Origin of the sequence: Mycobacterium scrofulaceum (assembly GCF_002086735.1) — a bacterium.
GTDB lineage: Bacteria > Actinomycetota > Actinomycetes > Mycobacteriales > Mycobacteriaceae > Mycobacterium > Mycobacterium scrofulaceum.
In genome coordinates, this window is the sequence record NZ_MVIJ01000003.1 from 1 (window position 1) to 57,671 (window position 57,671).

Genomic DNA, 57,671 nt, shown 5'->3' on the forward strand with positions numbered 1-57,671 from the left:
ATCCCGCCCGCCCCGGAATGTTCACGCATTGGGGAGCCGGGTTCAAATTCGGCGCTTCGTTGCTCGGCCTCCCCGTCGGTGACCACCCTGCCCGGCCGCCGCAAACCGCGTTCCCCGACGACCTGAAGCAGCCGATCCGTGAGGCCTATGTCGCCTCTGGGTTCATCGAGTCCTGAGAACGGAGAGCTGTAGTGGAGGTGCGCGAATTTCGCGCCAGCGTGCGGGCCTGGATCGACGAGGTCGGAGAGCCGTTGGTCCCCGCGATCGAAGACCAAAGTGTTGACGCCCAGCTGCACCATCAACGTCAAGTGCAGCGACTGCTGTTCGACGCCGGCTGGATGCGCTGGGGCTGGCCGACCCGGATCGGTGGCCTGGGGGGCTCGCCGATGCTGCGCGCCGTCCTCGGCGAGGAGCTCACCAGCCGAGCGCTGGTGCACACCACGTCCTGGTCGATGCACGAAGTGCTCGGGCCGGCGGTGGCCGAGTTCGGCCGGCCCGAACTGGTCGAGGAGATCTTCCCGCGGCTATTGCGGGGCGAGGAATTCTGGTGTCAGGGGTTCTCCGAGCCCGATGCGGGCAGCGACCTGGGATCGATGCGGACGACCGCGCGCCCGTGCGGCGACGGCTGGGTGATCAACGGCGAGAAGTTGTGGACCAGCTGGGCGCACCACGCCACCCGGTGCATCGTGTTGGCCAGAACCGGCAGCGCCGGATCGCGGGGTATCAGCGCTTTTCTGGTGGATATGGACACCCGGGGCGTGACCGCGAGCCCGCTGGAGACGATGGCCGGTGTCGACGAATTCTGCTCGACGTCGTTCGTCGACGTCGAGGTCCCCGCGCAGCGTCTGCTCGGTGAGCTGAACGCCGGCTGGCGGGTCGCACAGTTCATTTTGTCCTGTGAACGCGGCCCGATTTTCTGGCAGCGCGGCGCCTGGCTTGCCCACCATCTCGGTCTGCTCCTTGACGCCGCACGCGACGGGGCGTCCGCGTCGACCCTCGGCGAGGCCTACCAGCTGTTGTGGGCTTTTCGCGCCACCTCGAAGAACACACAGGACCGCATCGCTGCGGGTGATATGCCAGGACCCGAAGCCTCGGTGGACAAGATCATGATCGCTGCCGCTGATCAGGCCGTGTTCGACGCGGCGCGCGAGCTGCTGCGCGGCGACATGGAAACCGATGACACCGCGCGCAGCCGGGCGTGGCGCCGCGAGTGGGCGTATTCGCGCGCTGCCACCATCTACGGGGGCACCAGTGAAATACAGAAAGATATCGTGGCTACGCGGCTGCTCGGATTGCCGAGAAGCGCGTGAAGCAGGCTCACACCATCGATGCCGCCGAGCGGGAACTGATGGCGACGACCATCCGTGGACTGGCGGAGGAACTCGACGGGACCGAGCTTGCGCAGGCACTCGATGCGTTCGGGTTCGCCGACTTGCTCGCCGAGGCGCCCCGGGATGCGGTGTCGGCGCTGTTCACCGCGCTCGGTGGCGCCGGATCGATGTCGACGTCGCTGCAGGATGTGCTGCTGCGACCGTTGGCCGAACATCTGCCGGCCGCGGCGACGGGATACAACGTTGTCCTACCCGGCATCGGCGCCGATCTGGTCGGCGCGGCTGACGGCGAGCTGCTGGCGGTGCGCGGCCTGGTCATCGGAGCGCGGCCGGTGTTGAGGTATCTGGCGCCGATCGCGATCCGCGGTGAGCTGGTCTGGGTTGACCTGCAGGAGTCGTCGGGGGTCTCGACGCGGCGGATCGATGGTCTTGATCCGGCATTGCAGATGATCGAAGTCAGCGGCGTCGACGTGCTGTCCGAGGTGGTCCTGGCTGGGAAACAGGCCGTTGCAGCCTGGGATGCAGTGGCAACGGCAGGCCGGGTGGCGCTGGGCTACCAGATCATCGGGGCGGTCGGGCGGATGATCGAGCTTGCCATCGACCACGCCTGCAGCAGAGTGCAATTCGGCCGGCCTATCGGCTCCTTTCAGGCGGTAAGCACCCGGCTGGCCGACGCACACGTCGCTCGTGCGGGCGCCGCCGCGGCCCTCACGTCGGCCTGGGATGCCGATGATGCCGTTTTAGCGGGTCTGCTGGCGAAGTCGTTGGCGGGGCGTGCGGCCCGCATCGCCGCCACCCAGTGCCAGCAAGTCCTGGCCGGCATCGGCTTCACTGCCGAGCATCCCTTCCACCGCTTCTTGGCCCGTGCGCTGGTGCTGGATTCGGTGCTGGGCTCGGCCAGCGAACTGCCCTCGGTGATCGGTGCCCGTTTGATTTCGGCCGGGACGATTCCCCGGTTGGTAGAGCTGTGAGCGGCGGCGATCCGTCCTGCGCGGAAACGCATCCGGCCGTCATCGTCGACCGTCTCGGGTCGGTGGCGCGCGTGACGTTGTCCCGGCCGGAAAAGGCCAACGCCCTGGACGCCGAGATCACCGATGCACTGCTCGGGGCCGTCCTTGCGCTGCGTGATGAGCCAGACGTGCGCGCGATGGTGCTGACCGGCGAGGGCAGCGCATTCAGCGCCGGCGGGGACTTCAAGACCATCCGTGCCATGCGCGATGACCGCTCTCTGCGCGACACCGTGCTCGCCGCCCACCAAGAGCTGTTCTGGGCAATGACGCGCCTGCCGTTTCCCACCGTCGCCGCCGTCAACGGCGCCGCGGTCGGTGCTGGCGTCACGGTGGCGCTGCTGTGCGACCTGGTCGTGGTGGCCGAAGACTCCTTCCTCAGTGATCCGCGGGTTTCGCTAGGGCTGCTCGACGGTGCCGGCGGGTTGCTGCTGTGGCCGTTGCGCACGAGCCTGTCCGCCGCCAAGGAACATCTGCTCCTGGGCGACCGGGTCAGTGGCGCCGAAGCGCATCGCCTGGGGCTGGCGAACCGGGCGGTACCCGCAGCCGACGTGTTGCAGGAGGCGCTGCAGCTGGCCGATCGCCTCGCCGCGCTCCCGCAGCAGGCCGTCCGGCAGACGCGCCAGCTGCTGAATTTCCACATCGACCGGGTTGCCGCGTTACTGCCACATTGTGCCCGCGCGGAAAGCGAGTGCTTTGACACCGAGGAGCATCGCGTGCTGCTCGAGCGGCTGAGCGCACGCGCGGCAGCCAAGAACGCGAGGATCCCGTAATGGCTCGCGTCGCATTGGTCACGGGCGGCACCCGGGGGATAGGTCGTGCCATCACCGACCGGCTGACGCATGCCGGTGTCGCGGTGGCCGCGGCATATGCCCGCGACGACGTCGCCGCACACGCCGTGCGCGAGGAGGCTTCGCGGTGCGGGGCCACGGTGAGCCTGCATCAGGCCGATGTCGGGGAGCCGACATCCTGCCAGCGGCTGGTTGCCGACGTTCTCGAGCAGCACGGCCGGCTGGACTACTTGGTCAACAACGCCGGGATGGTCAACGAGCAACGGCTCAGCGAGGTCAGCTCCGAGGACTGGCAACGCCAGCTCGCGGTCAACCTGTCTGCGGCGTTTTACCTTAGCCAGGCCACGCTGGCGCACATGACCCAGCAGCGTTTCGGGCGGGTGGTCAACATCGGCTCGGTCACGGCACTGCTGGGCAGCCCGGTGCAGATCGCCTACGGCGCTGCCAAGGGCGGCATCGTCGGCCTGACCAGATCGTGTGCTCGGGCGGTCGCGCGCAAGGGCATCACCGTGAATTGCGTGATACCCGGCAGCTTCGATACCGATATGTCGGCCGAGCTGGCATACACCGACCGGGATGCGGTGACGTCGATGATCCCGGTCGGGCGCTGGGGCCGTCCCGAGGAGCTGGCGCACGCCGTCGCGTTTCTGCTCGACGACCTCGCTTCCTATGTCACCGGCGCCGTCCTGACCGTCGACGGCGGAATGAGCATGGGTGGATGAGCATGAACCGAACTCGACTCACCGCGAGTGACATCGTGGCGCCGCCGGTGGCCCCGGAGCGCCTCGCCGAATACCGCCGCTTCGGCTACATCAGCGACCAGACGATTTCTGCGTCGGTCGTCCGCGCCGCCCGTCAGTGGGGCTCACAGCCGGCCCTCGCCGAAGGCGGCCATCAGCTGACGTACCAGGAGCTGCTCGAGGTGGTCGAACGTGCTGCCGCGTGGCTGACCGGGGCGGGTATCGGGTCCGGCGACGTCGTCTGCTGGCAGACGCCGAACTGGTGGGAAGCTCACGTGCTGGGTCTGGCGGTCTGGCATGCCGGGGCGGTGAGCTGCCCGGTCGCCCCGTTCTACCGGGAACACGAGCTGCGCCAGGTCATCGAAGAGGTGCGGCCGGCCGCTGTGGTGACCGCCGAGGCATTTCGTGGATTCGCCCACGCCGACGCGTTCGACGACCTGCTTGCGGCGACCGGTCTCGGCGACGTTGCCCGAATCGTGCTGCGGGGGACCCGGCCGGGCTGGGCGCCGTTCGACGCGGTCGTCTCGCACGGGCGCCGCCAGAAATCCGCCACGGTCGGACCCGATGATCCGTGCCTGATCCTCTTCACTTCGGGCACGACGTCGGGTGCTAAGGCCGCGGTGCACTCGTCGCGCACGTTGCTGGCCGAAACCCGCCAGCTCGTTGATGCGTGGGGCCTGTCCTGGGAGGACGTCGCCTACATGGCCGCCCCGCTGCAGCACATCACCGGCGTGCTCAACGCAATGACCATCCCGTTGCTGGTCGGCGCCTCCGCGGTGCTGGCCGACCGTTGGGAACCTGACGTCGCGGTGGCCGACATCATGCGCCACCGGGTGACGTATTCGGCGGGGGCAACGGTTTTCCTGCAGGAATTGACCGACGCCGCTCGCGCCGCCCGCGTGCACCTGCCGCTGCGGATGTTCGCCTGCGGCGGGGCGGCGGTGCCGCGCGCGGTCATGGAACGCAGTGAAGAGCAGGGGATTCCGGCCGCCCGGGTGTACGGCATGACCGAACTTCCGACCGTGACGGTGATGAACCGCGCGTATCCGTTCGACCTGCGCGCGGGGACCGACGGCGCGATCGCCCCGGGGGTGCAGGTCCGGGTCGTCGGGACGGACGGCGAGCCGCTGGCCGCAGGCTGCCCGGGCGAACTGCTGGTGCGCGGGCCCGAGCAGATGCTCGGCTACCTCGATCCTGACGCCAACCGGGCGGCCCTCGACGACGCGGGATGGTTCAGCACCGGGGATGTCGGTCTCGTCGACGGTGCCGGCTTCGTCACCATCACCGGGCGGGTCAAAGACGTGATCAACCGCGGCGGCGAGAAGTTCTCGGCCCGCGAGATCGAAGACCTGCTCGTCAAACACCCGGCGGTGCGCAGCGCCGCCGTGGTACCCGGACCCGACGCAAGGTTCGGCGAAGTGCCCGTGGCGTTCGTCGTATTCGACCAGCCAGGCCAGGTGACAGCCGAAGACCTGTGCCGCCATCTGCACGCCACCGGACTGGCCCGCCAAAAGACCCCCGTCGCTTGGCATTTCGTCGACGCGTTGCCGACGACCCCTTCGGGGAAGGTCAAGAAGTTCGAGCTGGTCGCAACCGCGAGCACCGAGTAAAGGCTGGGATGAATCTCGATCAATTTCGCGCCATGCTCACCCTCGGCGACGACATCAAGGGCCGCACCGTGTTGCCGGTGCCGGATCCGAGCGCAGAGCGGATCTTCGGCGGACAAATCATGGCCCAGCTCATCGTTGCCGCCGCACCACCGGGATCTGCCAAAGCGGTGAAGTCACTGCAGATCGCGTTCCCGCGCGCCGGACGCGCTGCCGACCCGTTGTACCTGGACCTCGAGCAAACCCACGACGGTCGGTCACTGGGCCATCGGCGCGCGGTGGCGTGGCAGGGCGAGGAGGCCGGCCGGCGGGTGGTCGCGACCGCGTCGATCCTCGTCGACCGCGCCGACCCAACTGAGCAAGGGTACAACTATCAGTACAGCGCCGCCGCGGCCGGTGATCCGATGGCCGCCAAACCCATTGACTTTGCCGTGATCCCGGGCGAAGCCCGCTTGATCGGCGACGGTCTGGATGTTGAGGACGCGGTGGCCGCGGACCTGGCGTTCTGGATGCGCTGCCCGGACTTCACCGATACCGCGCTTGCCCAACCCGTCATCGCCTACATCTCGGACTGGCCGCTGATCGGCACCCTGCTCCAGGCGGTGCCCGGGGTCAGCCAGCGCGACGCCCACGTCAGCGTCCAAACCGGTGTCGTGACGCATTCGGTGTGGTTTCACCAGCCGTTCGACGTCGCGCAGTGGCTGCGGGTGCAGATCCACGGCGTGCGATTGATCGGTGGCCGCGGCTTCGGCACCGGCGACGTGTACACCCAGTCCGGATCACACGTGGCGTCCTTCGCGCAGGAAAGCGTCATAAGGACCCCACCGAAAGGAATGCAGCCATGACAGCTCAACACTTCGTCCGCTACGACTTCGACGATCGGGTCGCGGTCATCACCCTGGACCGCCCCGACGCCGCCAACGCCCAAACCCCGGGCATCCTCAAGGACCTCGACGAGGCCTGGCGTCGCGCCGACGAGGACCCCGAGGTCCGGGTCATCGTCTTCCAAACCACCGGTAAGCATTTCTCGGCCGGGCACGACATGTCGGGCACCGATCCTTCGGCCGACGGACGCAGCCTGAGCCCGCAGCGCACCGACGGCAAGCTGCTCGCCGACACCTACTACGACTGGGAGACCCGCGGTTACCTCGAATACGCGAAGCGCTGGCGCGACATCCCCAAGCCGTCCATCGCCGCGGTGCAGGGCAAGTGCATCGCGGCCGGGCTGATGCTGTGCTGGCCGTGCGATCTCATCGTCGCCGCGGACAACGCGCAGTTCTCCGACCCGGTCGGTCTGCTGGGCATCATGGGCGTCGAATACCATGCTCACACTTGGGAACTCGGTCCCCGCAAGGCCAAGGAGATGCTGTTCACCGCGGGTTCGGTGTCGGCCGAAGAGGCGCTGCGCTGCGGGATGGTCAACCATGTCGTACCGCTGGACGACTTACGTTCCGCCACAATGGATCTCGCTCATCGCGTCGCTCAGACCGATCCGTGGGCCCTGCGAATGGCCAAGCGGGCGGTCAATCAGACCCTGGACACCATGGGCTTCTCGACGGCGATCGCCTCATGTTTCGACATGCATCATCTCGGCCACACCCGGGCGCTGGCCGCGACGAACGGCCAGACGGTCGTGATGGCCGACCTGGAACGGATGAAAGCCGCGGGCCGCGCCCGGTGAAAAGGCTGGGTCGGAGTCAGGAATTGGCCACGGTGAGTAGGCCACGCGGTCGCCGCGGGAGTCAGCGGGCGGTAACGTCGGCGGCAAGCCCTCGACGCGAACCGATGCTTTACTTGCTCGCGCGAACAGATACTACGTATGTTGAGACTCATGGCAGGGAAGCCGGGCAGCAAGAGAGCGCGAAGGACAAAGCTCGAAGGGGTGACCTCGCTTAGCGCGGGTGAATCCAAGGTGATTCGCGCCTTACACCCGGGTTTTGTGACCATGATGCGGCAACTCGATGCTGACTTGCAGCACGAACATCGCATGTCGCACGCGGAATTCGTCGCGTTGATGTTCTTGTCCGAGGCTCCCGACCGTACGCTCGGGCTCAGCGAACTGGCTCGGCGCTGCCAGCAGTCGCTGAGCGCGATTAGCCGCACCATCGGGCGGATGGCGGCCGATGGGTTGGTCCGCCGTGAGCAGTCATCTCAGGACGCCCGCGCTTACAACGCCGTGCTCACTGATGAAGGGCTCACCCGATTGGAGCAAGCCGTCCCCACCCACGTGGTCAGCCTGCGTCGCCACCTATTCGATCACCTCGACGGTGTCGACCTCAGTGCCATCGGCGATGCATTCGAAAGCATCGCGGCCGCCGCTAGTGGAGACCCCCATATAGTTCCCGATCAACCATCACCAGACACCCCGGTAGGGCGATACATCACGGGCTGAACGGGCTGGGGTCGGTGGCGGTAGTCCCGGCAATCGGGCAGAGAGACCCGCCCGGATTCCCGGCTCTATTCCTTCCGCCCGCCGAGATGGGCTGCCGCCGGGTGGGGCTGTCTTCTGGCAACTACAGCTGAGGCCGCCAAACGGGTTGGGGTCGGTGCCGCCGATCGCGTTCGGGTCGGCGTTGGCGGGGGACGCCCCAACAACGGAGCCGAGAGCGATTGCTGCGCTGACCACTATTTTCGTGATCGCTCGGCGGTGCTGACTTGTCATGTCATCTTCTTTCGTTTGAGACGAACGGACGCCGCATCGTTGCGCAGACTGACTGGCTTGCTTGCGCCAGCAAGCATATGATTGCTTGCGCGTACAAGCAAGCGGTAGGTCTGTCGACGTGACACACAGCAGGGCGGTGCCGCCGCTGACCGCTCAGGAACGCAGGGTGATCGGGGCTCTCCCCGCGGCCCCCTGGCCATGATGGGCGAATTCGACGCCGACCGTGTTGCAGGAGCCGGCACGCAGGCTTCCCACGCCAAGGCCAGGGTTCGGGTAGTCGCTGGGCCTGTCACTAGAAGCTGGACGTGCCGCGCCCTCGGCACTCCGCTCTAACGCATTGCTGCCGCGCAGCATTCAATTCTGTGTCCAGCTTGTGATTGCAGGCCGCGAGGACCGACCAGCAGGGTCGTTGCGGTCGATCTTCTCAGCGTCGCACATTGTCGCCTGTGGGCGACGCCACCAATTGACCTCTGCCATCGGCACTTGTTTGTTGGCGCCGGCAAGCATATGATTGCTCGCGCAAGCAAATTACTAGGAAGGGTGCCAGACCCATGACCGCCGCCCCCATAACCCATCGGCGTGACAACCGTCGTTTCGCTGACGACATCCGGAATTTCACGGCGTCCCCACAACTGGCCGTCAATCTGCAGCGCGTGCTGGTCGACCTCGTTGAGCTGCACCTGCAGGGCAAGCAAGCACACTGGAACGTCATCGGCTCCAACTTTCGCGACCTGCACCTGCAGCTCGATGAGCTCGTTGACGCCGCCCGCGAGGCCAGCGACACCGTTGCCGAACGGATGCGTGCCCTCGATGCCGTTCCCGACGGCCGGTCCGACACGGTCGCAGCCACGACGAGCCTGCCGCAGTTCCCGAGCAACGAGATAAACACCGGCGACGTCGTCGATCTGGTGACCACACAGACGTACGCAACGGTCGATACCATCCGTGACGTGCACGACGCCGTCGACGCCGACGACCCCAGCACGAGCGATCTGCTCCACGAGATCATCGACTCGCTGGAGAAGCTCGCTTGGATGATCAAGTCCGAGAACCGCAAGATTTAACCCGGCAAGCACGACCGCCCGCCGGCTCCGCGTGGTCTGCTGAACGAGTCAGCGCCTGCGGCGCAAGTACGCCGATCGGATCGCCGACGATTCTCAGCGCTTCCCGACCAAGCCGTCAAACCGAATGTCCCACTGCCCCTCGACGACGCCCTGATTGCGGCGGGCCGGGCAGATTGCTCCTTCGGAGCTGACTATCGGCGGAGCATTCGCTTGCTGTCAAAGCTGTTCCACGCCTGCGGACGAAGCTCGATAACGACGCGGTCCTGCCGGGCCAACACCGCGGCGTCTAGGCCGGCCATTTTGCAGAACTGCGGGTAGAACCATTCGGTTGTGGACACGTCATCGCGCACGACTTCCAACGTCCGGGCACTGACCATCCGGCCATGGCCAAGCGGTTTACTGCGCTGGAAACTGCGACCGTGCTTCGGGGGTCGCCTATTAGGCAGTCGATTCCGGGACGGTCGCGGAAGGACGTCACCCAGAACGCATCGCGCTCAAACACATAGGTTAGGAATGCCGACACTGGCCAACCGTCGCTGTTGAGCCAGGAGACGGTGCATTCGTTCTGCGCTGCAAGAAGCTGCATTCGCTCGTCATCCGTCGGACGGAAGGCTGCGAAATCCACGGTTTTGCCTTCTTAGGCACGACGAAGTTGGTCCGTCGTCAACAGCCTAATCAGCCCATGGCGATCGAGCTTGCCGGTAGGGAGCATCGGTACCTCGCTCTCGGCAAGGATCGCGATCACTGTCGGCACCTTGAACCTGGAGAGGTTGGCGCCGGCGTGGGTGGCAACGGCGTCGGTGGACAACTGGGCGCCGTGCGCGGGCACGACGGCGGCTCCGACGACCTCGCCGCGGACGGGGTGGGGCAGGGCGACGACGAAGCTGTGCAGCACGCCGGGCATGGCGTCCAGAACCGATTCGACCTCTGCCGGTGAGACATTGGACCCGGCCGTTTTGATCAGGGCGCTGGCGCGGCCGGTGAAGTGCAGATGCCCGGCGTCGTCGAACCAGCCGCGGTCCCCGGTGTCATACCAGCCGTCGGCGGTGAACACCTCGTGGCGTTCCTGTTTGTAGATCGCGTTCATCAGGATCTGGCCGCGCACCTGGATCTGGCCCTCCTGACTCTGCGGCACCGGAAGACCCGCGGTATCAACGATCCGGTGCTGCACAACCCCGGGCAACGGGATTCCGAAGGAACCGCGCCGTTCCGGGGGAAGCGGGGTGTCGGGCACCTCGACCATGGTGTGCGGGCCGCCGGTCTCGGTCATGCCGAGCAGGTTTGGGGCCAGCTCGGGTTCGCTGGGTCGACGGTCGGGCGGGAGCGCCTGCAGCATGGTGCCGCCCCGGACGGTGGACAGGTCGCGCTTGGCGAAATCGGGGTGGTCGGCCATGGCCTGGCTGGCTTGTGCCCAGCAGGAGATGAAGGTGGCTCGGTCCCGTTCCAGCAGGGCAAGCGTGGCGCCTGCGTCGAACACGTCTTGAGCCAGGATCGCGGCTCCGGTGGACAGTGCCTGCAACACCACCATGGTCAGTCCGCCCACCCAGAAGAACGGCATTGGGGAGTAGATGCGGTCGGCAGCGGTGATGCCGCGGTGGCGGGCCAGGATGGCCGCGTGGCGCACCAGGCTGCCATGGGTGTGTACGACGGATTTCGGCAGCGCCGTGGTACCCGACGTCGTCACCAGCACGAGCTCGTCGGCGGGTTCGACCTCCTGCTCGGCCGAGCCTGTCAGGGTCGCGACGGGCCCCTTGTTGCCGGGCCACGGCGTTGTCCACTCCCGGTCGCAGTCGGGCCAGACGTGCACTCGGCGCAGGTACGGGACCGCGGCTAGAGCGATCGCCGCGTTGCCGTCGGCCACGCCCGGTAGTGCATCGGCTACTCGGGCAACCAGATCGTGGCCGGCGATCGACCGGCCCATCAATAGCACCTGAGTGTCGGTGTGGCGCAACAGCCGAGCGAGTTCGGCGCCCGGTGCAAAGGTCGACAACGGGACGGTGAGCGCGCCGATGCGCGCCGCGGCCAACCATGCGATGAGCCACTGGGCGCAGTTGGGGAACAGGATGCCGACGCGGGTTCCCTTGCCCACGCCCGATGCCAACAGCGCATCGGCGAGTGCCCTGGACTGCGCGTCGGCCTCAGCGAAACTGAGCCGCTCGGAGTCGGTGACCAGGAACTCGCCAGCAGGCTCGGCGCGCCGCCGTGACAGCAACTCGGGGACACTGCCCGGCAGCCCAAGGAATGCATCCGAGGCGGTCTGCGCCGCGGCCATCAGGCGACGTGCACCGGGATATGGGAGTAGCCGGCTACGTTGGACATTGTCACCCGCCGCAACCCTTCGGTATCCACGGTGAACCGCGGCCAGCGCTCGCGGATCGCGTGCAAGGCCACCCGAGTCTCGAGCCGCGCCAACCAAGAGCCCAGACAGCTGTGCGCGCCATATCCGAAAGCCAGGGTGGTGGAGCCGCCCCGCCTGATGTCGAACGCGTCGGGCTGGTCATAGGCCCGCGGGTCGCGGGTCGCAGCCCCGGTAACAAGCAGCGTCGGAGATCCGGCGGGGATGGTGCCGCCGTCGAGTACCACATCACGGGTGGCGAACCGGCCCTGATACTGCGAGGGCGGGTTGAGTCGCAGCATCTCCTCGATCGCGCCGGGGACTAGGCCGGGATCGGCGAGCACCAACTCCCACTGATCGGGATTGTGGTGAAAAGCCATGGTGCCGTTGCCAATTAGCTTGGTGACTGTTTCGCTGCCCGCCGCCGCGATCAGCACCGCGAACGTGGCGATGTCCTCGTCGGTGAGCCGGTGCGTCACCCCGGTCTCGTCCTCGTAGGTCGCGTCCACCAGCCTGCTAATGATCAGGTCGTCGGGCTGGCGGCGCTTCTCCTTGGACAGGGCCAGGAAGTAAGCGTTCATCGCCATCGAGTCGGCGACGCCGCTTTCGGTAGCGAAGGGGTTGTTCGGCTCACGGTGCAGGAACCCGTCGGTCCAATGCCGGATCTGCTGGCGCTCTCCCGGGGGGACGCCGAGCATTGAGGAGATGATTTCAACCGGGAACAGCGCCGCGAAGTCGGCCACGATGTCGAAATCGTCTCTGCCACTGAGGGCGTCGGCGTAGGAGGTGACGACGTCGGTCACTAGCGGCTCCAGGTTGGCGATCGCCGCCTTGGTGAAGACCTGGCGGACCAGCTTGCGGAGCAGTTCGTGTTCGGGGGGATCCATGAGGATCAACATCTTGAGTTCGTCGAACCTGTGGCGCATCGACAGTGCGTCCAGGGTGACGCCGTAGGCGCTGCTGAATGTCTCCCAGTCGCGGTGGGCGGCAACGACATCCTCATTCCGGGTCAGGGCATAGAAATCCCACCGCTCGCTGTAGTACACCGGCGCCTCGTCGCGCATCCAGCGATAGGTGTCGTAGGGGTCGTCGAAGAAGCTGTCGGAGTACGGGTCGAACTCCATGGGGGAGCCATCCTCGCGTGGTTTGGTGGCCGATCCCGCACCGTGGTCAGTCGACATCTCAGGCGTCTATCCGCATCATGTTCGACAGGGTGCCGCCCATCACCATGGCGATCTCGGCGTCGTCCAGCTCCGGGTGACGTTCGGGGTAGCTCAGCGGGTCGGCCAAGCCCTCGGGATGCGGGTAGTCCGAGCCGAAGAACAGGTGATCGATCGGCACCAACTTCGCGAGCTCAGCGACGTTCTCCTCCCAGAAGGGATTGAAGTAAATGCAGCGTTGGATGGCCTCGACCGGATCCTCGCTGTAGAGCTGAGGCATCTTCTTGCGGGTGTCCCTGAGGTTCTCCAGCAGTCGCGGCAACCAGGTGGTCCCGTTCTCCACCATGCCAATCCGAAGTTCGGGAAACCGCGTCAGCAGCCCGTGGCAGGCCAGCGCCGCCACCGCGTCCTCGGCCGGGTTGCGGGCCAGGCTGTAGTAGGAGCGGAACGGTGACGGCTGGAACGGCCGGAACTCACCCGAGCCCTCCCAGTCGTTGGCGTAACGGGAATACCCGCTGTCCGACGCATGCATGATGACCAGCACGCCGGTCTCGACGACCCGCTTCCAGAACGGATCGAACTCGGGGAGGGCGAATGACCGCGGGCCGTGTAGCCCGGGTACCGGCGCCGGCCGGATGAGGATGGCGCGCGCACCGCGCTCGACCACCCAGTTCAGTTCTTCGATGGCCTTGTCCACGATGGGCAAGGTGATGATCGGCGTGGTGAAAATGCGGCCCTTGTAGTCGAACTGCCAGGTCTCGTGCAGCCACTGGTTCAGAGCGTGAATGATCGTGTGAGTCGCCTCGGGGTGCTCTCGGAAACGTTCCTCCACCAGGCTCGCCAGTGTCGGGTACATCATCGATTTGTCGATGCCCTGTTCGTCCAGCAATGCCAAGCGGGGCCCCGGCTCACGGAACGCCGGGGTCGACTCGATCGCTTTCCCCAGAATCTCGCGGTGCGACTTTCCTTCAGGGTTGCCGTTGTGGAAGTAGTCCTCCTGGGCTCCAGGGGCGGCGACCTTGTCGAAAGTCGGGTTGGGAATGTAGTCGCTGATCTGCCCCAGGGTGGCGATCTTGGTGCGCCCGTCTACTTCGACGTACCGGATCGCGCCGTGGTACTCGGGCGGCAGGAACTTGGTGAGCGCATCGCGTGTCTCGTACATGTGGTTATCACCATCGAAGACCGGATAGCCCAATCGCGACGTCATTGAAATCCTCCTCGTGCCTAGCCGTACCTGCGGTGTAGAACGGCCACTACTCAACATTGCGACAATCAGATGTGCGATTGACTCTATCATCGAGTGCGTAAAAAGAGGATATACGTTTACTTTTTCGTCGTGCACCCATCTGTTTTGCGGGTAACGTGCCTTCTGTGGCGGCGCTCGCGTGTTGCCGTTGTCGAGGACTTTGCGATCGGGAGGAGGTATCGGTGGATCTGTCGCTCACGCGGGAGCAGCGCGCGGTCCGCGACGCGTTCGCGGCCTTGTTCGTAAAACAGGCCACCCCAGAGAGGGTGCGGCGGGCGGAGGCCACTGGCTTCGACGGACTGCTCTGGCGGCACTACGCCGAGATCGGCGCATTGGGTATCGGGGTCCCCTCGGACTGTGGGGGCGGGGGCGGCGGACTCCTCGAATTGGCCCTGGTTGCCGAGGAAGCCGGTCGACGCCTCGCCCCGATCCCGGTCGCCGAGACCGCCGCCGCGGCCCGGGCGTTGGGTCGGCTGCGTGAGAAGGAATTGCTGGGGCCGGTCCTCAGCGGATCTGTCATCGTGTCACTGGCCACGCAGCCCGGCCAGGTGACGCAGCAGTGTTTGGTCGACGGCGCAATCGCGGACGCCGTGCTGGCGCTCGACGGAGACTCCCTGGTCTACATAAGTCGCCCGGAAGGCTTCTCCAAAACTGGACACCGCAACCTCGGCGGACTATCGCTGTCCCGCTGGGGCGACCCGGGTGCAACCACGATCCTCGCCCAGGGCAGCGAGGCGCGCGCGATCTTCGACACCGCGATCGACGAAGTACGCGTGCTACGCGCATCCGCGCTGGTCGGGTTGGCCTCCGAGGCCGTCGGGATCGGCTCCCGGTATGCGATCGTGCGCGAGGCATTCGGCCAGCCGATCGGAATGTACCAGGCGGTCGCGCATCCGTTCGCCGACGCGGTTGCCGGCCTGGATGGTGCCCAGTTGCTGGTCCGTAAGGCCTGTTGGGCAATGGATTCCGCGAAGGAGGACGTCGGCGCGCTGGCGGCGATGGCGTTCGTGTTCGCGGCCGAGACGGCTTATCACGCGACGACGCACAGCCTGCACGTGCACGGCGGATACGGGTTTATGGAGGAGTACGACATTCAGCTGTATTACCGCAGGGCCAAAGCGTGGGCGGCCGCGTTCGCCGATCCGCTGCGCGAGCTCCTCACTGTCGCCGACCGGCGGTTCGGCCCCGTGACGACCGGAGGTTGGTGACTCGATGGACTTCAGCGAACCTGAGAACTGGACCCGAATCCGCCGCGAGGCAGAGGCATTCGTCGCCGAGCATGTCACCCGCGAGGTGATCGAGCGCGAGCGCCGCACCGGCGACGGCGTTGATCGCGCGCTGACCCGCAAGCTGGGGGAGCGCGGCTGGATTGCCGCGGGGTGGCCGATCGCCGAAGGTGGTGCCGGGCTGGATCCGTTCGAGGTGGCCGCGCTGTGGAACGCATTGCGCAAGGGTGGCGTGCCGACCGCGGGCCCTGGTACGACGATGCTGCCGGCCAACGCCATCCGCGCCACCGGTTCGGAGGAGCTCAAAGCCAGGGTCCTGCCTGGTGTCGCCGCCGGTGAGGTTCTGATTTGTCTGGGGTACACCGAGCCCGCAGGGGGCTCGGATGTGTTCGCCTGCGCGACCCGATCGCAGCTCGATGGGGATGAGTGGATCGTCAACGGGCAGAAGATATTCACGACGTTCGCCCATCTTGCCGACTACTGCTTTCTACTTACCCGCTCGCAACGCGGATCGGTGGGACCGCGTGGCCTGACGATGCTGCTGGTACCGCTGGACACACCCGGTATCGAGATCCAGGCGGTGCACACGATGGGTCACGAGCGCACCAATATCGTGTTCTACAACGATGTGCGAGTCGCCGATGCGAACCGAGTAGGTGAGGCGCACGAAGGCTTCGCGGTGATGCGGGCCGCGCTCGAGGCCGAGCAGAATGTCGCCCCCGGTTCGCGCACGGCGTGGGTCGCCGATGATGCACTGGAATTCGCCCGCACGCACCGCGGTCCCGACGGCGCTCAACTGATCAACGATGTCCTGGTCCGCGAGCGCCTGGCCCGCATGGCGATGGAAGCTCAGGTGGCCGACCTGCTGGACCTGCGGGTGGCCTTCCTCGACGCCGAGGGCGAAAAGCCAGGTCCGGTATCGGCGTTGTTCGGGCCGGAAAGCTACGTGCGCGCATCGGCCGCGGCGGTCGACATAGCGGGGGCCGCGGGCATGATCGACTGGACCGACCCGGAATGCGCTGTGGACGGCGCCCTGGACGCGCACTATCGCAGCGCCGTCGCGTCGACGATCTACGGCGGGTCCAGCGAGGTGCTGCGCAGCCTCATCGTGGAGAACCGCCTCGGGTTTCCGCGTAGCCGTCCACGGCGCTGACGGGCCTCCCCCGCGGACGATACGCCGAGAAGGCAACGCGCTCAAAGGAAGTCGCTGCCACCGTCGACATTGAGGTGGGCGCCCGTCATAAACGTGTTGTCTGGTGAGGCACAGAACGCGATGACGGCGGCGACCTCGTGAGGCAGCCCGAGCCGACCCAAATCCACCGACATGCCGTGGCCGCGCCCCAGCAGTCCGAAGGCGCCCACGGGATCATTCGTCGCGATGCCGGCGGAGGCGAGCACCGGTCGCGCCCAATCGGTGAGGATCGGACCCGGGGCGACGGCGTTGACCAAGATGGCATCGCTGGCCAGACTGCGGGCGAGGTTCTTCGTCACGCTGAGGAGCGCGCTCTTGGCCGCGGTGTAGCTCACCAACCCCGCCGACTGGTGCTGCACCGACATCGCCGTCACGTTGACCACCCGGGCCCACTCTGCGGCTCGCAGCAGCGGTAAGGCCGCACGCACACACCGGACCGTGGACAAGACGCCCTGGTCGAACGCCGCCGTCCACGCCGCGTCGCCCAGGTCCTCGAAGCGACCGGCGCCGGTCGGAACGGCCGCATTGACCAGCACGTTGAGCGCACCCCAGCGCACGCCAACCATGTCGAAGATGGCCTCGACATCAGACGTCGAACTGAGATCCGCGGTCAACGGCAGCACCTCCGGACTGCCGGCGTCCGCCAATGTCGCGGCGGTTTCCTTCAGCCGGGCGTCGTCCCTGCCGATGACGCCGATCCGCGCGCCCTGTTCGGCCAGGCATACCGCCGTCGCCAGCCCGATGCCGCGGGTGCCCCCCGCGATCACCGCGGTGGCATCGCCGAATCCAAGATCCACGATCGTCGCCTACTACGACAGCGCCAGGGCGGCGTATTCGTCGGGCCGGCCCATCCGACGGGGGAAGGCCGCGTCGCGGGTCAGCTCACCAGCCATTTTCTCCGGAATTCGCGACGTGATCCCGGTGGCGAACAGGCTCGGCGCGACGGCGGTGACCCGGATGCCGAGGCTGCCGAGATCACGCGCCATGGTCAAAGTCATGCCCGCGATCGCGGCCTTCGCGGCGCTGTAGGCGACCTGGCCGATCTGCCCTTCGAACGCCGCAATCGAGGAAGTGTTGACGATGACGCCGCGTTCCTCGTCGTCGGGCTCGTTGCGACTCATGTGCCAGGCCTGTAACCGGTTCAGGTTGAAGGTGGCGATCAGGTTCAGCTCGATCACCGAACGGAAGGCGTCCAGGGGGTGCGGTCCGCTCTTGGACAGCGTGCGCGCCGACACCCCGCCACCTGCGGTGTTGATCGCGATGTGCAGGGCCCCCAGGCCTTCGATGACCGCCCCTAGCGCAGTCTCCACGCCGTCGGTGTCGGTGACGTCGCACGGGTGAAACGACGCGCCAGCGCCAAGTTCGCTGGCCACCGCGGCTCCGTCCGACGACGGCAGGTCCAGCACGGCGACTCGAGCACCCCGCTCGGCCAGCCGTTCGGCGGTCGCCCGGCCCATGCCCGAGGCGCCCCCGACGACCACCGCGCCGCTGTCCTTGACCTTCACGCCAACCTCAATCCGCTGTCACGACGTGCTGTCCTCCTACGAGGACATCACAGTACACATAAGTAGATCCATGCTCTATTAATTCGGCTAGGCATATATTCGTAATCTGTTACGGTGCGTGTTGGTTGTTCGTCGGTTGTGACCGGAGGTGTGATGACAGAGCCCGGCCCCGCCGAGCCGGTGGCGCGGCCGCTGCCGCAACCGACCATCAGCTCCGAGCCGTTCTGGACGAGTGGAGCCGACGGGCGCCTGCGGATCGCTCAATGCCAGGCGTGCGGCCGCTACCAGCACCCGCCCCAGCCGATCTGCCCGCACTGCCGCAGCTGCGAGGTGGCGATGACCGCGGTATCGGGACGTGCGACCGTCGCCGGTTTCACCGTGAATCATCAGCAGTGGCTGCGACGCTTCCCGCCGCCCTACGTCGTCGCGGTCGTCGCCATCGCCGAAGACCTTTCGGCCCGACTGACCACCAACATCGTTGGCTGCGAACCCGAGCGCGTCGCTGTCGGGCTGCAGGTCAAGGTGGTGTTCGAGCAGCACGACGATATCTGGATTCCGCTGTTCGAACCGGATTCCGAGGCCGCCGAGGTCGGGCCGGTTCCAGGCCCCCGGGATCTGACTCGCGATGTGCGGCCCATGTTGTCCACCCGCAAGTTCGAAGACAAGGTGGCGCTCACGGGGGTCGGGAGCTCGACGATCGGGCGTCGCCTCATGGTCGATCCGGTGTCATTGACCGTTACGGCGTGCCTGCACGCCGTGGCCGACGCCGGCTTAACGCTCGAAGACATCGACGGTCTGGCCACCTATCCGGGCGGGCTTGCCGGAGGGATGTCGGAGGGCGGGGTCACGGCGGTCGAGGAGGCTCTGCGCATCCGGCCCACCTGGATCGCTGGTGGGGCCGAAGTTCCCGGACCCAGCGGCAGCGTCGTGTCGGCCATGCTCGCCGTCGCCTCTGGGCTGTGTCGGCACGTGTTGTGCTTTCGAACGGTCTGGGAATCAACCCATACTGCCCTGGCCAGGCGCGCCCAGCCCGCGGCAAGGGAAGGGCGGGCATCGGGCATATTCGAGTGGCGCGCACCGTTCGGCGCGATGTCGGCAGCCAACTGGATCGGGGTCAACGCGTCGCACTACTTCTGGCGCTACGGCGGCGACCGCGCCTCGACGCTGGCCCCCATCGCCCTGACGGCGCGGGCGAACGCGTCGCGCAATCCGGCAGCGATCTACCGCGATCCCCTCACCCTGGACGACTATCTGTCAGCACGGATGATCAGCTCGCCGTTCGGCCTCTACGACTGCGACGTGCCGTGCGACGGGGCGATCGCGGTCGTCGTGTCGTCGATTGACACCGCGGCGGATCGGCCGAAACCACCGGTGCTGGTTGAAGCGGTCGGAACCCAGGTGCTCGACCGGATCTCTTGGGACCAGGACACTCTCACGCACGAACCGCAGGTGTTTGGTCCCGCGAAACACCTGTGGACCAGAACCAGCCTGCGGCCCGACGATATCGACGTCGCCGAGCTCTACGACGGGTTCACCTTCAACGCCGTCTCGTGGCTGGAGGCGCTCGGGTTCTGTGGTGTCGGCGAGGCCGCGGATTTTCTCGACGGCGGAACCACGATCGCGCTGGACGGGAAGTTGCCGCTGAATACCCACGGGGGTCAATTGTCTGCCGGACGGACCCACGGCTTCGGCTTCTTGGCCGAGGCCATCGCGCAACTGCGTGGCGAGGCCGCCGGGCGACAGGTCGCCAACGCACAGGTTGCGGTCGTCACTACCGGCGGCGGTACGCCCGGTGGAGCGCTGCTGCTGAGACGGGAGCACTGATGCGCAGGACGGACGGATGAAGCTGCAACAGGATCCAGAGATCGAGAGCTTCCGCGCCGAGGTCAGAGGTTTCCTCGAGCAGCACCGGCCGCCGGTGCGCACGCTGGGTAGAGCCGGGGTGCGCGCACCCGACGCCGAGGACATTCCCGCCCTGCGGACATGGACCGCCCAGCTGTTTGAGGCCGGGTACGTGGGCGCTGACTGGCCCGTCGAATGGGGCGGTGCCGGCACCAAGGACGCGCTGCGCGCGACAGTCGTCGGCGAGGAGATGGCGCGGGCTCGGGTACCCACGCCGATCGGTGCCGGCCTGCTGGCCGCCGCGGCCCTCATCCACTGCGGGCGCCCCGACCAGCAGAGGCGCTACCTGCCCCGGATCCGGACCGGCGAAGACATCTGGTGCCAACTATTCAGCGAACCCAGCGCGGGCAGCGACCTGGCGAGCCTGACCACGCGCGCGCGTCGCGACGGCGATGACTTCATCGTGGACGGTCAAAAGGTCTGGACCACCAACGGCCAGCACGCCCAACTCGGCTACCTGTTGGCCCGAACAAATCCCGATGTACCCAAGCATGCCGGCATAACCGCGTTCGTCCTGGACATGACCAGCCCGGGCGTCGACGTGCGGCCGCTGCGCGAGATCACCGGCACCAGCGACTTCAACGAAGTCTTCTTCGATGGTGTGCGGATACCTGCGAACAATGTGCTCGGCGAAGTCGACCAAGGCTGGAAGGTCGCGACCACGAGTCTCGTTGAGGAGCGCTCCAGTGTGGGCACCGCGGGCATCATCCAGTTGCGTGCGGTACGTGACGCCGTGGTGATGGCGCGGTCGCTGCGGCGCGGATCCGGCCCAGCGCTGGACAACGATACGGTCCGCCAAGACATCGGCCGGCTGTACGCGGCCGCGCGGGTCAGCGTTCGGCTGGGCCAGTACAACTTGTCGCGCGCGTTGAGTGGCGATTCCGATCCCGGCGATGCTCCTTTGGCCAAGGTGCTCTACAGCGAGACCAATCTCGCGCTCACCGAGTTCGGGCTCGGGCTGCAGGGCACCGATGCGCTGCTCACCGAAGACGACCCCGAGGCGATCGCGGGCGGTTGGTGGCAGGACGCATTCCTTTATTCGCGGGCTCTGACGATCGCCGGTGGCGCCAATGAGGTGTTGCGCAACATGATCGCCGAGCGTTCGCTTGGACTGCCCAGGGAACCGCGCGGTTCTTGACGTCTTCGGAGGTAAGTCGTGGATTTCACCGTGAGTGATGAACAACGGATGCTCGTGGAAAGCAGCCGCAAGTTCCTGGCGCGCGAATCGCCGATCAGTCGTGTGCGCGAACTCGCCGATTCCGATGAGCGCGGCTACGACGAGCGCGTTTGGCAGTTGGGCGCGGAACTGGGGTGGGCCGGCTTACTCATCGCCGAGCAATATGACGGTTTGGGGCGCGATCTGGTGGACGTCGCGCTGATCGCCGAGGAACACGGCAGGACGGTGCAGCCGGGCCCGCTCATCGGTAATACCCTTGCGGCAGTGGCGATCTCACAATCCGGACGCGACGACCTGTGTTCGGAGATATTGCCGCTACTGGCAAGTGCCCGGGGCGTCGCAGCGTGGGCCTTCGCGGAGTCGCGCCAGCCGTGGGACGCCGACGGAGTGTGCGCGGTGGCTGCCGAACATGCCGGGGGCTTCCGGCTGAGCGGCATCAAGGTCGCGGTGCAAGACGCCGACGCCGCGGGCTGGATTCTGGTCACCGCCCAGCTGGGAGGCCGCGTGGCGCAATTCCTTGTCGACCGACGGTCCGCAGGAATCGGTGTGCGGCGCCAGCACACCCTCGACATCACCCGGCGCCTCGACGAGGTCGTGTTCGACGATGTTGCGGTGCCGCCATCGGCGCTGCTGCACGCAGGCGACGCTGCGGAAACGGCGGCTGCACACCAAAATCGCTGTGGTGCAGTACTTGTCAGCGCTGACAATATCGGTGTCGGTGAGGCCGTGCTGGAGATGACTGTCCGGTACGCAAAGCTGCGGGTCCAGTTCGGTCGCCCCATCGGTAGCTTCCAGGCGGTCAAACACAAGTGCGCGACGATGCGGATGTGGCTGCAAGCTTCGAAGGCCGCGACCTATTACGCCGCGATGGCCGTGGCCGCCGAGGCGGATGATGCCGAGGAAGCCGCCAGCGTCGCAAAGGCGTACACCTCTTCGGCGATCGCCGCTCTGACCAGTGAGGCCCTTCAGGTGCACGGTGGCATCGGCTTCACCTGGGAACACGACCTGCATCTCTACCATCGTCGGGCCAAGGCGAACCAGGTCCTGTTCGGTGATCCTTATCTGCACCACGAGCGGCTCGCGGCGGTGCTGGAAACGGCTACCGCCTAGGCAACTGTTCGCCGGCCGAACTGGCGGGCCAACCAGTCCGCGCTGTCGCGTGCCGCGGTTCGCGCCACGGCGGTGTCGGCGAACATGTCGAAGCCATGCACAGCGCCTGAGTAGACATGCAGTTCGGTGGGCACCGCCGCCCGGGACAGTCGCGCGGCGAAATCGATCGACTCATCGCGCAAGCAGTCAGCCGTGCCGACGGCGATGAAAGTCGCTGGCAGACCTTTTAATTCGGTCGCCCGCGCAGGCGCCGCATCTTCTGGCACGTCTTCGGTGCGATACCGGTCGCCGAGATAGCTGCGCCAGCCGAACGCGTTGGATTCCCGGGTCCACACCGGCAATCCTTGGAGCTGGCTCGACGCGGTGCGGCCGCGGTCATCGAGCATCGGATATTCCAGGTATTGAAATGCCAAGGGGGCGTTTACATTATCGCGCCACCGTAGCGACAGGCCCGCCGCCAGTGCCCCGCCGGCACTGCGTCCGGCGATACCGACCTGCTGCGGGTCGACCTCTAGCTCATGGGCGTGTTCGAAGAGGAAGCGCAGCCCGGCCTCGCAGTCGTCCAGCGGGGCGGGGTAAGGCGATTCGGGTGCCAGCCGGTATTCGACGCTGACGCAGACGCAACCCAACCAGCGGCACCACTCGATCAGGCGGGCATCGTCCATGTGCCGGTTGCCGATCACCATCCCGCCCCCGTGCATCCAGAACAGGACGGGCGGCTCGGCCGCGGCTTCGACGGGTCGTAGCAGCGACAGAGCGACGCCATCGCGTTCGGTGGTCAGCTCGAGGCGCTCGATGTCGGGCGCGGACTGCGGCTCGAACATCGATCCGGCGCGCATGGCCGGAAGCGTGTCGATGGAGAAGTCGAAATCGGGGAATCCATCCAGACTTTCGTTTATCTCCGGGTCGATCCAGGTGGCTTTGATCGTCGCCATTAACCGACACCCATCAGGTGCTTGCCCGCGCCTACGAGACCACCGTCGACGCGGATGTCGCAGCCGGAGATGAACCCCGCGGCGTCGGACTCCAAGAAGGCCACCGCGGCGGCGATGTCCTCGGGACGCCCGGGCAGCGGTCGGTCTGGGCGCTTGACCGGGGTCACGTCGATCATGACCGGGATGATCTGCTGACGATCCAGTTCCAGCCTGCCCATCGGTGTGTCGATCAGGCCGGGTGAGATCGCGACGGTGCGGCCGCCCCTTTTGCCCCACGGCGTGGCCAGCCGTTCTGCTAGCCGGACCACGCCGCGTTTGGCCAGGACGTAGGCCGTGGCACTGTCGAGCTCTTGGCCCATGGCCTGTTCGATCGTGGCGAAGAACCCTTCGGCCAGCGGATCGTCCAGCAACGGCTCGACGCCCGCGGGGACGTCACTGTATCCGGCGATCGATCCGATCAGGATCGCGGAGCTCCCCGGGTTGACCAACGGGAGCAAGGCGTCGGTGATTCGGACCGATCCGGCCAGGTCCACGTCGAGCACCGTCGCCGCACCGGCCATTTCCGGTGAGACACCCGCGGTGTGCACGAGGCAGCGCAGACGCCCGAGCTCGCGTACCCGATCGGCGACCGCGGCGACATCGGCGGGGGAGGTCACGTCGCAGCGCAGCGTCTCGACGTCGGCCCCGTGCCCAGTCAGCGCCTTGCGCGCCTGGTCGAGTAGATCCTCGCGCATGTCCACGAGCAGCAGGCGGCCACGATCGGCCAGCGCGCGGGCGCAGGCCAGCCCCATGCCGCCCGCACCCCCGGTGATCACCAGGACGTTGTTCACAGTCATCCGGCTCCTCTCCATCGGTGGATCACCATCGGCCCCGCTGGCCGACGAATCCGCCGACAAGCCGTAGTGTGCCATAAAAGCAACTTAAAATATGCGATGGAGGAAACCCTAGTTGTCCTAGAAAGAATGTGATGGTCTACTCGACTTATGAAGGTGACTTTCGAGCCCGATCTCTGTGACGCCAATGGATTATGCGTGCTAGCGGCGCCCGAAGTATTCGAACTTATCGATGACGACGTCGTCGAGATCCTGTTTCCGGAACCGGCACCCGAGGTGGAGTCCGCCGTCACTGACGCGGTGATTGCCTGCCCTAAGCAGGCATTGCGACTACCTGCGGGCTGACCTCAGCGCTTGTTGCAACGCTACATCGCACACGAACATTGCAGAATATGAACTTATCGTTCTACTCTGAGGGAGGTCTGCCTTACAGCTGACTGCGAGCTTGTTTATCCGTCTGTGCCATGAGGAGTCCTTAATGCTGCCCGACGACGCCAAGATCATTTCCGTCGACGACCACGTCATCGAGCACCCCCGAGTGTGGCTGGACCGCGTCCCCGCCAAGTACGCCGACGTGGCTCCGCGCATCGTCAAGCTGCCCGACGGCAACGACACCTGGCTCTACGAGGGCAGCCAGTCCGGCAACTTTGCCCTCAACGCCGTTGCGGGCAAGCACCCACGCGACTTCGGCATGGACCCGCGCAGCTACGACGACATGTTGCCCGGATGTCATGAAATCGCCGACCGCATCAAGGACATGGACACCGAGGGTGTGTGGGCGCAGCTGTGTTTCCCCAACTTCGGCGGATTCGCCGGCAGCACATTTCACAAGGCCAAGGACAAGGACTTCGCCAAACTGTGCATCAGCGCCTACAACGACTTCATCCTCGACGAATGGTGCGGCTACGCCCCGGAACGTCAGATCCCACTGATGATGGTTCCGTTCTGGGATGTCGAGGCCTCGGTCGCCGAAGTCGAGCGCACCGCGGCTAAGGGCGCTAAATCCATCTCGTTCATCGAGGCGCCGCACAAGATCGGACTGCCGTCGTTTCACACCGACCACTGGGATCCGCTGCTGCGCATCTGCGAGGAAGCGGAACTGCCGCTGTCCATGCACTTCGGCTCCGGTGGGATGCCGCAGGGGCTCGCCCCCGACGGCGACCTGTTCATCGGCATCGCATTGTTCGGATTGAATTCGATGATGGCCACCGTCGACCTGCTGATGTCGGAGGTGTTCTACAAGTTCCCCAAACTCAAGGTCGCGCTGTCCGAGGGCGGTATCGGATGGATGCCCTATCTGTTGGAGCGCATCGACTACTCGTTCGGCCGGCACAAGTATTGGTGCAACATCAACGCTGACAAGTTGCCCTCGGAGTTGTTCCGCGAGCACATCTACGGGTGCTTCATCTCCGACCGGTCCGGGATCGAGCAGCGTCACCGCATCGGTGTGGACAACATTATGTTCGAAAGCGACTACCCGCATTCGGATTCCAACTGGCCACACACCCGCAAGCTGCTCGCCGAACACCTGGTCGACGTACCCGACGAGGAAGCGCGCAAGATCGTCGAACTCAACGCCCGGGCCCTATACAACTTCTGGGTCTAAACCCGGCCGGCTCGTGACGACCCAGCAACCGCGCCGTTTACCCGTGCCAGCTCGGATACCGCGGGCGTGCTCATCTGCGCATGATGAAAGGTGACCGAATGATTGACCTCACACGGGGAAAGCGACTGCGATGCCGGCTGCGTGGCTCGAAGACGCCGGTGGTCATTCGCGACGCGCTGCCGCAAACCTCGACCGGAAAGGTCCTGCGGCGCGATCTCATCGCCGACCTACTCGGCGCGAAGCGGGCAGCGACTTTATGACCGATCAACCGCCGCACCCAACCTTCGACGGAAGCGACAACAATGCCTGACGCGCTCATACTCTCGGCCGCTAGAACACCAATCGGCAGGGCCCGCAAGGGATCCCTGACGTCAGTCGACGCCTACGAACTCGCCGAGGTCGCCGTTACCGCGGCCGTCGAACGGTCACAGATCTCCGTGGCTGACCTCGACGACCTGTTGCTCGCGGAGTCCCTGCAGGGCGGAGGGGTGATCGGGCGCAACATCGCAGTGCGCCTCTGCATGACCAACGTGCCCGGGGTGGCTATCAATCGGCACTGCGCCTCGGGCGCCACTGCCGTGCAGTTGGCGGCGGCCACCATCATGGCCGGCATGGCAGACGTGATCGTCGCCGGTGGAACGGAAAGCGCGAGCACCATGCCGCGGCTGACCAAGGTGGCACCAGGTGCCCAAGAACCAACCCCATGGTCGCCGCAGAGCCATCCCGACGCCCCCGGCATTCCCGCTTTCGATATGTCGGTCACCATCGGTGAAAACACCGCCCGGCTCCACCATGTTACCCGCGAGCAAGCCGACGCCTGGTCCGCACGCTCACAGCAGCGGGCGCTCAACGCGATTGCCAAGGGATATTTCGACGACGAGATTGTCACCGTCCCCATCAACCACGGCGAAGCTGTGTTCGACACCGACGAGCACCCGCGAGACACCACGCCCGACGCGCTCGCCGGGCTGAAGGTCCTGCACCCGGAACTACCCGACGCGGTCGTTACTGCCGGAAATTCTGCGGGCATCAACGATGCCGCCGCCGCGCTGGTTATCGGAGGCTCTGACTTCGCGTCCAGTCGCGGCCTCACACCGCTGGCACGGATCCGGGGTTGGGCATCTGTGGGCGTGGAGGTCGAACACACCGGAATGGCCCCGGTGACCGCAATCCCGTTGGCGCTCAGGCGCAGCGGTCTCACAGTGGACGACGTGGACCTCTTCGAGATCAACGAGGCGTTCGCCACGATGGCCGTGGCGTGCACGCGTGACCTCGGATTGGACGAGTCAATCGTGAATGTGAACGGCAGCGGTATCAGTCTTGGCCACCCCATCGCGGCGACTGGCGCTCGGATGGTGGTGTCGATCGTTCATGAACTCGCACGCCGCGATTCGCGCATCGGGGTGGTGGCGATGTGCGCCGGGGGAGGGATGGGCTCAGCGATGGTCGTCGAACGGATCTAACTCGAGCCCGAACGCTCAGCGCTGGACGGTGAGCTTGGTGTAACGGCCGCCCAAAAGCCATTCAGACACATAGAGATTTCCGTCGGGGTCCGTTGCGACAGCGTGCGGGGAGTTGAAGCGATCGTGGCTGGGCAGGTGCGGTATCTCCGTACGCCCATCGCCGGCGAGCGTGTTGGGCCAGCCCGGCCGGGTCGGCCACCCCGGGGCGGCAGTGGGGTCGTCGCCGATGTATCCCAGCAGATTGTCCTCGGGATCGAGTACGGCCACTCGCCCATAGAGCTCGGCGACGACCAGCAGGTCGCCCCACTGCGCAAAATCGCTGGGGCTGTTGAGGAACTGTTCACCGAAGGACCGCAGATAGCGACCGCCGATATCGTAGACCAGCACGCGGGTGTTGACTCGGTCGGCAACGTAGAGCTCAGGGACCGTTTTGCGGCGATCGATCAAAATTGCGTGTGGACATGCGAGTCGTTGGCCGACTTCCTCACCGGTCAGCGTCGACCGATGGTTTCCCTGCTTGTCGAAGCGGTGCACGACACCTGACCCGTATCCGTCCGCCACCCAGATGTCGCCCGTTCCACCGAACCGCTCCTCGTCCACAGCGCAACCACACGGACAATACGGTCCCATCGGGCCGGCGGGGATGGCCGGATTCTGTTGGGGCACAGGCAACTCGGACCGGATCTGACCGTCCACGGTCATCTTCACCACTCGGGGTGCCCGGGTCTGGCAGCGGACTCCCTTGCCGAACATCGGAGTCCAGTCGGGGTCTCCGTCGTCGGCGCCGCAGCTGAACACGAACCCTGGATCGCTCACCCAGAGGAGTTCGTCATCGCCCTCGCGCACGAGAGTGATGCCATGGCCTTCGGTGAGGTCTGTGTCGACCACGCGGAGCAGACGGCCTCCGGTGTCGAACGCGACGAGTCGCCCGGCGTGGAAACTGATGATCTCGCCACCGTCGGTGGCGACGACAGCGTTGTGCACCCAACAGGACGGGGCACCCGGGACGGCGGACAGTTCTGCCCAATCACCGACCACCTCGTAGGAGGGGATGCTAATGGGCCTGCGGGTATCTGATGACACGACGAGCCTTCCGCTCTACTCGGCGGCGATAGCGCTACCGCAGCTCGCCTGAACTTCGTGATATTGACGAAACCCTCTCGGGTTCAGCGTCGTTCGCTCTGGACCACACCTGGCCCGCATCGTCTTCAAACTTGATCCGCACGTCGGGTGCAGCGTTGGGTTCCAACGAATAAAGGGCGGAAGCGTGTTGGTTTGGCCGTAGCCAGCGCGGGAAGTCCACTGCGTTGTGGGCAGCAACAAGGTCCATCCGGTTGGCTAGGAACGCCGGCTGCCGAGTTGGTAAGGCCCCGCCCCTTTCGAGCAGTGGGTGATGCTCGTCGGGCCACGGACCAGTGCTCAGCTTGGCGACGACGTCGGCGATCGCTTGCGTCGAGCGTTTGGCACCGCCGGGTCGAGCGCGTCCTTTGGAGTCGACCGCGCCTACCGAGACCTGTAGGTCGACGGCTAAAGAGGTGCCGTGATTCACCACTGTCACGGCCCAGATCTGCGGGCCAAGAAACGCCACTGGCGTCCGGTAGATCCTTACTTGCCGTGCCGATGCGATGCGTTCGGATTCCACGGTCAGCGCGCCGAGATCGGCGTCGGTCAGATCGGCTGCAATCGCGCTTTGCAAGCGGCCCTCGAAGTCAGCATCCCCATGACCAATGTAGCGCGGACAGATCCCTTCCCTTGTCAGTCGCTGCGTCACGTTGTCAAGCCAACTCTGGTCGTCCGAACTGGGCCCGTGCGAAGGTGATTCGGCGATGAGCCAAACGAGTACCAACTTGCCGGCTCGCTTTGCGCGCTCTACGTCACCCATCACCTCAACGACATCGCGGCCCATCGGGTCGAAGAGGGCGATGAACGCGTCGCAGCGGTCGGTGATCCCGCTTGACGGAATTAACGCAATCTGGGTCCGCTGCCCGCTCGCGCAGTTCCACCAATTCAGAGCATGACCAATGGCGGTGCGAGATCGCCCCGTGTCGTCGGGCGAGGCGATTGCCACCTCCATAACGTGGGCGGGGAACACTTTCTCATCTCCTCAGAGATACGTCAGCACTCAAGCGGTGCTGCGATGGATGACGTTGAGTGCTTTTTAATCTACCGATCCTTGCTTCATTGGGAAATGACATCCTACTATAGCGAACACAGCCTTGTAGCTTAGTGCTGATCGACCGGTTGCAACATGGCTCGCAGGCGTTCGCCAGTGAACAGGAGGGACATTGTCGACGGAGGGAAGCGTGCTGGAGTTCGACCCGTTCAAGCCTGGTCCCGCTGACGAGTTGCCAGCGGTTTACGCGGCGCTGCGAGAGCGGTTTCCGGTCTACCGGACCGGTACGAATATCTGGGTGATATCGCGATTTGATGATGTGAAGGCCGTTCAATCCAATCCCGCTGTTTTCTCGTCCCGTCCCAACCCCTACGAGGGAGATTCAGCACCGGCGGATGCCGAGATGAAGCCCGAGGTCATCGAGCGACTCATGGCCCTGACCGCGGGGATTCCCGTCGACATGAACGAGATGGCCTCCGCCAAGACCATCGCCGCCGCGGACCCGCCTCAACACACCCGGATACGCAGAATCGTGAGCAGGGGTTTCACGCCCCCTCGAATCAAGGAGATGGCTGACGCGATCGCCACGATCGTCGACCGCTGCCTAAGCGGTATTGACGAGCTTCCCAGCTTCGACCTGGTCGAGCGGCTGGCTATTCCACTGCCGGTGGAGATGATCTGCCACATCCTCGGTATCGACCGAAGCGAGTACGGGCGCGCCAAGTGCTGGTCCGACGCTTTCGCCGCCGCCGCCGGCGGCAATTTCAGCAGTGCCGCCGAACGCAACGAGTTGATGTTGACGACGATCAAGGAGTTCAGCACCTACTTCGTGCCGTTGATCGAAGCGAGGCGAGTTGAGCCGAGGAATGATTTGGTCAGTGCGATGGTCGCGGCGATCGACAACGAGTCGCTGAGCAACGTCGAAACATTGATGGTGGCGATCACCATCATGGTCGCCGGCAACGAGACGACCACGAACCTTATCGGCAATGCCGTGGTCGAACTGCTGGCCAACCCCGACCAGCTCAAATTGTTGCTCGACGATCCGTCGTTGTTGCCCAACGCCGTCGATGAGGCGAACCGGCTGACGACGCCGATCCAGTTCGCATTTCGGGAGGCGACCGAAGACACCGTCGTCGCTGGTACGACGATTCCGAAGGGGGCCATCATCGCTCTGCACATGGCCGCAGCGAATCGCGATCCGCGCCGCTTCGACGAGCCCGATCGTTTTTTGATCACTCGTCCTCCCGGTAAAAGCCTGGCCTTCGGTCACGGCATCCACTTTTGTCTGGGTGCTCACCTGGCAGGGCAGGAAGTGCGCGCGGCGATCGGCGGGCTGCTGCCCTACCTCGACCGCCTCAAATTGACCGATGCGCCGCTGGAACGCAACCCGACGGCGCTGCTCAACGGGTGGCAACGGGTCGAACTAGCGTGGGTGTCGTAGTGGCCCTGGGGAATTCCCGTTGAACGCGGACAGATAACGATGTTGACGGCATCGATGCTGCTAGACCCGGCAGTCCTGCAGAACCCCTACGCCTTCTACGCGATGCTGCGGGAGCAGGCGCCGGTCTGGATGGTGCCTGGTACGGACGTCGTCGCAATCAGCACTTTCGCACTGTTGTCGGAGGCGGTCGCGCGGCCCGAGGATTTCTCCTCGATCATGCGTTGTCTGCTTTACCGCGATCAGGATGGACTGCCTGCGCGCCTCGATTTCGGTGAGGCGGCCATGCCGACGCTGGCGACCGCGGACCCGCCCGTGCACACCACGCATCGGCGCGCGGTCTTCCCCGAATTAGTGGCACGGCGCATGCGCACCCTGGAGGACGACATTCGCGCGTTGTCAGCGGCCGCAGTCAAGCAAGCCCTAGATGACGGCAGCTTCGACTTCATGGCGAAGATCGGCAACATGGTGCCGATCACCGTGGTGGCCAGGCTGATCGGTTTTCGCGACATCGACCCCATGCAACTATTGGAAGCGGCCTTCGACTCCACCACGATGGTGGGCGGCACGATGTCAATGGATGAGCTCAGTACTTTTGTCGCGCGCACCGAGACTATCGAGGCCTGGATCGCCGATCAGATCGCGGGCACCGGCGAGGGGGGAGAAGAGGGAATCCTGCTGGCGGTTCGGCGGGCGCTGGATGCTGGCACCTTGCGCATCGGGGAGGCCACCATCATCCTGCACACCATGCTAAGCGCCGGCGGGGAGTCCACGACCAGCCTGCTGGGCAATGCGGTCCGGATGCTCGCTGAAAATCCCGGATTACAACAGCGGCTGCGCGAAAAGCCGCAGGACATCGATGTTTTCGTCGAGGAGGCGCTGCGGCTCGAGTCACCGTTTCGGCAAATGATGCGCAGCGTGCCACGCGACACCACGCTCGGCGGCGTCGAGATCGCCTCGGGCTCCACGGTGTTGCTTCTCTTCGCGGCCGGGAACCGCGACCCCGCTCAGTTCAAACACCCCGACCGAATCGACCTGACGCGCGAATCCCCCAAACGTCACCTCGCTTTCGGGCACGGCATTCATTTCTGCGTCGGGGCGGCTCTCGCGCGTATCGAAGCCCGTGCGGTGCTCGGCGCAATCCTCGAGCAGACCCGATGCTTCACGCTCGACGAGGATCGCGCACCGCGGTGGGTGGACAGCCTGTTGGTCCGTCGGCACGCAGAACTCCACGTCTGCGCTACTCCCCGGTGAGCTATGAGTCCCGACAGCGAGGCGGAGGGGAATGTCGCCTCCGTCAATGGAGTTGGGAGATAACGGCGATCTCGGTGGGCGCGCGGGAGGCGAAGTCGATCACTCGCGCGCCGGCGGGCTGGACATCAGGTAGCGGCTGGATGTCGCTGCCCACAGCGTCATCGAGGTGGACGACGACGCCGGCGGGTGGTTGTTCGATCGGGTGATGGCCGGGTGGGACGCCACTGTCTTCCTCGCCGCCGACGCCGATGTGCGAGAGCTGATAGCGCGGTCCTGCTGTGAGCGGACCGGCCAGCGAATGCTAAACGACATCATCGAACAGCGGCTCGGCCAGTTCGGTCATTGCCGATCGGCCTCGAAGCCACGCCGAACCGCGCGTTGCCCAGTGCTCCCGTTCCAACACCTGGGCTAGAGCGAGTGCGCTACCCGACGCCAGAATTCTGGAGTCCCATTGCTTGGCGTGATCAGCCAAGCGTGCGGCCTCGTTGACGGCGTCTCCAATGACCGTGTATTCGTAGCGGTTCTCCGCGCCGATATTGCCTGCGAATACCGCACCGGCGGCCACTCCGATACCGAAGTCCACCAGTGGCAGCGCCCTCAGTTCCGTGCCGAGCGCGCGTGCCGTCGCGAGCGCCGCCGAAGCCGGTTCATCAATGTCGATGGGTGCTCCGAACACGGCCAGGACCGCGTCGCCTTCGAACTTATTGATCAGGCCGTGCTGCTGGTGCACGGCCGCGACCACTATGCGGAAGAAGTCGTTCAGGATGCTCGCGACTTCCTCGGGCCGCCGGCCGGCGGCGATCGCCGTTGACCCCACCAGATCGACGAAGAGTACGGCGACATCGCGGACGTCACCCGATAGGGAGCCATCGTGTTGAAGTGCCTGGCGTGCCACGTCTGCGCCCACGTGGCGCCCGAAGAGGTCCCGGAGGCGTTCCCTTTCCTCAAGGCCTGCCACCATCCGGTTGAATCCGACCTGGAGTCGTCCGATTTCGGAGGGCTCATACACCTCGACGAGCGCCCCGCCATGGCCGTGCTCCACCTCGGTCATGGCGATGACGACTTCACGAACTGGGTCCGAGATTGACCGGGCAACCAAGATCATCGCGCGAAACCCCAAGGCGAGGGATGCCACAGCGAGCACCAGAACCGGTGTTTCGATTGGCGCTGACTTCGGCACAAGCCACCCGTTGGAGCGCGACAAGACGATCAATGCGATTCCAGCGATGGGTAATGCACTAAAGAGGACCCACGTAATCATCACTCGTGCAAGTACCCCCGGCATTTCGCTAGAGGGTTCGGCGGTCTTCATTGACGCCGCCAGGATGGGCCGCAGGATGCGTTGAGTTATCAGATAGCCCATGGAGGCGGTGGCCGCACCCCCGAACAGAATGGCGGTACCGATCACGCAGGCGACGGCGCCGCCGGCGTGAAAGTTGACCAGAACCAACACTGCGCCGCCGACAGCCCAGATGCCGAACTGGACGACGGTCTGGCGGGCGGCTATGCGCATAGCCGCGCGCTGTTGAGCGGGCGTTGGTTCGGCGCCATCGGCGAACCAACGGAAGGACGGAACCATATTCAAGACACCGGCCACACCACCGACGGTTGCCGAGATTGCGACCAGACCGCACACAGCAATCAGGTTCTTTCTGCTGGAGAGGATGCCGGGGTCCCCGCCGCGGTTACGGGTGAGCGAGACGATCATCAAAGAGACTGCGCCGGCGGCCAGGAGGTGCGCGGAGGTCAGCGCAGCCGCATAACTGAGCCCAAGACGAATTGCAGCTTTGCGCCCGGGAGTCCGGATTGACAGCCATGGAGGATAGGATGATTCCACTGGTAGACCGTCACTTCCGTTTAACGCATCTAACGACTACCATAAATAGCATTAATTGTTCTACTTCGTAGGTATCCAAACTTCGCGCACGTTAAAACCCATGACGAGGCCAGGACAAGACTGAATGACTGCGCACACGACGCTGATTCCGCACTTCATCGATGGGCAGCGCACCACCGGGCAGTCCGGTCGCAGCGCTGACGTCTTCGACCCCAGCACCGGGGGTGTTCAGGCGACGGTGCCGATGGCCGGCCGGGCCGACATCGATGCCGCGGTGGCATCGGCCGTCGAGGCCCAAAAGGGTTGGGCTGCAACAAATCCGCAGCGGCGCGCGCGGGTGATGATGCGCTTCATCGAGCTGGTCAACAAGCACAACGACGAGCTGGCCGAATTGCTGTCCCGCGAGCACGGCAAGACACTGGCCGACGCCAAGGGCGACATCCAGCGCGGCATCGAGGTCATCGAGTTCTGCATCGGCATCCCGCACCTGCTCAAGGGCGAGTACAGCGAGGGCGCCGGCCCGGGCATCGACGTCTACTCGCTGCGCCAGCCCCTGGGCGTGGTCGCCGGCATCACCCCGTTCAACTTCCCGGCGATGATCCCGCTGTGGAAGGCCGGCCCGGCGCTGGCCTGTGGCAACGCGTTCGTGCTTAAGCCCAGCGAGCGGGACCCCTCGGTGCCGGTGCGGCTGGCCGAGCTCTTTGTGGAGGCGGGCCTGCCGCCCGGGGTGTTCCAGGTGGTGCACGGCGACAAGGAGGCCGTCGATGCCATCCTGAACCACCCCGACATCCAGGCGGTCGGGTTCGTCGGCAGCTCCGAGATCGCCCAGTACATCTACGCCGGGGCCGCGGCCACCGGCAAGCGTGCGCAGTGCTTCGGCGGCGCCAAGAACCACATGATCGTGATGCCCGACGCCGACCTGGATCAGGCCGTCGACGCCCTGATCGGGGCCGGCTACGGCAGCGCCGGCGAGCGCTGCATGGCGATCAGCGTGGCGGTCCCGGTCGGTGACCAGACCGCCGACCGGCTGCGCGCCCGGCTGATCGAGCGGGTCAACAACCTGCGCGTCGGACACAGCCTGGACCCCAAGGCCGACTACGGCCCGCTGGTGACCGAGGCCGCCGTGGCGCGGGTGCGCGACTACATCGCCCAGGGCGTGGACGCGGGAGCCGAACTGGTCATCGACGGCCGCGAGCGCGCCAGCGACGACCTGGCTTTCGGTGACGCCAACCTCGAAGGCGGCTTCTTCATCGGCCCCACCCTGTTCGACCACGTCACCCCGGACATGTCGATCTACACCGACGAGATCTTCGGGCCGGTGCTGTGCATCGTGCGCGCGCACGACTACGAGGAGGCGCTGCGGCTGCCGTCCGAGCACGAATACGGCAACGGCGTGGCGGTGTTCACCCGCGACGGCGACGCCGCCCGCGACTTCGTCGCCCGCGTGCAGGTCGGCATGGTCGGTGTCAACGTGCCGATCCCGGTGCCGGTGGCCTACCACACCTTCGGCGGCTGGAAGCGTTCCGGGTTCGGCGATCTCAACCAGCACGGCCCCTCGTCGATCACCTTCTACACCAAGACCAAAACCGTGACGTCGCGGTGGCCGTCCGGCATCAAGGACGGCGCCGAATTCAGCATTCCGACCATGAATTAGGCGAGCCCTTGTAAGCAACCACTTTCAATCAACCGAGCAACTTTCAGCCTCGAACTGGTGACGGAGGCCGTTGAGGCGGCCGCCGCAGCGGGCCGGCAGGCGACCACCAGCGCCGAAGCCGCGGCGCTACTCGGCCTACCACGGGCCATGGAATCGGTGCCGCGTAACGATTGCGGATTCGAAATCGGTTGCGGGACAATGATAAGAGAGAGCTGGTTAATGAGTTACGGATCTGGTGATCCGGAACGGCTCGATCGTTGACGGTTTTAGGGGAGTGCCCGAGCGGGGTTATGTCGCGGTGCGTGGTGGTGTCATCGTGGCGGTTGGTTCGGTCGGTGTGTGGGCACGCGTGAGATCGATGCGGCAAGCCTGTTGGTCACGCCCGGGTTCATTGACCTGCACACCACAGCATCTGAGCTGCTCGCAAGGTAATCCTGGCATCGAGCGGACGCCTCGTGCCGATGACAACATTGTTTAGCCCGCCTCGCCAGTCGGGATCGCAGCTGGCACAGACAAGTGCTTAAATAGATATTCATTTAAGTAATAAAACCTCTAGACGACGTCGCGGCGTCGTGGGTAGCCTACATGCATGTCAGGCTCGTTTCGGTCCTGCAACGGCTAGCTGAGGCGATCCGATCAGCCAGGCCGGCACTCGGTCGCAGCGCGTCCGCCGCACAGCACCGTCGACCACCGCTGGGTGGCTAACAAGGAGGACTTGGACATGCAACGTCGGCCGCACCGGCTGCCTGCCTTGGTTGTTACCGCCGGCGCTCTGTTGAGCAGTCCCGTCGCGCATGCGGACAATGACAACAACACGCTCATACCGAACAACAAGCGGCTCAATGACAGTGTCGTCGCCAACGTCTTCACCGTGCAGCATCAGGCAGGCTGCAATAACGACGTGAGAATCAGCCCCCAGCTGCAAGCCGCTGCGCAGCGACACACCCAGGATTTGTTGAACAACCGGGCCCTCGATGGTGATATCGGTTCGGACGGGTCTAGCCCACAAGACCGCGCCAACGCGGCTGGTTTCCATGGCCCGGTGGCCGAGACGGTGGCGATCAATCAGTCAATCGCGATCAGCGGCAATGACTTAATCAACCGGTGGTACTACAACCCCGACTATTTCAAGATCATGTCCAGCTGTGCGAACAGCCAGATGGGGGTTTGGTCGCTGAACAGTCCGGATCGTACGGTCGTGGTTGCGGTCTACGGACAGCCACAAGCCGATCCCTCGGGACGGGGAGCAACACCACTGAACACCGATGGACAGAACATTCCGCTCGATCCCAGTCCTGACTATGACGCCAGCGATGAACTCCAGTTCGGTCTCAACTGGTTCCCGTGGATCCTGAGGGGCGTGTACCCGCCGCCGGGCAATCCTCCGCAGTAGAGCGAGATTCGTCTATCGGTAGCAAACGCGCGTCAAAAGCCCGCACATCAATGTAATCCGGCCATAGGTCGCAAGGTCGCGTTAACACGCGACCTTGATTATGAACGTGTCGGTTGCCTTCAGGCTGGGATTATCGGTGTCAAAGCCCTCGGCACGCCCCCGGATGGTGTAGGTGTATCCGTGCAGGGCTACATCGGCGGCGCCCTGGAGGTCTTCGGCGTAGCCGCCGGTGAAGCCGCCCAGGTCGCTGATGTTGACCGACTTGGCGGTCAGCGCACTTCCGTTGGAAATAAACGCTTTTGTGCCTGCCGCTGTGTCACCGATAGTAACCGCTGTGAGTGATCCCATCGGAATGCACTTCACAGCGTGGATCTCCGGAAGGGCATGATCGTTGATCGTCACCTGTGCGGTTTCTGGGGGCAATGTTCCCGGAGGTGCGGCTGCGCGGGGCGTTGACGAACATGCACCGACACTTGCTGTTATCACGACGATCGCGGATGCGTTGCGGAACCGCTTCTGCACGAGCGCACCCCATTTCATCTCGCCGCCATCCCGACTCCGAATTAGAGCAAGGTCGCCACCGCTGGATTTCGGCGTCGGCTTGCCCGGTGCGGCGAGCGGTCGGCTTGGTCAAAACAACGATATCCGACTTTGGCATCGTGGTCACGGCTATCGCGATGTATTCGTTGACAACCGTTTTCGTCTGTGGGTCGGTGATCAGCCGTCATCGTGGTCGATTGCGCGTCCTCTTAACGAGGACAACAAGATTGAAGAGCTGACGGTGTAGCCGGTGCAGCCGCGACTTGATCTCGGCGAGAGGCTATCGCCGAGGGGTTAGCGAGGCGACGAGCAAGTTGCGCAGTACGCCCTCATCACCACCGTCATCGGGGTCGGCGGGCTCCGCGATAAGGCTGAAGTTGATGCGCACGATCCAGCGGGCGAGGGTGTCAGCCGGGACATCGCGGCGAATATCGCCGGCAGCGGCAGCAGCCTCGAGGCGCCGCACCAGCGCGTCAGCGAGCTTGGCTCGCCACAACTCGGAACCTTCGGCGGCATGATAGGCAGCGCCGACGGCTTGATGGTCGTCGACTAGTGATCGCATCACCGGTGAGCCACGGGCGATGTCGATTCCCCGCATGCATGCGGCGACGAGCTGAGTCAGGAAGGGCTCGTCAGTCTGCCAACATTGTTCAACGGCGTGCAGGGTGACGGTGAGCACTCGCATGAAGGAGGCCGCCAGCAGAGCGTCCTTGCTCGGGAAGTAGTAGTACACCGTCGACCGGTGCACGCCAGCGCGCCGGGCGATGTCGCCCATCCGGGTGTGCACAGGCCCCTTATCCGAGTAGCAGGAATCGGCCGCGGTCAGCAACCGTTCGCGCGCCTCGTCATCTGCCGGCGAGTCCGCCCCGGCTGGCCTCGGGCGACGGCCTCTGGATTGGGCGGTCACACCAGCACACTACGGCCTCGCAGCTGTGTCGGTGACGCGATGCGAATGTCTCGGCGAGGACTCGCTGGCGGTTTAACTGCGCTGCGAGAGGTGGCGGCGCCACCGTTTGTTCCCGGCGAGTGAAGCTCAACCGGCCTTGGCGGCTGCCCGGAATCTCGGCGATGGGGCAAGCCCACATCCAGATGAGCCGGGCTCTACCCCCGACCAGTTAACCGGGTAGCAACTGTCCGGCAGCGCACCTGACTCACTGCGGCTCAGCAGTGCAGAGTTCCCTCGAGATTCTCCAGTAATGCTCCGAATAATGAGCTAACGATACAAACCGATATATAGATAACTATTTAGCTTTAACCGTCACTTCTGTCAGCCCCTTTTGTGCGCTGGATCACTGCCATCCGCGCTACAGAGTAAGGCTCAGGCGAGAGGTCGGTTAGTCAAGATCGGCGATTAATTGCCACGCATGCGGGGGTTGGTGTTGACCCATGCTGGTATACCCGCGTGAACAAGTTTTCGCCCGAGTGTTAAGGGTCGCGCTGACGCCAGAAAGTTCGTAGCCCTACCTTGCGGTAAGCGCAGCTCAGGACCCCACCGGTGGCTCGACGCGCTCTGTGCGGGCCTGGGATATGGAGACGCGCCGGTGTGCACGCGATCCCGCTCAGCGGCGGGCTGTGATGGTGGATATGCAAGGGATGTATCCATACTTCAGTGAGCCGGTTTACGTCGCAATCCCTTTATTGGTTCCGGTGCGCAATAAGAAACGAGGTTTAAGCATCCTGCTCTGCAATAAACACTACTGTTTACCGTCTGGAATGAACTCAGTTAAGGTGATTACTGTAGATAGATCTGCGAACGTATAGCGCGCAGTTCCTGGATATTATTCCTAAATTATGGTCAAATAGTGTAGTTCGTAGCAAACTTTATGGCCCTGGACTGGTCGCGATGCGGGTGATGCTGGGCGCGGGAGCGTCCAGCCCTGGCCGATGCGGCCGAGCACCTGGCCCTTGCAATATCTACGAGGTCTGATGGGTGCTGTGCTGTTCGACACGGGTGTAGCGAGCCAACCTGACACGGCCTTCCCGTTTGCGAGTATTGCGACATTTCAGCCAAAATTGTCGGAACCCACAGCAAACCAACGCAGTTGCGCTCACGTCACTTAGCCGGTTTGTCCAAAATGGCGTTCGTCGATGTTGCCTTGCCTTAATGTAATGGTGTACCGTCCCGCTGTGCTCTGGGCCACACCGTTTCGAAAGGGAGCAGCACGTCGTACCGCTGCGGGGAGGATTCATCGTCTAATGTCGGCTCCGACTGGTTACAAACGAGTGCGCTAGTGGTAGTCGCGGACACAGCACCTATTCCCGCCTTGACCGCTCCGCCAGAGGAGGGCGTGGTGGTCGAGTCTCCGGGAACCGCTCGGCTGGCCGTTGCCGGCAAGCCGCTACGCGAGGTAGGCAGCTACTTCGCATTGACCCTCGACATCTTCACGCAGCTGGTGCGCCCGCCGTTTGCTTGGCGCGAATTCATCCATCAGGCGTGGTTCGTGGCTCGGGTGTCGATCGCCCCGACGATCTTGTTGTCGATTCCGTTCAACGCGCTCAGCGTCTTCATCATCAACGTTCTGCTCGTCGAGATCGGCGCCGCCGACGCATCAGGTGCTGGGGCTGCGTTGGCGAGCGTGGCATACATCGGCCCGATAACCACGGTGCTGGTCGTTGCGGGTACCGGCGCTACTGCGATTTGTGCTGACCTGGGTGCTCGGACCATCCGCGAAGAGCTCGACGCGATGCGGGTGATGGGGATCAACCCGGTGCAGCGACTGCTGGTACCCAGGGTCTTGGCGCTCTGCCTCAACGGGTTGTTGCTCAACTCGATCAACACCATCGTCGGGTTGGTCGGCAGTTTCTTCTTCTCGGTCTACTTTCAGCACGTCACTCCGGGTGCCTGGGCGGCGAGCCTGACGCTACTGGTCAAGATCGCCGACGTGGCCATCGCCTTCTTCAAGGCGGCTTTGTTCGGCCTGGTTGCTGGGACCATCGCCTGCTACAAGGGCGTCACGGTTGGTGGGGGACCCCAAGGTGTCGGCAACGCGGTCAATGAAACCGTGGTGTACACGTTCATGGCGTTGTTCGTGATCAACGTCGTGCTAGTCGCGGTCGGCACGAAGGTGACGATGTGACCGCGGCCCCCGCCCGACACCGCCCGACAAGCGTGATTCCCGCACCGCCGCGGTTGGCACGATTGTCGATCACCCTGCACCGCTTGGTCGCCGGCTGGAATCGGCTGGGAAGCCAAACCGCGTTCTACGTCAAGGCGCTGAGTCTGGTGTGGGATGCGGTCGCCCGCTATAAGGCTGAGACGCTGCGCCTGATCGCCACTATGAGTCTGGGGATCGGTGCGCTGGCCATCATCGGCGGGACCGTGGTGGTCGTCACCACACTGGTCATGTCGACCGGAGCGTTCATCGGTATCCAGCTCTACCGATCACTGTCCGATGTGGGCGTGGAGGCTTTGAGCGGTTTCGCCTCGGCCTACCTCAACACCCGTTTCGCCGCGCCGCTGACCTCGGCCATCGGGCTTGCCGCGACTATCGGCGCCGGAGCCACCGCACAGCTGGGAGCTATGCGCATCAACGAGGAGATCGACGCTCTGGAAGTGATGGGCATCCGCGCGATCAGCTACCTGGCATCAACGCGAATCGTAGCCGGCGTGCTGGTTACCGTTCCTTTGTGGTGCCTGTCCTCGCTGGCCGGATATCTGGCGACGCGAACGCTGGTGGTCGTCGCCTTCGGGCAGGCACCCGGGGTCTATGACCACTATTTCAACACCTACCTGCAGCCCACCGACTTGATCTGGTCACTGCTGCAAGTGATAGCGACGGCAACGGTCGTGATGCTGGTACACACCTACTACGGTTTCAACGCGACCGGCGGCCCAGCCGGCGTCGGCGAAGCTGTCGGCCGCTCGGTGCGCGCCTCACTGGTCGTGGCGGTAACGGTGCAGTTGGCGGTGGCAATGGCCGCCTACGGCGTGTCCGGCAACTTCAACCTGTCTGGATAGCACGCGATGAAGAAGATGCAACGTGAAGCCGGCCTTCCCCCGGCGCTGTGGACTCTCATCCTCCTTGGCACGATCACCGGCTTGGTCGTGCTCACGGTAGCGGCGTTCAACAGAGACCTGAGGCCCTATGCGAGGGTGACCCTCACCGCCGACCGCTCCGGTCTCATCATGGAACCCGGCGCCAAGGTGAAGTTGCGCGGCGTTCAGGTCGGCCGGGTTACCTCGATTCACTCGGGCGATCCCGTGACGCTGCGGCTGGAGCTCTACCCCGAGCAGCTCCAATACATCCCGGCCAACGTAACCGCCCAGATCACCGCCACCACGGCGTTCGGGGGCAAATACGTCGATCTTCAGATACCTGAAAGCCCGAGCCCCAGACGCCTGGCGGCGGGCGCTGTCGTGCGATCACGCAACGTGACGACCGAGGTCAACACCGTGTTCCAGAACCTTGTCGCGGTGCTCAACCAGGTCGACACCCCCAAGCTGAACGCCGTACTCACCGCGCTGGGCGACGGGTTGCGCGGCAAAGGGGAGGCCCTCGGTGAGGCGACCACCGACCTCAACGAAGTCCTCGAGGCGATCAATCCCCGCAGCGAGACGATCCGGGCCGACTTTCGCGCACTCAAAGGATTCAGCGACACCTACAGCTCCGCCGCACACGACATCGTTACGGTGCTCGATGCGGCCAGCACCACCAGCGCCACCGTCAGCAACAATGCTCAGGCCCTGGACTCACTGCTGCTCAACGTCGTTGGACTCTCCCACAGCGGCATCGGTTTGATCGGCCCGAACAAAGACAACCTCGTGCACGGCGTCAACTTGCTCGAGTCGACCACGCGGCTGCTGATGAAGTACAACCCCGAACTGACCTGCACGCTGGTCGGCTCCAAGTACGACGCCGAGTTTTTCGGCGACGTATCGGGCGGCCACAACGGGTACTCGGTCACACTCGACGTCGCCTTGCTGCTTGGTGACGAGGCGTACCGATACCCTGACAACCTCCCGATCAACGGAGCCAAAGGCGGCCCCGGGGGACAGCCCGGCTGCGGAGCGTTACCCGACGTGTCCAAGAACTTCCCGCTGCGCTACCTCGTCACCAACACCGGGTGGGGGCGCGGCCTGGACATGCGACCCAACCCCGGCATCGGTTTCCCCGGATACGTCGACTACCTGCCGGCCACCCGTGGAACACCGCAGCCGCCCAGCCTTCGCCATCCGGGAGGGACGGCACCTGGTCCGATTCCGTACCCGGGTGCGCCACCGTACGGAGCGCAGCAGTACGCGCCGGATGGAACGCCGCTGTATCCGGGGTTGCCGCCCGCGCCTCCGCCGGGACGACCGCGAGATCCCGGCCCGCCGCCTGCGGGGTCGGAACCGTTCACGCCGCCAGTGCCGGGGGCGATCCAACCGACCTGCGGCGTCCTCAACCAGGTGTGCGAACCGCTGCCACCGCCACCAAATGTCCCGGGGCCATGACTGCCCACCGCGTTGAGAAGAGTTAGGGGAGGGCAGACATGAAAGAGAACCTCACCGGGACACTGTGGCGCCTCGCCATCTATGTCGTCGTCTCTGTCCTGGGCATGTTCACGCTGGTCGCCCTGTTCGGGCAGCTGCGCTTCCAGTCCGAGAAGACCTACAAAGCGCAGTTCGCGAACGTGTCGGGGTTGGAGGGCGGAAACTTCGTCCGTATCGCCGGTGTCGAGGTCGGCAAAGTCAAGAACATCACCGTCGAGCCCGACTCCACGGTCCTCGTCGAATTCACCGCAGCAGAAAAGGTCGTGCTCACCGAGGGCACCAGGGCCGCCATTCGTTTCGCCGACCTCACCGGCGGTAGGTACGTGGCACTCGAAGAGGGAGCGGGCAACATCAGGCGACTCAGTCCAGGCGCGACCATCCCCCTAGCCCGTACCGAACCGGCACTCGATCTGGACGCGTTGATAGGCGGTTTCCGGCCACTGTTCCGGGCGCTGGACCCAGACCAGGTCAACAAGCTGACCGGGCAGCTGATCGCGGCCTTCCAAGGTCAGGGCGGCACGATTGGCTCATTTCTCACCCAGGCCGCCGCACTCACCAACACCTTGGCCGACCGCGACCACCTGATCGGTCAGGTCATCGTCAACTTGAACACCGTGCTCGGTTCGCTCGGCGGCCAAAGCGGCCAGTTCGCCCGTGCCGTCGACTCCCTCTCCGAACTGGTAGCAGGCCTTGAAGCCCGCAAGCAGGACATCAGCAACGGCGTGGCGTACGCGAACGCCGCCGCCGGGTCGATCACCGATCTACTGGCCCAAGCCCGCCCGCCGGTGAAAAAGGTGGTGCACGAGGCAGATCGCACCGCGGGGACCATGCTGGCCGACCGCGAGTGGCTCGAAAAGTACCTCGACCACTGGCCCGACGCCTTCAAGATACTGAACCGGCAAGGCTTATACGGAGACTTCTTCAGCTTCTACCTGTGTGACATCGTGCTCAAGCTCAACGGCAAGGGCGGCCAGCCGGTGTACGTCAAGGTGGCCGGCCAGGCCAGCGGCAGGTGCACGCCGCGATGAAAACGTTCTCCGAACGCAATCCGTTCATCATCGGCGCCATCGGCCTGGGCGCGGTTTTTACACTCATGTTGGTGTCCCTGAACTACGACAAGCTGCCGTTTTTCCATAGTGACAGAACGTATTCGGCATATTTCGCCGAAGCGGGCGGCCTGGAGCCCGGTAACCACGTGCAGATATCGGGTTACCGGGTCGGGCAGGTCGACAGCGTCGAGCTGGACGGACCGCGCGTGCTGGTCACGTTCACCGTCGCCAGCAATCTCCGCCTCGGTGAGCGCACCGAGGCAGCGATCAAATTGCGGACCGTGCTGGGCAGCAAGGTCCTCGAGGTCAGCCCTCGTGGCGAGGGGCAGCTGACCGGACCGATCCCGCTGCAGCGGACCACATCTGCCTACCAGCTGCCTGACGCGCTAGGCGACCTCACCGCGACGATCAGCGGTCTTAACACCGACCAGCTGTCGAAATCGCTTGCAGTGCTAGCCAACACGTTCACCGACACCCCGCCCGACCTGAAGGCCGCGGTGCAGGGGGTGGCGCGCTTCTCGCAAACCCTGGATGAACGCGACGGCCAGTTGCGGACCCTGCTGAGTAACGCCAATAAGGCGACCACAGTGCTGGCCGAGCGCAGCGACGAAGTGGCCAAGCTCGTCCGCGACACCAACGCCCTTTTGAGGCAACTGAGAAGCCAAAGCAGCGCGCTGGAGCAGATTTCCAACAATCTTGCTGCGCTGGCCCGCCAACTCAAAGGCTTCATCGCCGAGAACCGCGACACGCTGAAGCCGGCCCTCGACAAGCTCAACAGTGTGCTGGCGATCGTCGACAACCGCAAGGAGAACGTCCAGAAGGCGCTCGTCGGGCTCAACAAGTACGCCTTGGGCCTGGGGGAATCAGTGTCGTCCGGGCCCTTCTTCAAGGCCTATGTCGTAAACCTTTTCCCCGGACAGTTTGTGCAGCCGTTCATCGATGCGGCGTTCTCCGACCTCGGCCTGGACCCGAATGTGTTGCTGCCCAGTCAACGCGCCGACCCGCAGGTTGGCCAGCCAGCGACACCGCCGCTGCCGATGCCGTTCCCGCGGACCGGTCAGGGCGGGGAACCGCGAATGACGCTGCCCGACGCCATCACCGGCAATCCGGGCGACCATCCGTGCGGTTCTCCCGGCGCAGCCTCGTCGGGGCCCGGCTGCTACCCCTACCGGGAGCCCCTTCCCGCGCCGCCCCCCGGTGGGCCGCCGCCAGGGCCACCCGCGCAGCCGGGTCAAGGCGCGGGGCAGTCAGCACCGTTGCCGGGGCCCGCACAGCCGGGCGAAGGGGGTGAGGGACGATGAGTCCCCGCAGCGCGAGGATCGGTGTGGCCATCGCTCTCACAGCGGTACTGCTCGGCGGAATCGTCACCGTCGTGCGGTCGGCTGCAGGGGTCGGTCGCACCACCGTCGTCGGATACTTCGCCAACAGCACTGGCCTCTACAACGGTGACAGCGTCGTTATTCTCGGTGTGCCGGTCGGCAAGATCGAGAAAATCGAACCGGAACCGGACCGTGTGCGAATCACCTTCTGGCTCAACGACAAATATAAGGTTCCCGCTGACGTCAAAGCTGCCATCCTCTCGCCGTCGCTGGTGACGCCCCGGTCCATCCAGTTGACCCCCGCCTATACGGGCGGCCCTGCACTGGCCGACCATGCGGTGATCCCGCAGCAACGTACCGCGGTGCCGGTGGAGTATGACGACTTCCGCCAGCAGCTGGAGAAGCTGACGCAGGTGCTGCAGCCGACCGCACCGGGTGGAACCAGCACCTTGGGGGCGTTCATCAACACCGCCGCCGACAACTTGCGAGGCCAAGGCCCAGACATCCGTAAGACGGTCATCGAACTTTCGCAGGCGATTTCAGCGCTCGGCGACCATAGCAATGACCTGTTCAGCACCGTGAAAAACCTGTCCATTCTGGTCTCCGCGCTGCACGACAGCAGCGACCTGCTCCAACAACTGAATCAGAACCTTGCGGAGGTCACCGGTCTGCTCGCCAATGACCCCAACGAGGTCGCCAATGCCGTCCGCAACCTCAACGACGTGGTTGGCGACGTCCGAGGCTTCGTGGCCGAGAACCGCGACGCGCTGGGTACCACGTCGGACAAACTGGCGTCAGTGACTCAAGCCGTGACCGACAGCCTCGGCGACGTCAAGCAACTTCTGCATACCGCGCCAACGGCCTTTCAGAACTTCCTCAACATCTATCAACCCGCACAAGGGACGTTGACCGGTGCGCTGGCCTTCAACAACTTTGCTAACACGATCCAATTCCTTTGTGGGGCAGTAGAAGCCGCATCACGTCTAGGCGCCAAGGAATCAGCGAAGCTGTGTGTGCAGTACCTGGCGCCGATCATTAAAAACCGCCAAGTGAATTTTCCGCCGCTGGGCGAAAATCTCTTCGTCGGGGCCGCGGCGCGCCCCAATGAACTCACCTATAGCGAGGACTGGCTGCGCCCGGATTATGTTCCGCCGCACCCTGACTCCCCGCCAACGGGAGACGCCCCGGCACCGCCGGCCGCCGGGGCGACCCCGGCTGAAGCCCCGCCGCCGGCGGCGGATGCGCCGCCGCCTGCGCAAGCGGCGCCAACGAACCCGGCTGAGGGATTACGCGGAATGATGATGCCGCCCGGAGGTGGACAATGAGCCAATCACCACTTCGGCGTCGCGTGATGGCGGCGCTACTGGCGGCGGTGGCGCTCGCAACACTGTCCGGCTGCGGGTTTCGGGGCCTGAACTCGTTCAATTTGCCGGGCACCAAAGGCGGCGGCCCGGGCGCGTATACCATTCGGGCGCAGATGCCCGATGTGCAGAATCTGCAACGGAATTCGCGGGTCCGGGTAAACGATGTGACGGTCGGCAATGTCATCGACATAGAACTCCAGGGTTGGAATGCGCTGGTTACCATGACGATCGACGGCGATGTCGACCTACCCGCCAATGCAACCGCTACCCTCGGTCAAACCAGCTTGCTCGGTTCGGTGCATGTCGAACTGGCGCCTCCTGCGGGAGTAGCGCCGCAGGGCAAGCTGAAGAACGGGTCGTTGATTCCGCTGTCGTCGGCTGGCGCCTATCCGTCCACCGAGCGGACACTGGCCGCCGTGTCGCTGCTGCTCAACGGCGGCGGCCTGGGTCAGGTTCAAGACATCACCAAGACGTTGAGTACTGCTTTCAGTGGGCGCGAACAAGATCTGCGAAACCTGCTGAATCAGCTCGATACATTCGTCGGCTACCTCAACGACCAAAAAAGCGACATCATCGCCGCAACGGACCACCTCAACAATCTTGTCGGTCAATTTGCCGATCAGAAACCGATTATCGACAAGGCACTGAAGACCATTCCGCAAGCATTGACCGTGCTCAAAGACGAGCGAGAAAACCTCGCCAACGCCCTCGGTGAAGTCGGCCAGTTGAGCGCGCTCGCCGCTGACTCGGTTAACAAGACCAAGGAAAACCTGATCAAGGAATTGAAAGACCTTGGCCCCGTGCTGCAATCGCTGGCCGACGCAGGGCCGGCGTTGACCCGATCGTTAGGCTTCCTCGGGACATTCCCCTTCCCCGCGGAGACGCTCAGCAAATGGATACGTGGCGACTACGCGAACTTGACGGCGGTAATCGACTTGACGCTGAGTCGGCTCGACTCGTCGTTCTTAACCGGCACCCGCTTCGAGTGCAATCTGACTGAGCTTGAGTTGCAGTGGGGCCGCACCATCGGGCAATTGCCCAGCCCCTGCACCGGGGGCGGGCCGTACAACCCTGGCAACCCCTTGGTTGTTCCCTACCATTTCGACCAGGGGCGCTGAGATGCTGCATCTGACCCGGCGCACCAAGATCCAGCTGGCCATTTTCACGGTGATCAGCCTGAGCGCAGCCTCGCTCATGTTCTTCGACTACATGCAGATACCGACGGTATTCTTCGGGGTCGACCGCTACACGGTCACGGTGGAGCTACCTCAAGCCGGCGGCCTTTACCCAGGCGGCAACGTCACCTACCGAGGCGTCGAGGTGGGTCGCGTGCAAGCGGTAAAGCTGACCGCGACCGGCGCCGAGGCCGTGCTTCAGCTCAATTCTGATGTCCACATTCCTGCCAACCTGAATGCGCAGGTCCACAGTGTCTCGGCGGTCGGCGAGCAATATGTCGAGCTGCTGCCACGTGGTGGGCAGGGGCCGTCACTGAAAAACGGTGACGTGATCCCGGTCGACCGTAGTTATGTTCCACCAGACATCAATTCACTGCTGGCGGCCACCAACCGCGGCCTTACCGTAATCCCGCGTGACAACCTCAAAACGGTTGTCGACGAGTCCTATACGGCCGTGGGCGGGCTCGGCCCGGAGCTTTCCCGGCTGGTCAGCGGAACGGCGAAGTTGGCGACCGACAGCCGTCAGAACCTCGACGCGCTAGTCAACCTGATCGATGGGTCAAAGCCGCTGCTGGACAGCCAGACCCAGTCAGCAGACTCGGTCCAAGCGTGGGCCGCCCACCTGGCGACGATCACCTCCGAGCTGCGCGATAACGACTCCTCGGTCGCAGGTCTGCTACGAGAAGGCGGCCCGGCGGCCGCCGAGGCCCGGCAATTGTTCGACCGGCTGAGCCCCACGCTGCCGATCGTGCTGGCCAATCTGGTCAGTGTCGGGCAGGTAGGCGTCACCTACCGCGACAACCTCGAATCCTTATTGGTCGAGCTGCCCCAGGGGGTGGCCGAAATCCAAGCGACCGGGGTGGCCAACCGCAACACCAAGCAGGATTACAACGGCGCGTTCCTGAGCTTCAATCTGAACCTCAACTGGCCGCCCCCATGCACCACCGGATTCCTGCCCATCCAACAGCAGCGCGCTGCCAGCTACGAGGACTATCCGGACTCCCCTAACGGCGACATCTATTGCCGGGTACCGCAAGACTCGGTGCTCAACGTGCGCGGTGCCCACAACATGCCCTGCGAAACGCGCCCCGGCAAACGCGCGCCGACCGTCAAGATGTGCGAAAGCGACCAAACCTACGTTCCGCTTAACGACGGCTTCAACTGGAAGGGTGATCCGAACGCGACGTATTCCGGGCAGGACGTGCCCCAGTACAGACCGGGCGAGGAGCCGCCCGGACAGGTCCCCCCACCGTCGCCGCCGGGCCCGGCGCCACCGCCGATAGCGGCCGTCCAATACGATCCCGCCACGGGCATGTATATGGGGCCAGACGGCCGGATGTACACCCAGACCGACCTAGCTGTCGGCACCAAGAAAGGGCAAACATGGCAGAGCATGCTGATGCCACCCAAGAGAAACTGAGCGAGACGGACCTGGCGGGAACGTCCGCATCGGCCGGTCCCCCGGATGAGGGTTCATCGGAAGCGGTCACAGCTGATGAGACGACCGCTGAGGCGCCCGCTTCGGACAACCCGACAGTGGAGGCGCCGGACGACGAAGTCGTGGATTACGACGCCTCGGTTGATGACGCTGCCGAACCGGATGCCGAAGACCCTGTGCCGGCCAAGAAACTACGCTCGCCTGCGCTGTTGGCGACAGTGTTCGGGTTGGTCACAGTTGTCGGCCTGGCGGCGCTCGGGGGCTGGTTCGGGTATCAGACGTACCAGTCACACCAGGCCCAACAACAGCGCGAACTGATGGTTCGCATCGGCAGGCAAGGCGCGCTGAACCTGACGACAATCGACTGGCAGCACGCCGATGCCGACGTCCAACGCATCCTGGACTCAGCGACGGGCACTTTCTACGACGACTTTTCTCATCGATCCAAACCCTTCATCGACGTCGTCAAGAAAGCGCAGTCGAAATCGGTCGGGACAATTACCGAGGCGGGCCTGGAGTCGCAATCGGGGAACGAAGCCCAAGTGCTAGTCGCTGTGTCGGTAAAGACCTCGAATCTCGGTGCAGCCGAACAGGACCCGCGGCATTGGCGGATGCGCGTCATCGTACAGAAGGTCGGAAACGACATGAAAGTCTCCAACGTCGCATTCGTACCGTGACGGGGCCGCGCCCTGGCCAGCGCCGACGATCAAGACCACGAACCAGATAAGGAACCATCGCAGTGCGGGTTATATCCGATTCCGCCGTAGAGCGGGACGAAACACAGGTCGATGAGCAGGCCACTCAGCGAATCGATACTGAGACCGACGAAACCGACGAGACCGGGGACGGCACGGACACGGTCAGTACCGAAGACGTTGCCGAATCGGAGGACGAATCCGCCGACGATCCCGAAACGGAAGATTCCAGAGACGTTGAACCCCGGCCGCGTAAGCGCCGGATCGGATGGTCGCGGCTGCTGGTCTTCGGGGTGCTGCCTATATCAGCTTTGCTGATCGCTGTGGCCACGGGCTTTCTCAAGTGGCAAGCCGCTTCGAACCTTCTGTCCAGGGCGGCCGAAATCGAGTCAGTCGCCGCCGCCAAGGATTCCAGCGTTGCGATACTGTCCTACCGACCCGACACCGTCGAAAAGGACCTAGGCGCCGCCCGCGATCGGCTGACCGGCAAGTTCAAGGACTCCTACACACAGTTAGTCCAGGATGTGGTGATACCAGGCGCGAAGAAAGACCACATCTCGGCGGTCGCTACCGTTCCCGCCGCCGCCTCGGTGTCGGCGAACCCAAACCACGCGGTCGCGCTGGTGTATGTCGACCAGACTGTGTCCGTTGGCAACGATGCGCCCACCGATACCGCATCCACCGTCCGGGTGACCATGGACAAGGTCGGCAACCGTTGGCTTATCTCGGCATTCGACCCAGTTTGAGGCCAAGATGGCACAGGCAGATATCTCCTGAGGGTCTGGCTGGGTGATAAACCGTGACATGGCTCCCGGATGACGCAGCACAACAGTGGTTTTAATCTGGGAGCGGACGGTGCGGTGCGTCGGTCCAGCCTCCGATGTGTGCACACCCTACGAATTTGCATGAATAGCTTTGCCTTTGGGGTCGCTAGCTTTCCGCGGTCGGAAGGGTTCGTCGAGAACTGCGGTGCCGCCGGGTGCGGCCGCCGGCGGCGTGCTTAGCTTGGCTACATGATCTCGACGCTCGAAGACGTGCTGAGTCTGTTGGACCTGCAGCAGATCGATGACGCAGCGTTCGTGGGCACTCAACCCGACACCCCCAACCACCACATCATCGGAAGCCAGGTCGCCGCTCAGGCGTTGATGGCGGCCGGGCGGACGACACCCGGGCGACTGGCGCACAGCATGCACATGTACTTTCTGCGGCGTGGTGACGCAAGGCAGCCGATCCAGTATGACGTGACCCCGCTACGTGACGGCGGCACCATCTCCTCGCGTCGGGTGACCGCGAGCCAGTCGGGAGTCGTCCTCTTCGAGGCGCTCGCCTCATTCACAATCATCGCCGACGACGTCGACTGGCAACAAAGAATGCCTGACGTGGCGGGGCCGTCCGCGGTCCACGGACTCGAGGATCTCTTGACGCCCTACGCCGAGGAATTCGGTGACTGGTGGCCGCAGCAACGTCCATTCACCATGCGGTACCTCGACGCGCCGCCTCGGGTCGCCCTTGATCTCTCCGACCCGCCGCCGCCGCGGCTTCGGATCTGGCTTCGTGCGAACGGCGAGGTCACCGACGATCCGTTGGTCAACAGTTGTGTGGTGGCCTATCTCAGCGCGCTCACACTGCTCGAGTGCGTGATGACGACGATGCGCACCACACCGGTGGGGCCTCGGCTCTCGGCGCTAGTCGACCACACCATCTGGTTTCACCGCGCTGCCGATTTTACTGACTGGCTGCTCTTCGACCAGTTCTCGCCGAGCATTGTGGGCCGCCGCGGTTTGGCCACCGGGACCCTGTACAACCGGTCGGGCGAATTGGTGTGCATCGCAACCCAGGAGGGTTACTTCGCTGAGCAGCGACAGTGAAGCGGATCAATGACGTTGGCAGCGCCGCGATTACGTGATCACGCCGGCGATCTTTAGTTCAATAAGGCGGTCGTCATCGATGCCCAGTTCGCGCAGTACTGCGTCGGTGTGCTCCGCGAATTGCGGTGCTCTGGTTAGGCTGGCTGGATCGTCGTCGAACTGCGCCGGGCTGGCGACCAACTTCTGCGGATGACCTTCGGCATCGACGATTTCGGCGATGCGACCGTTGGCAGTCAGTGCTTCGTCATTGGCTATTTCCCAGGCATCCTGCACCGGGGCCCACTGCCCTCTGCCCTTGCGTAATAACGCTTGGCATTCAGCGAAACTCAACTTGCCGATCGCGTCCGCAACGATTTGTTGAGCAGTTTCGCTGTGCTCGGCCATCGCGTCGAGCGTTGTGAACCGCGGATCTTCAGCGACCTCGTGCAGACCCATCAGCCGGCAGAACTCCGGCCAGTACCGCGTCGGCTGCAACATTGACAACTGGACGAACCTTCCGTCCGAAGTCCGATAAGCGCCGGTGAGCGGGTTGCCCGGGGCCTGGGTTCGGCGTTCTACCTTCGGCAGCGGGCCGCCCATCAGCATCGCCATGTTCACGTTGAACTGGGTTGTCCAAGCGCCGACCGCCAAGAGCGAGACGTCGAGCACGGACGGTTCCCCGGTGGCCTGTCTGCCGTAGAGTGCCGCCGCCACGGCGCCGGCGATGGTGATGCCGCCGATGTTGTCCCCGTAAGCCCCGGCGGGCATGAACGCACTGTGTGCGGCATCGGGCGACGTGAGGCCGTCCGCGCTGCCACCACGGGCCCAGAACGCCGTCGCGTCATAGGCCCCCGCATCCCGGTCGGGCCCTTTCAGTCCGAAGCCGCTGCCGACGACATAGATTATGGCGGGGTTGATTCGGCGGACGTCGTCGACGTCGATGGACAGCTTCTTCCGCGTCGACGGCAGGTAGTTCGTCAGGAACACGTCGCTTCGCCGGATCAGTTCGTCGAGCAGGGGACGCGCCTCGGAATTGTCCAGGGCCAGGCCGACACTGCGCTTTCCGCGGTTGGGTGCTTCCATGATCGGCGCGAACGACGATCCGGGTACAGTTGCCGCGGCGCCCAACACTTTGACCAAGCCGCGCTGGGCATCGCCGGTGACAGGATGCTCGATCTTCACCACGTCGGCGCCCCAGTCGGCGAGCACAGCGCCTGCCGAGGGAACGAAGGTGAACTGGGCGACCTCCAGCACGCGAACTCCGGTGAGCGGTTTACGCATCAGATGTCCTTCAAGTGAGGGTGGGCACGGTGCCCACTCAGTGCATGATGTCTCGGACCTTCGTCTTCTCGTGGCCCTTGAGTAGCTCAGCGCTGGCGTTCTCCATGTGTCGCCGCCAATGCGCCTCGGCCTCGGCGCCGTCCCGGGCGGCCACCAAGTCGGCGAGTCGGGTGTAGGACCGCATCAGCTTGTTGTACTGAGCCTTGGGCACGACGTTCTGAACGCTGAGAAATGCTGCGGTCATGTGCCTTTCGAAGATTTCGTGCAGCATGCCGACGATCACGGTCAGTGTCGCGTTGCCCGACAGTTCGACTAGCCGGCGGTGCAATGCGGTGGACGCCGCGCCCAGCTTGCCGGTCTCCCATGCAGCGGGGATCTCCTCGATGAGTTCGCGTAACTCGCGGTGGGCCGCAGCGGTGCCATCCTCTGCGAGCAGCCGGGCCGCATACGGTTCAATGCCCATCCGTGCCGTCATCACGTCCGCGAGCGTCGTTCCCGCCATCTCGAGCAGGAAGCCCGCCGGCCGCGCGACGATCTCGGGGCCCGGGACGCGAACCCGGGCGCCGGTGCGTGAGCCGCGCCGCACCTCCACGAGGCGGTCGGACTCCAAGACTCGCACCGCTTCTCGCAGTGACGGCCGGCTGACCTGAAAGTGATCCATGAGTTCGGCTTCGTAGGGAAGGAAGTCGCCGTCTTTGAGCTGGCCCTCGACGATCATCCGCCGCAACGTGTCCGCCACGATCTCGGCCGTCTTCGGCGACCGCACCGCACCGTTATTCTGTGACGTGGCCATCGGCGCGAGCGGTTCCCGCTTGGGCATCGCGACCTCCTGAACTCGACATGTAGTACTCAGTACACCATGTAAGGCACCCATCTGGTGCATCCGTAGCTGGCGTCAATGTAGTTGCGAAAGAACGCGCGTCGCGGCCGCACCATAGCCGGAGCGTCGTCGACGTCCGACCAGGAAGCTTGGCGGTGAGGCAAATGCCGTGTCGGGCACTCGTTTGCGAGTCGCCAGCATCTCGCGTGCCTGTGTGTCGTCGCCACAGATCGCGATCGACCACAGCATATCGTCAGTGACGTGGTCGGCGATCGTTTCCGGATGGCCGCTGCGGAAGGCCGATCGGATCCGGGCGACCTGGTCTGTCCAGCCGTGCAGTTCGACGAGTGAGTCGTAGGTCTTCACGGTGAAGTAGAAGGCGATCTGCAGCCGCGCGTCCCGGACAGCCCGGGCCGGGTCGTCGTTGTCGATCGCGGTGATCAGCCACCCCCAACGTCGTAGCTCGGCCGGGTCACGTCCGCTTGCTACCGCGCCGCGGACCAGTTCGGGCTCCACGACTTCGGTCCACCACCGATCGGTGAACAGGCCGTGCCCCAGTACGCCATCGGCGGTGCGACCTACCGTCCGCAACATGATCTTGTTGAACGCTCCGATCAGGATGGGAACGTCTAACCGGCCGAGCACCGGTGCACGGATGTCGGCGTCAATCGTGTAGAACCGGCCCTCGTAACGGACGCGTTCGCCGTTCTCGGCGTTCAGGAACGCCCGTATCGCCTCGATCAGTTCGGCCATCCGGGGGGCGGGGTGGGCGGCGTCGACACCAAACCAGTCCTTATTCATCCGTGAGGTCCCCGACCCAAGTCCCAGAAAGACCCTGCCCGGGGCGAGTGTCCAGAGATGTCGGACCGCCGCGGCGTGCACGAACGGGGACCGGGCGAATGCGTATGCGATTCCCGGGCCGATGTACGCCCCCGAGGTACCGAGAGCCATCTCGGTCGCGGTGATGTATGCGTTGAGGTCGGCGAACTCGCCGGCGCAAAACGCCTGCGCGCCGGCGGTCTCCGCCTGCGCTGCCAGCGCGGGCCCCGGCCACGGCAGACCCCAGTCCATGCGTCCTCGCATCCGTCGGCACTACGTCACTAACCTAGTTAGATACGTAATTGTACTTCCTGCCCGGTGGCTACGCCATCGCCCCTGCATCGATCGTTTTCGACAAAAGTGTCAAAAAAGAGTAGCCTCGCGATAGTCCTGCTGCTAGGCGTCGTGCGTGGAAAGGACATTCCGATAATGCAAACATTGCCGAGCATGCTGCCCACCGGGTGGTTTCAGGTCGCCTGGAGCGCTGACCTTGCCGTCGCCGAGGTGATCCCGATGCACTACTTCGGCCGGGATCTGGTCGCCTTCCGGCAGCTGGATGGGGTGGTGAAGGTGCTGGACGCGCACTGCCAGCATCTTGGCGCGAGCCTGGCCCACGGCGGCTGCGTAGTCGAAGAAGGCATCCAGTGCCCTTTTCACGGCTGGGTGTGGAACGGCGCGGGACGCAACGTCCACATTCCCTACCAGGATCGGCCCAATAAGGGCCGCCGAGTACGTAGCTACCCGGTCGCCGAGCTCAACGATTCGATCTTGATCTGGCATGACAGCGCGGGCAGAGATCCATTGTGGGCGGCACCCGACGCGTTCGCGGTGCTTGGCGAACACGTCCGCTCGCAACGATTCCACCCATTGACAGCCGATTGCCGGACGCGGCATGAGCGGGTAAAGGTGCATCCCCAGGTGATCGCCGAGAACGCCGTCGATCCTCACCACTTCCAATTCGTCCATCGCACCCCGATCAGTCCCGTGGTACTGCGTGAAAGCACCGACAGCTCGACCTGGTCGGCCAAGGTCGGCTTTGGCCGGAGGTGGAGCGACGGCCTGGACCGCACCGGCGACACGATGAACACGATCGAAATCTATTGGTCAGGAATCGGGCTCAGCTACAACGGCGAACACGTCCGCGACGGAATCCGAGTCATCTCCATCTGCGCGACACCGGTGGACGACACCAGATCCGACATCTTCGCCGGCTACTGGATCAGCGAGGAAACGTCAGAAGGCCCGGATGATTTCGAGGCGCGTCTGGCCGCAGCGAAACGCGCCCTGCCCGACGACATCCGGATCTGGGAGCACCAGAAGTACCTCGAACCGCCGGGTCTGGCGACCTCGGAGGCGGCAGGCTTTCGCGCGCTGCGTCGGTGGGCGAGCGGGTTTTATCCCGAACCGGAGGCCGCCGCCGAGCCGGTCGCGCATGGTGTCTGAGGGCTCGCGCCCGCGGGTAACACGCAAGTCCGACCGCACCCGAGAGTCAATCCTGGACGCTGCGCGGACCGCGTTTGCGCGCAAGGGTTTCTCGGGCGTCACCATCAAGGACATCACTGACCTCGCGCCGGTCACCCGGGCGAACTTCTACTATTACTTCTCCGACAAGACCGAGCTTTTCATCGAGCTCGGCACCGACACCTACCGCGAAGCGCTGGCGGTTGTCGAGGGTTTCATGGAGCAGGGGAGCCCGCCCAGCCGGGAGGACGTCGAGGCCTGGGTCGCCGGCTACTTCGACTACCTCGACCGCAACGGTGCGTTCGTCATCCGCTCCACGGAGGACATGCCTCCCGATCGCAAATTCCGCGCCGCGGTCGCCCGCTCGCACCGTCGAACCGCCGCCGCGCTCGGTGAGGGCATCGCAAAGATGGCGCCGACACCGCCCGACCTCGACCCCGTGGCTACCGGGCTGGTGATTATGGCGATGCTCGAACGCTCATGGCTGATGGTTCGCCACAACGAGGTCCCGTCGACGACACGCCAAGCGGTGGTCATGGCGGCCACCGAGATGCTGTGGCGAACAGTCAACGGTCAGACCTGACCGATGTCCATTCGCCGATAAGCTTATCGATCGTGGTCAGCCGACCCAGCACGGCAATAGTGTTGTCCAGCACCTGTTCTGCATAGTCCTTGGGGGTGCCGCCGACGGCGTCGCGCGGGACGACGAGTTCGAAACCGGCCTGCGTAACATGCCCGGCAGTGTGGGTGATCGCCAGGTTCAGCGAAACGCCGGCAAGGACGATGGTGCTCACGCCGAAGCCTTTGAGCACGGGCAGTAGTTCGGAATCGAGCGTTGGGAAAAGGCCGTGGTGGCGCGGTAACACCAGATCGGTGGGTGCCAGTAGCTCGGGAAGCACTGTAGTGGAGGCGGTTCCGGGTGCCCAGTGAGCGGTTGCGGGGCCCAGGGCCCGCCAGATGCGCGCCGTCCCGGTCGGCCGGCCCCCGAGGTTGCCCTCATAGGTCGCGTGCACCACCCGCGCGCCGAACTGGCGGGCGGAATCGAGAAGTCGGCGCACACTGGAGACGAGTTCAGAGCTGTCGGCGGCCAAAGCGGGCAAGACGGACTCGGGGCCTAGTACACCGTTCTGGCATTCCACACAGACAACGGCCGTAGTCTCGGGGTCCCATGGTGTCAGAGCCATCCCTGCACCCTAGTCCATTTTTTTGACACCTGTGACGAAAAATTCGGTAGATCCCTTACAAAATATCGCGTTTCGCCTTCTTTACCTCGGAAGACTCTAAGGTGAAATCGTGGAGATCCGCGATCACATCTCATCCGGTAAACCTGCCCTGGTCCTCGCTCGGACTGGCACGGTGATCGACTTTGCCGAGCTGGAGAAGCGTGCCAATCGTCTGGCTCACTTCTGGTATGCCGCCGGACTTCGCGAGGGCGACACGGTTGCGGCATTACTCGAGAACAATGAACACGTCCATGCCGTGATGTGGGCGGCGCGCCGAAGCGGTCTGTACTACGCGTTGATCAACACTCACCTGACGGCCGCCGAGGCCGCCTACATCGTCGACAACAGTTCAGCAAAGGCGCTGATCGGGTCACGCGCGACTCGCGACATCTGCGAAGGCCTTGCCGAGCATTCCCCCGGCGGGTTACCTGAGCTGCTGCTGATCGCCGACGACGATCTAGACGGATGGTACCGCTACCCGGAATGCGTTGCCGACCAACCCGAGACGCCGATCCCCGACGAAAGCGAAGGCGATCTGCTGCAGTACTCGTCGGGAACCACTGGCAGACCCAAGGGGATCCGC

51 protein-coding genes and 2 pseudogenes (1 of these 53 running past the window's edge) are annotated in these 57,671 nt (G+C 64.5%); 36 read left to right on the forward strand and 17 right to left on the reverse strand.

The features are described from left to right. Positions 1–191: 191 nt before the first annotated feature. The 9 genes from BST44_RS03210 to BST44_RS03255 all read left to right on the forward strand — a co-directional run bounded on the left by BST44_RS03210 (position 192) and on the right by BST44_RS03255 (position 9,202). Positions 192–1,310 (forward strand): acyl-CoA dehydrogenase family protein, encoded by a 1,119-nt coding sequence (locus BST44_RS03210; RefSeq protein WP_047323409.1) that lies wholly within the window; start codon positions 192–194, stop codon positions 1,308–1,310. Continuing rightward, positions 1,307–2,302: an acyl-CoA dehydrogenase family protein gene (locus BST44_RS03215; protein WP_224112267.1), complete on the forward strand. Its 996-nt coding sequence runs from the start codon at positions 1,307–1,309 to the stop codon at positions 2,300–2,302. Before BST44_RS03210 ends, BST44_RS03215 begins: the two co-directional genes overlap by 4 nt. Next, a complete protein-coding gene (locus tag BST44_RS03220) occupies positions 2,299–3,111 on the forward strand; it encodes an enoyl-CoA hydratase/isomerase family protein (RefSeq protein WP_047323410.1) in 813 nt (270 codons plus the stop codon). Before BST44_RS03215 ends, BST44_RS03220 begins: the two co-directional genes overlap by 4 nt. Beyond that, positions 3,111–3,851, forward strand: a complete 741-nt coding sequence (locus BST44_RS03225; RefSeq protein ID WP_047323411.1) for an SDR family oxidoreductase — start codon at positions 3,111–3,113, stop codon at positions 3,849–3,851. The genes BST44_RS03220 and BST44_RS03225 overlap by 1 nt, the downstream gene beginning before the upstream one ends. Then, positions 3,848–5,479, forward strand: a complete 1,632-nt coding sequence (locus BST44_RS03230; RefSeq protein ID WP_224112266.1) for an AMP-binding protein — start codon at positions 3,848–3,850, stop codon at positions 5,477–5,479. Before BST44_RS03225 ends, BST44_RS03230 begins: the two co-directional genes overlap by 4 nt. An 8-nt stretch (positions 5,480–5,487) precedes the next feature. Next, positions 5,488–6,321, forward strand: a complete 834-nt coding sequence (locus BST44_RS03235; protein WP_081235440.1) for an acyl-CoA thioesterase — start codon at positions 5,488–5,490, stop codon at positions 6,319–6,321. Further along, entirely contained in the window at positions 6,318–7,157 is an 840-nt protein-coding gene (locus BST44_RS03240; protein WP_047323413.1) for an enoyl-CoA hydratase, read from the forward strand. The genes BST44_RS03235 and BST44_RS03240 overlap by 4 nt, the downstream gene beginning before the upstream one ends. Positions 7,158–7,307: 150 nt before the next feature. Beyond that, positions 7,308–7,868: a MarR family winged helix-turn-helix transcriptional regulator gene (locus BST44_RS03245; RefSeq protein ID WP_167380149.1), complete on the forward strand. Its 561-nt coding sequence runs from the start codon at positions 7,308–7,310 to the stop codon at positions 7,866–7,868. Positions 7,869–8,689: 821 nt separating this feature from the next. Further along, a complete protein-coding gene (locus BST44_RS03255) occupies positions 8,690–9,202 on the forward strand; it encodes a Dps family protein (protein WP_047323414.1) in 513 nt (170 codons plus the stop codon). Positions 9,203–9,839: 637 nt separating this feature from the next. Here BST44_RS03255 and BST44_RS03265 read toward each other — a convergent pair. Genes BST44_RS03265 through BST44_RS03275 form a run of 3 tightly spaced genes read right to left on the reverse strand, consistent with a single transcriptional unit; the run spans position 9,840 to position 13,904 of the window. Further along, positions 9,840–11,474, reverse strand: a complete 1,635-nt coding sequence (locus BST44_RS03265; RefSeq protein WP_047323416.1) for a class I adenylate-forming enzyme family protein — start codon at positions 11,472–11,474, stop codon at positions 9,840–9,842. Next, positions 11,474–12,718, reverse strand: a complete 1,245-nt coding sequence (locus tag BST44_RS03270; RefSeq protein WP_047323417.1) for a cytochrome P450 — start codon at positions 12,716–12,718, stop codon at positions 11,474–11,476. Before BST44_RS03270 ends, BST44_RS03265 begins: the two co-directional genes overlap by 1 nt. Before the next feature lies 1 nt (position 12,719). Further along, a complete protein-coding gene (locus BST44_RS03275) occupies positions 12,720–13,904 on the reverse strand; it encodes an amidohydrolase family protein (protein WP_047323418.1) in 1,185 nt (394 codons plus the stop codon). A 221-nt stretch (positions 13,905–14,125) separates the two neighbouring features. Here BST44_RS03275 and BST44_RS03280 point away from each other — a divergent pair, with 221 nt between their 5' ends. Both BST44_RS03280 and BST44_RS03285 read left to right on the forward strand, forming a co-directional pair. Continuing rightward, positions 14,126–15,151: an acyl-CoA dehydrogenase family protein gene (locus BST44_RS03280; RefSeq protein WP_047323419.1), complete on the forward strand. Its 1,026-nt coding sequence runs from the start codon at positions 14,126–14,128 to the stop codon at positions 15,149–15,151. Positions 15,152–15,155: 4 nt separating this feature from the next. Beyond that, positions 15,156–16,322 carry an acyl-CoA dehydrogenase family protein gene (locus BST44_RS03285; RefSeq protein ID WP_047323420.1) on the forward strand — a complete coding sequence of 389 codons (1,167 nt, stop codon included), beginning with the start codon at positions 15,156–15,158 and terminating at the stop codon, positions 16,320–16,322. Between the two features lie 41 nt (positions 16,323–16,363). On the opposite strand, the gene BST44_RS03290 is transcribed toward BST44_RS03285, so the two are convergent. After that, entirely contained in the window at positions 16,364–17,158 is a 795-nt protein-coding gene (locus BST44_RS03290) for an SDR family NAD(P)-dependent oxidoreductase (RefSeq protein ID WP_083175120.1), read from the reverse strand. A gap of 15 nt (positions 17,159–17,173) precedes the next feature. Further along, positions 17,174–17,866, reverse strand: a pseudogene (locus BST44_RS03295) (SDR family NAD(P)-dependent oxidoreductase); the annotation flags it as partial. Between the two features lie 153 nt (positions 17,867–18,019). Between BST44_RS03295 and BST44_RS03300 the strand changes: the two are divergent. The 3 genes from BST44_RS03300 to BST44_RS03310 are packed head-to-tail and all read left to right on the forward strand — an operon-like array spanning position 18,020 to position 22,055. After that, positions 18,020–19,690: a thiolase C-terminal domain-containing protein gene (locus BST44_RS03300; protein WP_047323422.1), complete on the forward strand. Its 1,671-nt coding sequence runs from the start codon at positions 18,020–18,022 to the stop codon at positions 19,688–19,690. 16 nt (positions 19,691–19,706) lie between these two features. After that, the gene (locus BST44_RS03305; protein ID WP_083175122.1) at positions 19,707–20,906 is read left to right on the forward strand and encodes an acyl-CoA dehydrogenase family protein; all 1,200 of its coding nucleotides are present in this window, start codon (positions 19,707–19,709) and stop codon (positions 20,904–20,906) included. Positions 20,907–20,924: 18 nt separating this feature from the next. Then, entirely contained in the window at positions 20,925–22,055 is a 1,131-nt protein-coding gene (locus tag BST44_RS03310; RefSeq protein ID WP_083175123.1) for an acyl-CoA dehydrogenase family protein, read from the forward strand. Here the strand turns inward: BST44_RS03310 and BST44_RS03315 are convergent. Continuing rightward, complete coding sequence (locus tag BST44_RS03315; RefSeq protein WP_083175125.1) at positions 22,052–22,990, reverse strand: alpha/beta hydrolase; 939 nt, start codon at positions 22,988–22,990, stop codon at positions 22,052–22,054. The two genes, BST44_RS03310 and BST44_RS03315, sit on opposite strands and share 4 nt — an antisense overlap. Further along, positions 22,990–23,826, reverse strand: a complete 837-nt coding sequence (locus tag BST44_RS03320; protein ID WP_036396783.1) for an SDR family oxidoreductase — start codon at positions 23,824–23,826, stop codon at positions 22,990–22,992. The genes BST44_RS03315 and BST44_RS03320 overlap by 1 nt, the downstream gene beginning before the upstream one ends. A gap of 147 nt (positions 23,827–23,973) precedes the next feature. On the opposite strand from BST44_RS03320, the gene BST44_RS03325 reads away from it, so the two are divergent. The 3 genes from BST44_RS03325 (at position 23,974) to BST44_RS03335 (ending at position 26,892) form a co-directional block, all read left to right on the forward strand. Beyond that, positions 23,974–24,168 (forward strand): ferredoxin, encoded by a 195-nt coding sequence (locus tag BST44_RS03325; RefSeq protein WP_083175127.1) that lies wholly within the window; start codon positions 23,974–23,976, stop codon positions 24,166–24,168. Positions 24,169–24,301: 133 nt separating this feature from the next. Further along, positions 24,302–25,429, forward strand: coding sequence for an amidohydrolase family protein (locus BST44_RS03330; RefSeq protein ID WP_009953692.1), 1,128 nt, complete (start codon positions 24,302–24,304; stop codon positions 25,427–25,429). Between the two features lie 302 nt (positions 25,430–25,731). Beyond that, positions 25,732–26,892 carry a thiolase family protein gene (locus BST44_RS03335; protein ID WP_009953694.1) on the forward strand — a complete coding sequence of 387 codons (1,161 nt, stop codon included), beginning with the start codon at positions 25,732–25,734 and terminating at the stop codon, positions 26,890–26,892. A gap of 15 nt (positions 26,893–26,907) precedes the next feature. Here BST44_RS03335 and BST44_RS03340 read toward each other — a convergent pair whose 3' ends face one another. Both BST44_RS03340 and BST44_RS03345 read right to left on the reverse strand, forming a co-directional pair. Next, positions 26,908–27,975: an NHL repeat-containing protein gene (locus tag BST44_RS03340; RefSeq protein WP_244184719.1), complete on the reverse strand. Its 1,068-nt coding sequence runs from the start codon at positions 27,973–27,975 to the stop codon at positions 26,908–26,910. A gap of 34 nt (positions 27,976–28,009) precedes the next feature. After that, positions 28,010–28,966: a hypothetical protein gene (locus tag BST44_RS03345; RefSeq protein WP_083175184.1), complete on the reverse strand. Its 957-nt coding sequence runs from the start codon at positions 28,964–28,966 to the stop codon at positions 28,010–28,012. A gap of 229 nt (positions 28,967–29,195) precedes the next feature. Here BST44_RS03345 and BST44_RS03350 point away from each other — a divergent pair, with 229 nt between their 5' ends. Both BST44_RS03350 and BST44_RS03355 read left to right on the forward strand, forming a co-directional pair. Then, positions 29,196–30,449 (forward strand): cytochrome P450, encoded by a 1,254-nt coding sequence (locus BST44_RS03350; RefSeq protein WP_083175130.1) that lies wholly within the window; start codon positions 29,196–29,198, stop codon positions 30,447–30,449. A gap of 102 nt (positions 30,450–30,551) precedes the next feature. Further along, complete coding sequence (locus tag BST44_RS03355; RefSeq protein WP_225323316.1) at positions 30,552–31,700, forward strand: cytochrome P450; 1,149 nt, start codon at positions 30,552–30,554, stop codon at positions 31,698–31,700. A gap of 99 nt (positions 31,701–31,799) precedes the next feature. Here the strand turns inward: BST44_RS03355 and BST44_RS31295 are convergent, their stop codons facing one another. Both BST44_RS31295 and BST44_RS03360 read right to left on the reverse strand, forming a co-directional pair. Continuing rightward, a complete protein-coding gene (locus BST44_RS31295) occupies positions 31,800–31,925 on the reverse strand; it encodes a hypothetical protein (protein ID WP_263644111.1) in 126 nt (41 codons plus the stop codon). A 76-nt stretch (positions 31,926–32,001) separates the two neighbouring features. After that, the gene (locus BST44_RS03360; RefSeq protein WP_014379500.1) at positions 32,002–33,408 is read right to left on the reverse strand and encodes an adenylate/guanylate cyclase domain-containing protein; all 1,407 of its coding nucleotides are present in this window, start codon (positions 33,406–33,408) and stop codon (positions 32,002–32,004) included. A gap of 253 nt (positions 33,409–33,661) precedes the next feature. Between BST44_RS03360 and BST44_RS03365 the strand changes: the two genes are divergently transcribed. The 3 genes and pseudogenes from BST44_RS03365 to BST44_RS03370 all read left to right on the forward strand — a co-directional run bounded on the left by BST44_RS03365 (position 33,662) and on the right by BST44_RS03370 (position 36,584). Next, positions 33,662–35,191 carry a CoA-acylating methylmalonate-semialdehyde dehydrogenase gene (locus BST44_RS03365; protein ID WP_083175134.1) on the forward strand — a complete coding sequence of 510 codons (1,530 nt, stop codon included), beginning with the start codon at positions 33,662–33,664 and terminating at the stop codon, positions 35,189–35,191. A 232-nt stretch (positions 35,192–35,423) separates the two neighbouring features. Next, positions 35,424–35,596 (forward strand): annotated as a pseudogene (locus tag BST44_RS30815) (D-aminoacylase); the annotation flags it as partial. A gap of 316 nt (positions 35,597–35,912) precedes the next feature. Then, entirely contained in the window at positions 35,913–36,584 is a 672-nt protein-coding gene (locus BST44_RS03370) for a CAP domain-containing protein (protein ID WP_026071529.1), read from the forward strand. A gap of 81 nt (positions 36,585–36,665) precedes the next feature. On the opposite strand, the gene BST44_RS03375 is transcribed toward BST44_RS03370, so the two are convergent. Together BST44_RS03375 and BST44_RS03380 are read right to left on the reverse strand one after the other, a co-directional pair. Further along, complete coding sequence (locus BST44_RS03375) at positions 36,666–37,124, reverse strand: lipoprotein LpqH (RefSeq protein WP_225323317.1); 459 nt, start codon at positions 37,122–37,124, stop codon at positions 36,666–36,668. A gap of 280 nt (positions 37,125–37,404) precedes the next feature. Beyond that, entirely contained in the window at positions 37,405–37,953 is a 549-nt protein-coding gene (locus tag BST44_RS03380; RefSeq protein WP_083175137.1) for a TetR/AcrR family transcriptional regulator, read from the reverse strand. 1,459 nt (positions 37,954–39,412) lie between these two features. Here BST44_RS03380 and BST44_RS03385 point away from each other — a divergent pair. The 11 genes from BST44_RS03385 (at position 39,413) to BST44_RS03435 (ending at position 51,505) form a co-directional block, all read left to right on the forward strand. Further along, complete coding sequence (locus BST44_RS03385; RefSeq protein WP_009953710.1) at positions 39,413–40,201, forward strand: MlaE family ABC transporter permease; 789 nt, start codon at positions 39,413–39,415, stop codon at positions 40,199–40,201. Positions 40,202–40,233: 32 nt separating this feature from the next. Continuing rightward, positions 40,234–41,082: an ABC transporter permease gene (locus BST44_RS03390; RefSeq protein WP_009953712.1), complete on the forward strand. Its 849-nt coding sequence runs from the start codon at positions 40,234–40,236 to the stop codon at positions 41,080–41,082. 6 nt (positions 41,083–41,088) lie between these two features. Further along, the gene (locus tag BST44_RS03395) at positions 41,089–42,558 is read left to right on the forward strand and encodes an MCE family protein (protein WP_083175138.1); all 1,470 of its coding nucleotides are present in this window, start codon (positions 41,089–41,091) and stop codon (positions 42,556–42,558) included. A 38-nt stretch (positions 42,559–42,596) separates the two neighbouring features. Continuing rightward, on the forward strand, positions 42,597–43,625 hold the full coding sequence (locus BST44_RS03400) for an MCE family protein (RefSeq protein ID WP_009953715.1): 1,029 nt from the start codon (positions 42,597–42,599) through the stop codon (positions 43,623–43,625). Further along, positions 43,622–44,947: an MCE family protein gene (locus tag BST44_RS03405; protein WP_011724857.1), complete on the forward strand. Its 1,326-nt coding sequence runs from the start codon at positions 43,622–43,624 to the stop codon at positions 44,945–44,947. The genes BST44_RS03400 and BST44_RS03405 overlap by 4 nt, the downstream gene beginning before the upstream one ends. Further along, positions 44,944–46,290 (forward strand): virulence factor Mce family protein, encoded by a 1,347-nt coding sequence (locus BST44_RS03410; protein WP_110881864.1) that lies wholly within the window; start codon positions 44,944–44,946, stop codon positions 46,288–46,290. Before BST44_RS03405 ends, BST44_RS03410 begins: the two co-directional genes overlap by 4 nt. Positions 46,291–46,316: 26 nt before the next feature. Further along, a complete protein-coding gene (locus BST44_RS03415; protein WP_083175140.1) occupies positions 46,317–47,447 on the forward strand; it encodes an MCE family protein in 1,131 nt (376 codons plus the stop codon). Between the two features lies 1 nt (position 47,448). Further along, the gene (locus tag BST44_RS03420) at positions 47,449–48,924 is read left to right on the forward strand and encodes an MCE family protein (protein WP_009953720.1); all 1,476 of its coding nucleotides are present in this window, start codon (positions 47,449–47,451) and stop codon (positions 48,922–48,924) included. Beyond that, complete coding sequence (locus tag BST44_RS03425; RefSeq protein WP_083175142.1) at positions 48,888–49,619, forward strand: Rv1363c family protein; 732 nt, start codon at positions 48,888–48,890, stop codon at positions 49,617–49,619. Before BST44_RS03420 ends, BST44_RS03425 begins: the two co-directional genes overlap by 37 nt. A gap of 62 nt (positions 49,620–49,681) precedes the next feature. Continuing rightward, entirely contained in the window at positions 49,682–50,383 is a 702-nt protein-coding gene (locus BST44_RS03430; RefSeq protein ID WP_083175143.1) for a hypothetical protein, read from the forward strand. A 267-nt stretch (positions 50,384–50,650) separates the two neighbouring features. Continuing rightward, positions 50,651–51,505 carry an acyl-CoA thioesterase gene (locus BST44_RS03435; RefSeq protein WP_009953723.1) on the forward strand — a complete coding sequence of 285 codons (855 nt, stop codon included), beginning with the start codon at positions 50,651–50,653 and terminating at the stop codon, positions 51,503–51,505. Positions 51,506–51,535: 30 nt separating this feature from the next. Here the strand turns inward: BST44_RS03435 and BST44_RS03440 are convergent, their stop codons facing one another. The 3 genes from BST44_RS03440 to BST44_RS03450 form a co-directional block, all read right to left on the reverse strand. Continuing rightward, positions 51,536–52,765, reverse strand: coding sequence for a CaiB/BaiF CoA transferase family protein (locus tag BST44_RS03440; RefSeq protein ID WP_083175145.1), 1,230 nt, complete (start codon positions 52,763–52,765; stop codon positions 51,536–51,538). A 37-nt stretch (positions 52,766–52,802) separates the two neighbouring features. Continuing rightward, positions 52,803–53,585, reverse strand: coding sequence for a FadR/GntR family transcriptional regulator (locus BST44_RS03445; RefSeq protein ID WP_011724865.1), 783 nt, complete (start codon positions 53,583–53,585; stop codon positions 52,803–52,805). A gap of 75 nt (positions 53,586–53,660) precedes the next feature. Further along, complete coding sequence (locus tag BST44_RS03450) at positions 53,661–54,656, reverse strand: LLM class flavin-dependent oxidoreductase (RefSeq protein WP_083175146.1); 996 nt, start codon at positions 54,654–54,656, stop codon at positions 53,661–53,663. A 177-nt stretch (positions 54,657–54,833) separates the two neighbouring features. Between BST44_RS03450 and BST44_RS03455 the strand changes: the two genes are divergently transcribed. Together BST44_RS03455 and BST44_RS03460 are read left to right on the forward strand one after the other, a co-directional pair. Then, a complete protein-coding gene (locus BST44_RS03455; RefSeq protein WP_083175148.1) occupies positions 54,834–55,847 on the forward strand; it encodes a Rieske 2Fe-2S domain-containing protein in 1,014 nt (337 codons plus the stop codon). After that, complete coding sequence (locus tag BST44_RS03460) at positions 55,837–56,448, forward strand: TetR/AcrR family transcriptional regulator (RefSeq protein ID WP_083175149.1); 612 nt, start codon at positions 55,837–55,839, stop codon at positions 56,446–56,448. The genes BST44_RS03455 and BST44_RS03460 overlap by 11 nt, the downstream gene beginning before the upstream one ends. On the opposite strand, the gene BST44_RS03465 is transcribed toward BST44_RS03460, so the two are convergent. Next, positions 56,432–57,049: a cysteine hydrolase family protein gene (locus tag BST44_RS03465; protein WP_083175151.1), complete on the reverse strand. Its 618-nt coding sequence runs from the start codon at positions 57,047–57,049 to the stop codon at positions 56,432–56,434. The two genes, BST44_RS03460 and BST44_RS03465, sit on opposite strands and share 17 nt — an antisense overlap. 109 nt (positions 57,050–57,158) lie before the next feature. Between BST44_RS03465 and fadD4 the strand changes: the two genes are divergently transcribed. Further along, positions 57,159–57,671, forward strand: the 5' end (the start) of a protein-coding gene (gene fadD4 / locus BST44_RS03470) for a fatty-acid--CoA ligase FadD4 (protein ID WP_083175153.1). Its footprint extends 1,014 nt past the window's final position; the window shows 513 of its 1,527 coding nt (coding positions 1–513); it begins with the start codon at positions 57,159–57,161; the stop codon falls past the right edge of the window.

Bases quoted from the DNA above. Each gene is read 5' to 3' on its own strand.
- BST44_RS03225 (WP_047323411.1), top strand. From the start codon at position 3,111: ATGGCTCGCGTCGCATTGGTCACGGGCGGCACCCGGGGGATAGGTCGT.
- BST44_RS03230 (WP_224112266.1), top strand. From the start codon at position 3,848: ATGAGCATGAACCGAACTCGACTCACCGCGAGTGACATCGTGGCGCCG.
- BST44_RS03235 (WP_081235440.1), top strand. From the start codon at position 5,488: ATGAATCTCGATCAATTTCGCGCCATGCTCACCCTCGGCGACGACATC.
- BST44_RS03240 (WP_047323413.1), top strand. From the start codon at position 6,318: ATGACAGCTCAACACTTCGTCCGCTACGACTTCGACGATCGGGTCGCG.
- BST44_RS03245 (WP_167380149.1), top strand. From the start codon at position 7,308: ATGGCAGGGAAGCCGGGCAGCAAGAGAGCGCGAAGGACAAAGCTCGAA.
- BST44_RS03255 (WP_047323414.1), top strand. From the start codon at position 8,690: ATGACCGCCGCCCCCATAACCCATCGGCGTGACAACCGTCGTTTCGCT.
- BST44_RS03265 (WP_047323416.1), bottom strand. From the start codon at position 11,474: ATGGCCGCGGCGCAGACCGCCTCGGATGCATTCCTTGGGCTGCCGGGC.
- BST44_RS03270 (WP_047323417.1), bottom strand. From the start codon at position 12,718: ATGTCGACTGACCACGGTGCGGGATCGGCCACCAAACCACGCGAGGAT.
- BST44_RS03275 (WP_047323418.1), bottom strand. From the start codon at position 13,904: ATGACGTCGCGATTGGGCTATCCGGTCTTCGATGGTGATAACCACATG.
- BST44_RS03285 (WP_047323420.1), top strand. From the start codon at position 15,156: ATGGACTTCAGCGAACCTGAGAACTGGACCCGAATCCGCCGCGAGGCA.
- BST44_RS03300 (WP_047323422.1), top strand. From the start codon at position 18,020: ATGACAGAGCCCGGCCCCGCCGAGCCGGTGGCGCGGCCGCTGCCGCAA.
- BST44_RS03305 (WP_083175122.1), top strand. From the start codon at position 19,707: ATGAAGCTGCAACAGGATCCAGAGATCGAGAGCTTCCGCGCCGAGGTC.
- BST44_RS03315 (WP_083175125.1), bottom strand. From the start codon at position 22,990: ATGGCGACGATCAAAGCCACCTGGATCGACCCGGAGATAAACGAAAGT.
- BST44_RS03320 (WP_036396783.1), bottom strand. From the start codon at position 23,826: ATGACTGTGAACAACGTCCTGGTGATCACCGGGGGTGCGGGCGGCATG.
- BST44_RS03325 (WP_083175127.1), top strand. From the start codon at position 23,974: ATGAAGGTGACTTTCGAGCCCGATCTCTGTGACGCCAATGGATTATGC.
- BST44_RS03330 (WP_009953692.1), top strand. From the start codon at position 24,302: ATGCTGCCCGACGACGCCAAGATCATTTCCGTCGACGACCACGTCATC.
- BST44_RS03335 (WP_009953694.1), top strand. From the start codon at position 25,732: ATGCCTGACGCGCTCATACTCTCGGCCGCTAGAACACCAATCGGCAGG.
- BST44_RS03345 (WP_083175184.1), bottom strand. From the start codon at position 28,966: ATGGAGGTGGCAATCGCCTCGCCCGACGACACGGGGCGATCTCGCACC.
- BST44_RS03355 (WP_225323316.1), top strand. From the start codon at position 30,552: ATGCTGCGGGAGCAGGCGCCGGTCTGGATGGTGCCTGGTACGGACGTC.
- BST44_RS03360 (WP_014379500.1), bottom strand. From the start codon at position 33,408: ATGATCGTCTCGCTCACCCGTAACCGCGGCGGGGACCCCGGCATCCTC.
- BST44_RS03365 (WP_083175134.1), top strand. From the start codon at position 33,662: ATGACTGCGCACACGACGCTGATTCCGCACTTCATCGATGGGCAGCGC.
- BST44_RS03370 (WP_026071529.1), top strand. From the start codon at position 35,913: ATGCAACGTCGGCCGCACCGGCTGCCTGCCTTGGTTGTTACCGCCGGC.
- BST44_RS03375 (WP_225323317.1), bottom strand. From the start codon at position 37,124: ATGAAATGGGGTGCGCTCGTGCAGAAGCGGTTCCGCAACGCATCCGCG.
- BST44_RS03395 (WP_083175138.1), top strand. From the start codon at position 41,089: ATGAAGAAGATGCAACGTGAAGCCGGCCTTCCCCCGGCGCTGTGGACT.
- BST44_RS03400 (WP_009953715.1), top strand. From the start codon at position 42,597: ATGAAAGAGAACCTCACCGGGACACTGTGGCGCCTCGCCATCTATGTC.
- BST44_RS03405 (WP_011724857.1), top strand. From the start codon at position 43,622: ATGAAAACGTTCTCCGAACGCAATCCGTTCATCATCGGCGCCATCGGC.
- BST44_RS03410 (WP_110881864.1), top strand. From the start codon at position 44,944: ATGAGTCCCCGCAGCGCGAGGATCGGTGTGGCCATCGCTCTCACAGCG.
- BST44_RS03415 (WP_083175140.1), top strand. From the start codon at position 46,317: ATGGCGGCGCTACTGGCGGCGGTGGCGCTCGCAACACTGTCCGGCTGC.
- BST44_RS03420 (WP_009953720.1), top strand. From the start codon at position 47,449: ATGCTGCATCTGACCCGGCGCACCAAGATCCAGCTGGCCATTTTCACG.
- BST44_RS03425 (WP_083175142.1), top strand. From the start codon at position 48,888: ATGGCAGAGCATGCTGATGCCACCCAAGAGAAACTGAGCGAGACGGAC.
- BST44_RS03435 (WP_009953723.1), top strand. From the start codon at position 50,651: ATGATCTCGACGCTCGAAGACGTGCTGAGTCTGTTGGACCTGCAGCAG.
- BST44_RS03440 (WP_083175145.1), bottom strand. From the start codon at position 52,765: ATGCGTAAACCGCTCACCGGAGTTCGCGTGCTGGAGGTCGCCCAGTTC.
- BST44_RS03445 (WP_011724865.1), bottom strand. From the start codon at position 53,585: ATGCCCAAGCGGGAACCGCTCGCGCCGATGGCCACGTCACAGAATAAC.
- BST44_RS03450 (WP_083175146.1), bottom strand. From the start codon at position 54,656: ATGGACTGGGGTCTGCCGTGGCCGGGGCCCGCGCTGGCAGCGCAGGCG.
- BST44_RS03455 (WP_083175148.1), top strand. From the start codon at position 54,834: ATGCAAACATTGCCGAGCATGCTGCCCACCGGGTGGTTTCAGGTCGCC.
- BST44_RS03460 (WP_083175149.1), top strand. From the start codon at position 55,837: ATGGTGTCTGAGGGCTCGCGCCCGCGGGTAACACGCAAGTCCGACCGC.
- BST44_RS03465 (WP_083175151.1), bottom strand. From the start codon at position 57,049: ATGGCTCTGACACCATGGGACCCCGAGACTACGGCCGTTGTCTGTGTG.